At 63.7% G+C, this 57080-nt stretch carries 50 protein-coding genes and 1 pseudogene (1 of these 51 running past the window's edge); 13 read left to right on the forward strand and 38 right to left on the reverse strand.

Annotated elements, in window-relative coordinates; translation table 11 throughout:
- Positions 1–361 precede the first annotated feature (361 nt).
- Positions 362–799, forward strand: a complete 438-nt coding sequence (locus tag IVB13_RS02365) for a nuclear transport factor 2 family protein (RefSeq protein WP_247487540.1) — start codon at positions 362–364, stop codon at positions 797–799.
- Between the two features lie 329 nt (positions 800–1128).
- Positions 1129–1533 (forward strand): hypothetical protein, encoded by a 405-nt coding sequence (locus tag IVB13_RS02370; RefSeq protein ID WP_247487542.1) that lies wholly within the window; start codon positions 1129–1131, stop codon positions 1531–1533.
- Between the two features lie 202 nt (positions 1534–1735).
- On the opposite strand, the gene IVB13_RS02375 is transcribed toward IVB13_RS02370, so the two are convergent.
- From IVB13_RS02375 to lpxA, 5 genes are all read right to left on the reverse strand, one after another.
- Positions 1736–1909, reverse strand: coding sequence for a hypothetical protein (locus IVB13_RS02375; protein ID WP_164988493.1), 174 nt, complete (start codon positions 1907–1909; stop codon positions 1736–1738).
- Positions 1910–3019: 1110 nt separating this feature from the next.
- Positions 3020–3385: a GNAT family N-acetyltransferase gene (locus tag IVB13_RS02380; RefSeq protein ID WP_247487544.1), complete on the reverse strand. Its 366-nt coding sequence runs from the start codon at positions 3383–3385 to the stop codon at positions 3020–3022.
- 219 nt (positions 3386–3604) lie between these two features.
- Positions 3605–4804 (reverse strand): lipid-A-disaccharide synthase, encoded by a 1200-nt coding sequence (gene lpxB / locus IVB13_RS02385; RefSeq protein WP_247487546.1) that lies wholly within the window; start codon positions 4802–4804, stop codon positions 3605–3607.
- Positions 4801–5658: a UDP-2,3-diacylglucosamine diphosphatase LpxI gene (lpxI, locus tag IVB13_RS02390; RefSeq protein WP_247487682.1), complete on the reverse strand. Its 858-nt coding sequence runs from the start codon at positions 5656–5658 to the stop codon at positions 4801–4803. The genes lpxB and lpxI overlap by 4 nt, the downstream gene beginning before the upstream one ends.
- 19 nt (positions 5659–5677) lie before the next feature.
- Positions 5678–6469: an acyl-ACP--UDP-N-acetylglucosamine O-acyltransferase gene (gene lpxA / locus IVB13_RS02395; protein ID WP_247298534.1), complete on the reverse strand. Its 792-nt coding sequence runs from the start codon at positions 6467–6469 to the stop codon at positions 5678–5680.
- A gap of 175 nt (positions 6470–6644) precedes the next feature.
- On the opposite strand from lpxA, the gene IVB13_RS02400 reads away from it, so the two are divergent.
- Positions 6645–6989: a KTSC domain-containing protein gene (locus IVB13_RS02400; protein ID WP_247394987.1), complete on the forward strand. Its 345-nt coding sequence runs from the start codon at positions 6645–6647 to the stop codon at positions 6987–6989.
- A gap of 5 nt (positions 6990–6994) precedes the next feature.
- On the opposite strand, the gene fabZ is transcribed toward IVB13_RS02400, so the two are convergent.
- The 16 genes and pseudogenes from fabZ to IVB13_RS02480 form a co-directional block, all read right to left on the reverse strand.
- A complete protein-coding gene (gene fabZ, locus IVB13_RS02405; protein ID WP_007610868.1) occupies positions 6995–7456 on the reverse strand; it encodes a 3-hydroxyacyl-ACP dehydratase FabZ in 462 nt (153 codons plus the stop codon).
- Complete coding sequence (gene lpxD, locus IVB13_RS02410; protein ID WP_085353279.1) at positions 7453–8520, reverse strand: UDP-3-O-(3-hydroxymyristoyl)glucosamine N-acyltransferase; 1068 nt, start codon at positions 8518–8520, stop codon at positions 7453–7455. Before lpxD ends, fabZ begins: the two co-directional genes overlap by 4 nt.
- 125 nt (positions 8521–8645) lie before the next feature.
- Positions 8646–11201 (reverse strand): outer membrane protein assembly factor BamA, encoded by a 2556-nt coding sequence (gene bamA / locus IVB13_RS02415; RefSeq protein ID WP_247487549.1) that lies wholly within the window; start codon positions 11199–11201, stop codon positions 8646–8648.
- A 187-nt stretch (positions 11202–11388) separates the two neighbouring features.
- Complete coding sequence (gene rseP / locus IVB13_RS02420) at positions 11389–12540, reverse strand: RIP metalloprotease RseP (RefSeq protein WP_085353280.1); 1152 nt, start codon at positions 12538–12540, stop codon at positions 11389–11391.
- A 44-nt stretch (positions 12541–12584) separates the two neighbouring features.
- On the reverse strand, positions 12585–13808 hold the full coding sequence (gene dxr, locus IVB13_RS02425) for a 1-deoxy-D-xylulose-5-phosphate reductoisomerase (protein ID WP_247487551.1): 1224 nt from the start codon (positions 13806–13808) through the stop codon (positions 12585–12587).
- 4 nt (positions 13809–13812) lie between these two features.
- Positions 13813–14655 carry a phosphatidate cytidylyltransferase gene (locus tag IVB13_RS02430; protein ID WP_026232863.1) on the reverse strand — a complete coding sequence of 281 codons (843 nt, stop codon included), beginning with the start codon at positions 14653–14655 and terminating at the stop codon, positions 13813–13815.
- A complete protein-coding gene (locus IVB13_RS02435; protein WP_007610887.1) occupies positions 14652–15410 on the reverse strand; it encodes an isoprenyl transferase in 759 nt (252 codons plus the stop codon). Before IVB13_RS02435 ends, IVB13_RS02430 begins: the two co-directional genes overlap by 4 nt.
- Before the next feature lie 112 nt (positions 15411–15522).
- On the reverse strand, positions 15523–16086 hold the full coding sequence (gene frr / locus IVB13_RS02440; protein ID WP_007603628.1) for a ribosome recycling factor: 564 nt from the start codon (positions 16084–16086) through the stop codon (positions 15523–15525).
- Positions 16087–16151: 65 nt separating this feature from the next.
- Positions 16152–16868, reverse strand: a complete 717-nt coding sequence (pyrH, locus tag IVB13_RS02445) for a UMP kinase (protein WP_018455040.1) — start codon at positions 16866–16868, stop codon at positions 16152–16154.
- Between the two features lie 60 nt (positions 16869–16928).
- On the reverse strand, positions 16929–17852 hold the full coding sequence (gene tsf, locus IVB13_RS02450) for a translation elongation factor Ts (protein ID WP_018455041.1): 924 nt from the start codon (positions 17850–17852) through the stop codon (positions 16929–16931).
- Between the two features lie 131 nt (positions 17853–17983).
- Complete coding sequence (locus IVB13_RS02455) at positions 17984–18973, reverse strand: 30S ribosomal protein S2 (protein WP_007603625.1); 990 nt, start codon at positions 18971–18973, stop codon at positions 17984–17986.
- A gap of 219 nt (positions 18974–19192) precedes the next feature.
- A pseudogene (locus IVB13_RS02460) lies at positions 19193–21688 on the reverse strand (caspase family protein).
- Positions 21689–21879: 191 nt separating this feature from the next.
- Positions 21880–22560 carry a carbonic anhydrase gene (locus IVB13_RS02465; protein WP_247487553.1) on the reverse strand — a complete coding sequence of 227 codons (681 nt, stop codon included), beginning with the start codon at positions 22558–22560 and terminating at the stop codon, positions 21880–21882.
- Positions 22561–22732: 172 nt separating this feature from the next.
- Complete coding sequence (locus tag IVB13_RS02470; RefSeq protein WP_247487684.1) at positions 22733–23245, reverse strand: DUF2846 domain-containing protein; 513 nt, start codon at positions 23243–23245, stop codon at positions 22733–22735.
- Positions 23246–23359: 114 nt separating this feature from the next.
- Entirely contained in the window at positions 23360–26857 is a 3498-nt protein-coding gene (dnaE, locus tag IVB13_RS02475; RefSeq protein ID WP_247487555.1) for a DNA polymerase III subunit alpha, read from the reverse strand.
- A 455-nt stretch (positions 26858–27312) separates the two neighbouring features.
- Positions 27313–28032 carry an outer membrane beta-barrel protein gene (locus IVB13_RS02480; protein ID WP_085394829.1) on the reverse strand — a complete coding sequence of 240 codons (720 nt, stop codon included), beginning with the start codon at positions 28030–28032 and terminating at the stop codon, positions 27313–27315.
- A 252-nt stretch (positions 28033–28284) separates the two neighbouring features.
- Here IVB13_RS02480 and IVB13_RS02485 point away from each other — a divergent pair, with 252 nt between their 5' ends.
- Both IVB13_RS02485 and IVB13_RS02490 read left to right on the forward strand, forming a co-directional pair.
- Entirely contained in the window at positions 28285–28605 is a 321-nt protein-coding gene (locus IVB13_RS02485; RefSeq protein WP_018455047.1) for a DUF3551 domain-containing protein, read from the forward strand.
- A 1-nt stretch (position 28606) separates the two neighbouring features.
- A complete protein-coding gene (locus IVB13_RS02490) occupies positions 28607–28855 on the forward strand; it encodes a DUF3551 domain-containing protein (protein WP_247487557.1) in 249 nt (82 codons plus the stop codon).
- 148 nt (positions 28856–29003) lie between these two features.
- Here IVB13_RS02490 and map read toward each other — a convergent pair whose 3' ends face one another.
- Positions 29004–29753 (reverse strand): type I methionyl aminopeptidase, encoded by a 750-nt coding sequence (map, locus tag IVB13_RS02495; RefSeq protein WP_247487559.1) that lies wholly within the window; start codon positions 29751–29753, stop codon positions 29004–29006.
- Positions 29754–29831: 78 nt separating this feature from the next.
- On the reverse strand, positions 29832–32981 hold the full coding sequence (locus IVB13_RS02500) for a GAF domain-containing protein (protein WP_247487561.1): 3150 nt from the start codon (positions 32979–32981) through the stop codon (positions 29832–29834).
- Between the two features lie 328 nt (positions 32982–33309).
- On the opposite strand from IVB13_RS02500, the gene IVB13_RS02505 reads away from it, so the two are divergent.
- On the forward strand, positions 33310–34566 hold the full coding sequence (locus tag IVB13_RS02505) for a hypothetical protein (RefSeq protein ID WP_247487563.1): 1257 nt from the start codon (positions 33310–33312) through the stop codon (positions 34564–34566).
- A gap of 35 nt (positions 34567–34601) precedes the next feature.
- Here IVB13_RS02505 and IVB13_RS02510 read toward each other — a convergent pair whose 3' ends face one another.
- Entirely contained in the window at positions 34602–35240 is a 639-nt protein-coding gene (locus tag IVB13_RS02510; RefSeq protein WP_085353295.1) for an HD domain-containing protein, read from the reverse strand.
- Positions 35241–35330: 90 nt separating this feature from the next.
- Complete coding sequence (locus IVB13_RS02515; RefSeq protein ID WP_247487686.1) at positions 35331–35792, reverse strand: carboxymuconolactone decarboxylase family protein; 462 nt, start codon at positions 35790–35792, stop codon at positions 35331–35333.
- Positions 35793–35929: 137 nt separating this feature from the next.
- On the opposite strand from IVB13_RS02515, the gene IVB13_RS02520 reads away from it, so the two are divergent.
- Positions 35930–37348 carry a PLP-dependent aminotransferase family protein gene (locus tag IVB13_RS02520; RefSeq protein WP_247487565.1) on the forward strand — a complete coding sequence of 473 codons (1419 nt, stop codon included), beginning with the start codon at positions 35930–35932 and terminating at the stop codon, positions 37346–37348.
- A 27-nt stretch (positions 37349–37375) separates the two neighbouring features.
- Here IVB13_RS02520 and IVB13_RS02525 read toward each other — a convergent pair whose 3' ends face one another.
- Positions 37376–38149: a helix-turn-helix transcriptional regulator gene (locus IVB13_RS02525; RefSeq protein ID WP_247487568.1), complete on the reverse strand. Its 774-nt coding sequence runs from the start codon at positions 38147–38149 to the stop codon at positions 37376–37378.
- A 107-nt stretch (positions 38150–38256) separates the two neighbouring features.
- Between IVB13_RS02525 and IVB13_RS02530 the strand changes: the two genes are divergently transcribed.
- Positions 38257–39336, forward strand: coding sequence for a zinc-binding alcohol dehydrogenase family protein (locus IVB13_RS02530; protein WP_247487570.1), 1080 nt, complete (start codon positions 38257–38259; stop codon positions 39334–39336).
- Positions 39337–39414: 78 nt separating this feature from the next.
- Here IVB13_RS02530 and IVB13_RS02535 read toward each other — a convergent pair whose 3' ends face one another.
- The 8 genes from IVB13_RS02535 to IVB13_RS02570 all read right to left on the reverse strand — a co-directional run bounded on the left by IVB13_RS02535 (position 39415) and on the right by IVB13_RS02570 (position 48400).
- Positions 39415–40116, reverse strand: coding sequence for an ABC transporter ATP-binding protein (locus tag IVB13_RS02535; RefSeq protein WP_247487571.1), 702 nt, complete (start codon positions 40114–40116; stop codon positions 39415–39417).
- A 7-nt stretch (positions 40117–40123) separates the two neighbouring features.
- The gene (locus IVB13_RS02540; RefSeq protein ID WP_018455057.1) at positions 40124–41404 is read right to left on the reverse strand and encodes a lipoprotein-releasing ABC transporter permease subunit; all 1281 of its coding nucleotides are present in this window, start codon (positions 41402–41404) and stop codon (positions 40124–40126) included.
- Positions 41405–41494: 90 nt separating this feature from the next.
- Positions 41495–42814 (reverse strand): proline--tRNA ligase, encoded by a 1320-nt coding sequence (proS, locus tag IVB13_RS02545; protein WP_247487572.1) that lies wholly within the window; start codon positions 42812–42814, stop codon positions 41495–41497.
- 153 nt (positions 42815–42967) lie between these two features.
- The gene (locus tag IVB13_RS02550) at positions 42968–44530 is read right to left on the reverse strand and encodes a CopD family protein (RefSeq protein WP_247487574.1); all 1563 of its coding nucleotides are present in this window, start codon (positions 44528–44530) and stop codon (positions 42968–42970) included.
- Positions 44530–45048: a YcnI family protein gene (locus tag IVB13_RS02555; protein WP_162496494.1), complete on the reverse strand. Its 519-nt coding sequence runs from the start codon at positions 45046–45048 to the stop codon at positions 44530–44532. Before IVB13_RS02555 ends, IVB13_RS02550 begins: the two co-directional genes overlap by 1 nt.
- Positions 45049–45080: 32 nt before the next feature.
- Positions 45081–45599 carry a copper chaperone PCu(A)C gene (locus IVB13_RS02560; RefSeq protein ID WP_247487577.1) on the reverse strand — a complete coding sequence of 173 codons (519 nt, stop codon included), beginning with the start codon at positions 45597–45599 and terminating at the stop codon, positions 45081–45083.
- Positions 45600–45733: 134 nt separating this feature from the next.
- Positions 45734–47941 (reverse strand): TonB-dependent receptor, encoded by a 2208-nt coding sequence (locus IVB13_RS02565; protein WP_247487579.1) that lies wholly within the window; start codon positions 47939–47941, stop codon positions 45734–45736.
- 84 nt (positions 47942–48025) lie between these two features.
- Positions 48026–48400, reverse strand: a complete 375-nt coding sequence (locus tag IVB13_RS02570) for a DUF2946 family protein (RefSeq protein ID WP_247370267.1) — start codon at positions 48398–48400, stop codon at positions 48026–48028.
- Positions 48401–48876: 476 nt separating this feature from the next.
- Between IVB13_RS02570 and IVB13_RS02575 the strand changes: the two genes are divergently transcribed.
- From IVB13_RS02575 to IVB13_RS02590, 4 genes are all read left to right on the forward strand, one after another.
- Entirely contained in the window at positions 48877–49281 is a 405-nt protein-coding gene (locus tag IVB13_RS02575) for a globin (protein WP_085353314.1), read from the forward strand.
- Positions 49282–49422: 141 nt separating this feature from the next.
- On the forward strand, positions 49423–50445 hold the full coding sequence (locus IVB13_RS02580) for a sugar ABC transporter substrate-binding protein (RefSeq protein ID WP_007610940.1): 1023 nt from the start codon (positions 49423–49425) through the stop codon (positions 50443–50445).
- A gap of 6 nt (positions 50446–50451) precedes the next feature.
- Entirely contained in the window at positions 50452–51954 is a 1503-nt protein-coding gene (locus tag IVB13_RS02585; RefSeq protein ID WP_018455067.1) for a sugar ABC transporter ATP-binding protein, read from the forward strand.
- A gap of 12 nt (positions 51955–51966) precedes the next feature.
- Entirely contained in the window at positions 51967–52995 is a 1029-nt protein-coding gene (locus tag IVB13_RS02590) for an ABC transporter permease (RefSeq protein ID WP_085353317.1), read from the forward strand.
- 326 nt (positions 52996–53321) lie between these two features.
- Here IVB13_RS02590 and IVB13_RS02595 read toward each other — a convergent pair whose 3' ends face one another.
- Positions 53322–54026, reverse strand: coding sequence for an L-2-amino-thiazoline-4-carboxylic acid hydrolase (locus tag IVB13_RS02595; RefSeq protein ID WP_247487581.1), 705 nt, complete (start codon positions 54024–54026; stop codon positions 53322–53324).
- Between the two features lie 41 nt (positions 54027–54067).
- Positions 54068–54460: a RidA family protein gene (locus tag IVB13_RS02600; RefSeq protein ID WP_026232871.1), complete on the reverse strand. Its 393-nt coding sequence runs from the start codon at positions 54458–54460 to the stop codon at positions 54068–54070.
- A gap of 129 nt (positions 54461–54589) precedes the next feature.
- Here IVB13_RS02600 and IVB13_RS02605 point away from each other — a divergent pair, with 129 nt between their 5' ends.
- Positions 54590–55213, forward strand: a complete 624-nt coding sequence (locus IVB13_RS02605; protein WP_247487583.1) for a LysR family transcriptional regulator — start codon at positions 54590–54592, stop codon at positions 55211–55213.
- Here the strand turns inward: IVB13_RS02605 and IVB13_RS02610 are convergent.
- Together IVB13_RS02610 and IVB13_RS02615 are read right to left on the reverse strand one after the other, a co-directional pair.
- On the reverse strand, positions 55128–56270 hold the full coding sequence (locus IVB13_RS02610; RefSeq protein WP_247298478.1) for an oligopeptide/dipeptide ABC transporter ATP-binding protein: 1143 nt from the start codon (positions 56268–56270) through the stop codon (positions 55128–55130). The genes IVB13_RS02605 and IVB13_RS02610 overlap by 86 nt on opposite strands.
- A protein-coding gene (locus IVB13_RS02615; protein WP_018455073.1) for an ABC transporter ATP-binding protein crosses the window boundary here: on the reverse strand, positions 56263–57080 show its 3' portion. The gene runs 163 nt beyond the window's last position; 818 of the gene's 981 nt are visible here — the last part of the coding sequence; the start codon falls outside the window, past its right edge; the stop codon is at positions 56263–56265. The genes IVB13_RS02610 and IVB13_RS02615 overlap by 8 nt, the downstream gene beginning before the upstream one ends.

Raw genomic sequence — 57080 nt, forward strand, 5'->3', positions numbered from 1 at the left:
GTCTGCCATATCACCGAAGGAGAGCTTCGGCTTGAGCAGGACGAAAAGACCTTTACCGGCAAGAAGAATTTTGTCTGGACCTGCAACAAGGACACAAAGGAGCAGGCGTTCAATGATGGGAACGTGGTCGCGATTATGCGGATCACCGACCTGAAGGCTTAAGGCTCGTTCTTCGTAAGTAATCGATTGTGGGAGCGAATGACGCACGCGACGGTGCCGATCGCGTCGGTTTCCGCAATGAACCAATGGCCGCCACGCGACCGGCGACGGTGTCGTCATACTGGCGGACCGCAGCTGCGGCAGACGACCGGAGTGATGATCTAATCAATCGGGAAGGCGTTATCCTACAGAGGAGTATCCTATGAAGTTGGCTCTAACATCAGCACTAGTCATTTGTCTGCTCGGTGCGCCGGGAATTTCGTTGGCCGCGGACGCCAAGGGCGACGTGGAGAAGGCTTACGCCGCTTGGGATGCCGCATTCAATAAGCACGACGAGAAAGCCATCGGCGCCTCCTATGTTGCGACGGCAAAATTGATGCCACCCACACATCAGGTCGCGTCGGGTCCGGCTGAGATCGAGAAATTCTTTGCCGGACTCTTCGCGAGCGGTGTGACGGATCACAAGTTGGAGATGATCGACGCCGGCGGAGACGATAAGGTTGTCTTCGGCACAGCCAAGTGGAGCGCCACGGGTAAGGACAAGGAGGGCAAGCCGTCTCCCTTCAGTGGTTTAGCGACGCATGTCTTCGAACGCCAAGCCGACGGATCGCTCAAATTGAGACTACAAACATTCAACTAAAGCGGTCGAAGCTTAATCGGTCCGGCGAGGCGGCGGCCTTACCGGACACCCAAAACGGCTACTTGTCTCCGGTGCAAGCTATGTCCGGGTTGGGTCCAAAAGCAGCGGTGGACGTCAAGTTGGATCGAGGTCCGGTTTGCCCCTGACAGCCGGCATGACACGCGCTCAATTGACCTTCGGCTAAGGGCCAAGAGGCGAAATTGACTCGGTCGCCAAAGGTAAAGCCGTGCCGAGGTAGTGATCGGCATCTCTAACGGCATGCACTTTCCGATTGAACCTTGGCGCAATTCCGATGACCCACGCAAATGGGCAGGGAAACGGAGGTTTCCATGACCAGTTCCAGTGGACGCCCGGTGCATTTTTATCGGTTGATCGTAGCCCTGTATGCGGTCAATTTTTTCGGCATCAGCACAGCCTATTCACATGATCCGATCGGGCCAGAACTGAACGCTTGGTTCAAAAGTCTCAAGAATAAGGCAGGTGAGCCGTGCTGTGATGGAGGGGACGGCCAACACGCGGAAGTCGAGTGGGATGTGGCAAAAAACGGCTATAGAGTCCTTCTGAAAAATCCGCAGCGCCCAAGCGAACCCGGGCAATGGTTTAACGTGCCAAACTCTGTCGTGCTCAACCGGCAGAACCTCAGCGGCAGGGCGCTGGTTTGGTGGTGGCCGTCCTACGCCGAAGGAAGAATGATTCCTTTGTGGCGCTGCTTCATTCCCGGACCGGAAGGATGATCCGTCGTTGGGCAATCAATAGCACCCGTAGTCCGCCATGGGTGAAGGTGCGAAGAACCCGGCCTGAGCAAAACCAGTCCGCTTCCACCCACGAAGCTGACCTCAATGAGACGGTTCGCCACTTCGCTGATGGGCCACAAGCGGGAATGCCAAATGAGCAGCTCAAGCCTCGCCGCACGAGGACGGGTGCAGTCCAATCCCCTCAGGAGATCGAGCGCCAACGCTCTTGGCTCATCCGCAGTTCAAACTCGAGCTGGTACTTTTGGGCTTTTCGGATCGCATCGCGGCGTTCTTGGCGAAGCCGGATCGAGGTATCGATCGCTCGTTGCGCTCGATCGAAGAGTTCTAGCGTTTCACTGCTGAAGGGCTGGGCCATGATGATCGCTCCCGTCTAGGCGGGAGCGCAAATCATCTCTCAGGCACCGACGCCCTACGGACAAGCCTTTGGCCGGCGATAATCGGTAGTGCGCCACATCTGGAGGAACTGCAACCGAATACGCACTCCTCTGGAGCGAGCATCGATGCATCAGGTCCGTTTGGCCAGCGACAGATTGCGAGACTACTCGTGTGCTGAGAGCGGCGGGCGGAGCTTCTTCCGGCTGAGGGCTAATCTTAGTCTTTCCCTCAGTTGACGGATTTCGTCATATTGCTTTTCGATCTCTGGATCGATGCGCAGCCGTTCTAATTGCTGCTCGTGCAGTTTCGACAATGCTGCAATATACGAACTTTGGATGGGCGGGACACGCATGATGACCCTTAATAGAATGCGAGAAAAGCCTCTCAAAACACTTGGCCGAAGCACAACTTAGAAAGAGATTTTGGGGTGGAGCCTTTCTGACAATGCGGGCTCGCTGGCGAAGTTCGGTCGTTGCGGCTTTATGACGCCTGCAGGCTGTTCCCCGACCTTCAGGAGTCCAGCTTCTGGCGGAGCTTCCTGATCAATTCGCTGAGGCCGGCGGCATACTTTTCGATGATGCGCCGTCGGGCTCTCGGGGGCTTCACTTCTGGCTTGGGCGCAGGCTTATCGTTCATGGACATCACATCATGCGCACGGTGGCAGGCGGTTTTGATCCAGATCGATCGTTCTCTTCAGGGGAGCTGGTCTGCTCGCTTCGCGATCAACTCAGCCCGGGCCATTGCCGCTTCGGCGCGTGCAAGGCGGAGAAGTTCACGTTGTTTTCTCAAGGCGGCGCGAAGCGTGCGGGCCTCGTCGCGCAACCTGCGACTGTCCTCCCGCGTAGTCTGAAACTGGGCAAATGTCGAATCGTCCATAGCGGAATTGGGAGCAAGCCGGCCGGTTCCTGCATTTGGCTAGGTTAAAGAACACGGTGCCCACTCCCTCAGAGGGAGCTCGATGCGCTGGAGTCCGCTTTGGGTCAAAATGCGAAGAACTCAACGTGAGAAAATGTGGTCCGCCATGCCTCACTGATCGGACCTCACCCGGTGCGCTGCTACTTCGCCGATGGGCCAGGAGCCGACATGCACCTCAGATTGATCCCAGCTCCGTAACCAGCTTGGGAAGCATCCTGCCGCGTAATGAGCCGGAGGGAGCGAAGCCGCAGTCTTTCGCGCCCATTCGTCGATAGAAAGGTGCAGCATCTGGGTCCGCTTCGATCACCATACGATGAGCGCCCATGGCTGTTGCTTCGCTGGTGGCCCAATGAAACAGCTTCATTCCTACACCATTACGAAGCATCGTCGGGTCAACGAACAACTTCAACAAATCAGCCTCGCTTCCAGTGACCTGGACTTGGGCGACGCCGACAATCTTGCCGTGCTCTTCCGCCACCGCAATCGAACTAGATTGCAGTTCGTATGGTTCGATAGTGAGTTCACCCCGACACGCGTCCATGAAGTCGTTGCCGTAACCCCATACAGCTTTGGACCTAAGACACAAAGCCGAGAGCGTTGGTAGTTCTTCAAGTCTCGGCGGTCTGAGAACACAAGTCACGAAGCTTGGCTCCTGCATCGGCTTTCGGATACCACATCGTGAGGCCGATGTCTCAGGCCACCAGCCGCCCGATCGCGCTCAACGTGAGAGGCTTCCGCTTTGCTCTCGTAAGCCAAGAGTTTAGGAGTAAGCGTCCGGGCTCGCCCGCCTACCCTTGCGTATCGTCGCCAGCACGATGTCGGCTGCGAGCACGCTCGGCGATCTGTTGCCGGTCGACATGATCGCATCGAGCTGGGCGAATGCTTCCACCTGCTGCCGGCGCAGCGATGAATCGGTCAGAAGCTCCGAGAGCGCGGGTGCCAGCTTCTCCGGCGTGCAGTCTTCCTGCAGGAACTCCGGGATGAAATCCTTGCCGATCACGAGATTGGCGAGGATCACCGAGGAGACGCGGATCGCGCGGCGCAGGATGAAGGCTTCGATCGCGCCGACGCGATAGGCTGTCACCATCGGAATGCCCGATAGCGCGAGCTCCAGCGTCACCGTGCCGGATTTTGCCAGTGCCGCGCGCGCGATGCGGAAGGCAGCGCGCTTCTCGTTCTCGCCGACCACGATTTGAGGCTTGACCGGCCAGTTCGCGATGCCTTCGCGGATGGTGGTTTCGAGATGCGGCATGGTCGGCAGCATCAGCTCGAACGCGCGGCCTTCGGTCTGCAATCGGCCGAGCGTCGCGCCGAACACGTCGAGATGGTGCCTGATCTCGCTGCGGCGGCTGCCGGGCAACACCAGCAAGACCGGCGGCTCGCCGTCGCGGCGCGCCTGCTCCTCCGCGTTCGGCCGTAGCGAGGGCAATTGCTCGATCAGGGGATGGCCGACATAGCTGCATGGCGGCCCGCCGAGCTTGCGGTATTCCTCCGGCTCGAATGGCAACAGGCCGAGCACATGGTCGACATAGCCGAGCATGGTCCGCGCCCGTCCCGGCCGCCAGGCCCAGAGCTGTGGCGAGACGTAGTCGACGATCGGGATCGCCGGATTGCGCGTCCGCACGCGGCGGGCGACACGGTGGGTGAAATCGGGGCTGTCGATGATGACGAGCGCGTCCGGCGCGGCTTCGGTCACGGCCTCCGCGGTCTCGCGGATCAGCCGCAGGATCTTCGGCAATTGCTGCACGACCGCGGCGAAGCCGACGATCGAGAGCTGCTCGATCGGAAACAGCGTCTCGAGCCCCTGGCGCGCCATGGTGTGGCCGCCGACGCCCACGAACTGCACGCCGTCGCCGAGGCGCTGGCGCAGCACCTTCATCAGGGCGCTGCCGAGCCGATCGCCGGATTCCTCCGTGGCGATCAGGAAGATCTTGCGCTTGGGATCGCGACCCTGCATCACGCCGGCAGGCCGATGACGAAGAGATATTTTGCGTCGGCGAGTGCGATCATTGCCTGCGGCTCGGCGGCGATGGTGTTGCCGGCAACGACGGCGATCCCGGCCAGCCCTGCGGCGGCGACGCCCTCGAGGGTGCGCGGGCCGATCGTCGGCAGGTCGAAGCGCAGATCCTGCCCGCTCTTTGGGACCTTCACCAGCACGCCCCGCCCGGTGGCGGCGCGGATGCGGCCCTCTTCGCGCAGCCGTGCCACGCGCGCGAGCAGTGCATCGGTGCCCTCGATATCCTCGACCGCCACCACATGGCCGTCGATCACGACCGCGGCCTGGCCCATGTCGAACGGACCGAGGGCGGTCAGCACCGCGCGTCCGCGCTCGATGTCGGTCTTGCCGGTGTCGCTCGGCCAGGCGCGGCTGATGCAGCCCTCGGGCATCAGCAGATCGGGCGCGACATCCTTGATGCCGACCATGCGAAAGCCGCCCTGCTCGAGAATGCGCCCGACGCCGGACAACAAATGATCGTCGCCGCCGCGGAAGGCGCGGATGACATTGCCGAGCAGCCGAAGCGTCGTGAAGTCGACCCGGACCTCCGAGAGCGAAGGTCGCACCAGCGTGCCGATGAAAATCAGGTCGCGGCAGCCCTCCTCGCGAAACAGCCGCATGGCGCGGCCGAGCTGGCCGACCGAGATCCAGCGATGACGGAATTTCTCTACCCGCGCGGGATCGCAGGCTCCCCGAAGCGGAAACAACACCGGCGTGATGCCGCGGGCGGCGAGCGAGTCGGCAACCGCGAACGGCATCGCGCCGCCGCCAGCGACGACGCCGACCGGCGATGAAATTTCCGAAGCCGCCGATGTCATGCCCGGGGCCATTCCATCATCACTTCGCGATGGCGGGAAGACAGAGCGGGCGCTTGCCCTTGCCGATGAAGTCGAGGATTTCGCCGATCGCCGGATCTCCACCGGCGAGCGGCCGCGCCGCCTCCAGGCGTTCGGCAAAGGTAGCGGGGCCACGGAAGAGTTTCTGGTAGAACGCGCGCACGGTCACAAGCCGCTGCTTGGTGAACTTGCGCCGCTTCATGCCGATCAGGTTGAGGCCTTCGAGCACCGCATATTGGCCGTTGACCAGCCCATACGGGATGACGTCGTCGCGCACGCCGCAGACACCGCCAACCATCACATAGGGGCCGATGCGGGTGAACTGATGCACTGCGGACAGGCCGCCGATATAGACGGCGTCACCGATCTCGCAATGGCCGCCGAGCGTCGCCGAGGTTGCGAAGATCACGTTGTTGCCGACCATGCAGTCATGCCCGACATGACTGTTGTTCATGAAATAGCCGTCGTTGCCGACGCGCGTCAGGCCACCGCCCTTGATGGTGCCGACATTCATGGTCGCACCTTCGCGGATGGTGCAGCCCGAGCCGATCTCAAGCTTCGTGGGCTCGCCCTTGTAGCTGAGATCCTGGGGCGCCCCGCCCAGCACCGCGAACGGCGAGATCACGCAGCCATCTCCGATCGAGGTGTGGCCGATGACGGTGACCTGTCCGATCAGCTTGCAGTTATTGCCGATCGCGACATGCGGGCCGATGATGCAGAAGGGGCCGATCTCGGTGCCCTCGCCGATCACGGCGCCGTCCGCGATCCGTGCGGTGGGGTCAATCTTACTCATCAAGCAATCTGACTCATCAAGAAGGTCTGATTAGGTGTTGAAGTCGCTCGGTTTTCCGCTGGTTAGCGCGACTGTGCCCGATCTGTCCAGTGACGTATGATCTCTCCGTGTTTCAAGTGCCGGATGAGGCAGCCTTCCCGGGTCATCAACAAGTTCACGCGGAGCTTCAGGTATCGTGGTCAGGGCCCTGGCACTTCTCCTCGCACAGCTCGCCGCCGCGCCGATCGTCTCCGAGACGATCGAGACCGCCGAACACCGCCCCATCGACCTCGCGACGTTCGAGTGCCGCGACATCAGCCGCAGCACGGTGCTTCAGCGGGTCTGTTACGACCGTGCGCAGCAGGCCCTCGTCGTGGCCGTTGAAGGCGTTTATGACCGCTATTGCGGCGTACCGGTCGACACGGTCGAGCGCCTGCTGGGCGCACCGTCCATGGGACAGTTCTTCAACCAGAACATCAAGCGCGAGGTCAGCGGCGGCCGGTACGCGTGTCCTGCGCGCGAGCGCATCCAGAGAAGTTGATCGGCTCAGTCGGTCAGCATGGCGCCGACGTCGGCCTCCGCAACCACCTGGCCGTTGACCTTGGCGTCGCCGTGAAACCACCACATGGCCTTGCGGCGGCCGATCGAGCGCATGTGGTATTCGATGGTATCGCCGGGCAGCACAGGCTTGCGGAACTTGCACTTGTCGATGGTGAGGAAATAGACCGCGCGCGGCTTCTCGGTGCCTTCGACCGACTTGATGCCGATCACACCCGCGGTCTGCGCCATCGCTTCGATCATCATGACGCCGGGATAGACCGGGCGATCGGGAAAGTGGCCCTGGAACGGCGGTTCGTTGAAGGTGACATTCTTGATGCCGATGCCGCTGTAGTCGGTGCGGATGTTGATCACGCGATCGATCAGCAGCATCGGAAAACGGTGCGGGAGCGTTTGCAGGATCATGTTGATGTCCACAAGCTCGAACCTGACCGGTGCTTCGTCCGTCACTCCCGTTCCTCCTGCTTCGGATCGGCCTTGCTGTCGCGCGCCAAGCGCTCGACAGCCAAAATTTCCTTGAACCACTGCCTGGTCGGCTTGGCGAAAAAACCACCCCAACGTCCGTTGGGAGGAACGTCGTCCTTGACGCCGCTCATGGCAGTCACCTGAGCTCCATCCCCGATCTTGACGTGATTGTTGATGCCCACCTTCGCTCCCAGCGCCACGTTGTCGCCGAGGGTGAGGCTGCCGGCAAGACCGATCTGGGCTGCCAGCAGGCAGTGCCGGCCAATGGTCACATTGTGGCCGATCTGGACCTGATTGTCGATTTTGGTCCCCTCCCCAATTACCGTGTCGCGCAAGGACCCGCGATCAATCGTGGTGCCGGCGCCGACTTCCACATTGTTTTGGATCAGCACGCGCCCGGTCTGGGGCACCTTCAGATGGCCCTCGGGGCCGAAGAAGATGAATCCGTAGCCGTCCTGGCCGATCGAGCAGCCGGGGTGGATCAGCACGTCGTTGCCGATCAGCGCGCACTGGATGGCGGTGCGTGCGCCGACATTGCAGTCCCGGCCGATCTTGACGCCGGGGCCGATCACGGCCCCCACACCGATCACCGTGCCGCTGCCGATCTCCACGTCAGGGCCGATCACGGCCAAGGGATCGACGATCACACCATCCTCGAGCCTGGCGGTGGGATCGATGATGGCCGACGGCGCGATACCGTCGTTGCCGGTCCAGGATTGCGGCCGGAGCGCGTCGCCATGCCACTCCCGCGCGATCCTGACGAAGGCGCGGAACGGCTGTGGCGCCCGCAGCACGGCGACGTGCGCGGGCACCCGGGCCTCGAAGCGTGGGCTCACCAGGCAAGCACCGGCCTTGGTCGCCTTGAGCTCATCGGCATATTTGAGATTGTCGAAGAACGTCAGGTGCATCGGGCCGGCTTCGTCGAGCGAAGCAAGACCCCTGATGATTTGGCCGCCCCTGGCGGGATCGACCAACTCCGCCTTGGTCAGCGTGGCGATGTCAGCCAGCGCTGAGGCGGGCGGCTGTGTGAAGAAGGTCGGCTGCGCCATTCCACCCCGTCGCGGTCCGGCTTCGGCATGAAGCGGCCAAGCCGCATCATGCCTCATCTCCTGGATTGGCACGATCCCTTTCGGAAACCGGCTCCGGTGGTCCGGATCGTGCCGTGCTGTTCGAATTAGAACGAGGTGCCGCCGCCGAACCGGAACTCCTGCGTACGGTCGTTCTTGCCCTTGGTCAGCGGCACCGCGTAGTCGAAGCGCAGCGGACCGAACGGCGAGGCCCAGATCAAGCCGACGCCGACCGACGACCGGACCGCATTGCCATTGTCATACACCAGGCCGGTGCAGGTTCCAGCCGAAGCGGGATTGACGGTCGACGGCGTGCAGCTCGAATTCTTGGTCGTGGTCAGCTCGTTGGTCACCGACCACGTCGTCGGTCCCTGATAGTCGAACAGTCCGCCGGCGTCGGCGTAGACGGCGCCCTTCAGACCCACTTCCTTCGGCAGGAACCAGAACGGCATCTGCAATTCGAGCGAAGCACCCCAATACTTGGTGCCGCCAAGCGCGTCCTGCGTACCGAAGGGGTTCAAATCGCGCGGTCCGATGCCGTTCGGGGCAAAGCCGCGGACGAGGTTCGGGCCCATCTGGAAATGATCGAGCATGCGCAGATCGCTGCCCATCTTGTTCAGCATGCCGCCCTGGAGGCGAACGAGACCGACGATATCGGAGACCAGCGGAGTGTAGTACTTCGCGTCAACCACAGTCTTCAGATAGGAGACGTCGCCGCCGACGCCGGCGAAGTCCTGCCGGAAATCGACCAGCAGACCGTCGGTGGGGTTCTTGTTGTTGTCGAGCGTGTTGTAGGTCAGCGTGTAGCCGAGCGCCGAGGTCAGGGTCTTGCCGTTGGCAAGCTCCTTGCGGACCGGCAGCGAGGCCTCGCCGTCGCTGTAGCAGCCGAGGCCGTTGGTCGAGGGAGCCAGAGGAATACCACTCGACGCGGAGAAAGCCGGGCTTGGATTGAATGCCGGATTCGGAGTGACACCGTCGGCAAGGAACTGGTTGTTGTTACAGTTCGCGAGGTACGACGGCAGCGTGATTTCCTGCCGGTAGATCGAGTAGCGCACCTGCAGCGACAGATCTTCACGCAGGGAGAAACCGAGGCGCGGCGAGAAGCCGAGCGTCTTGGTGCCGTAGGAGATGTAGCTGTTGGACCTCTGCTCACGCTGATAGAGGTCGAGACCCAGCGCGACCCGGTAGTCGAGCAGATAGGGTTCGACGAACGACAGCGAGTAGCCGCGGGCATACTGGCCGTAGGTCACCGCCGCCTTGGCGAACAGGCCGCGGCCGAGCAAATTGCGTTCGGAAACCGAGACTTCGGCCAGCGCGCCGTCGGTGGTGGAATAACCACCCGAGACCGAGAAGTCGCCGGTCGATTTCTCTTCCATGTCCACGAGCAGGATCACGCGGTCGCTCGACGAGCCGGGCTCCGTCGTGATCTTCACGCTCTTGAAATAGTCGAGGTTCTTCAAGCGGCGCTCGGCACGGTCGACCAGCGCGCGGTTGTAGGCATCGCCCTCGGAGACGTCGAACTCGCGACGAATCACGTAGTCGCGCGTGCGGGTGTTGCCGCGAAGGTTGATGCGCTCGATATAGGTGCGCGGACCCTCGTCGATGTTGAACACGACCGAAACGGTGTGCGCCTCGAAATTGCGGTCGCCGCCGGGACGGACCACGGCGAAGGCGTAACCGCGACGCGAGGCCTCGATCTGCATCTCCTCGACCGACTTCTCGACCGATTCGACGTTGTAGAGCGAGCCGACATTGACGCGCGAATAGTTGCGCATCGAGGTGGGATCGAAGTTCGGAATGCTGGAGCGGAAGTCGATCGAGCCGACCCGGTATTGCGAGCCCTCCTCGATCTTGAAGGTAACGTTGAAACCCTTCTTCTCCGGATCGTATTCGGTGAGCGCGGCGACGACCTGGACGTCGGCGAAACCGTTCTTGAGATAGAAGCGGCGGATCAGGTCGCGGTCGGCCTCGACCCGATCGGGATCGTAGATGTCGCTGCTGGCGAGGAAGCTCAGCAGGTTGGATTCGTGCGTCTTGATGACGTCGCGCAGGCGGTAGGACGAGTACGCGTTGTTGCCGACGAACTCGATCGACTTGACGCCGGTCTTGGCGCCCTCCTCGACCGTGAAGACGAGATCGACGCGGTTGTTCGGCTGCTCGATGATTTCAGGCGTGACGCGAACGTCGTAACGGCCGGAGCGGCGATAGATTTCTGCGATTCGCAGGGTGTCGGACTGCACCATGGCGCGGGAGAAGGTGCCGCGCGCCTTGGACTGGACTTCACCGGTGAGCTGCTCGTCCTTGATCTTCTTGTTGCCCTCGAAGGCAATGCGGCCGATCACCGGGTTTTCCACCACGGAGACGACGATCTGGCCACCGGCCCCGCGGTTGATCCTGACGTCCTGGAACAGGCCGGTCTCGATCAACGCCTTGAGGCCGTCGTCGATGGCACCCTGATCCAGGCGACCGCCGGGACCCGGCTTGAAGTAGGAGCGGATCGTCTCCACCTCGACCCGGCGATTTCCTTCGACGGAAATCGACTGCACGGTCTGAGCAAGCGCAGACGAAGACACAAAGGCAGCCCCAACCGGGGCAAGCACCGGCGCGCCGAACATGATCAGGGTTGCGAGCAAGCCCCCCCGGAGTCGCAGTCCAAACTTCATTGCGCAACGCGCCCTTATCATTCCGTACCAGACCCAACCCCAACGCCGGTCTGGAGATTCCCCAAGTTCAAGCCGCTTGTAGACAATTTCACCGACGCCGCAAACGGTCGAGCGCGCCGTAATTTCATTTTCATTCCAAGACGTTGCCCAAGAGCAACGCCCGGGCAACGCCACAAAAAAGCCCCTATCAGGATGCGGCCATTCGCAGGATGTCGTTATAGGTCGCAAACACCATCAACATCAGCACCAAGCCAAGCCCGATTCGGAACCCCATCTCCTGGGTGCGCTCGGACAGGGGCCGACCACGGGCGACCTCCGCCGCATAGAACATAAGGTGACCGCCATCGAGCAGTGGGATCGGGAACAGATTCAGCAGGCCGATCGACACCGACAGCACCGCGCAGAGGTTGATCACGAACTGGAACCCGGCGCTGGCCGCCTGCCCTGACATCTTGGCAATGCCGAGCACGCCGCTGACCTCGTTCGGATTGCCGTTCCCGACGAACAACGAGCCCAGGAACTTGAAGGTGCTGGTGATGATGAACCAGACCTGCTCCACCCCGATCTTGAGCGCTTCGCCGACGCCGACCGGCGACGTCGAGGCCTCCCCGGCCTGAGACTTGTGTTCGACGCCGAGCACGCCGAGACGGTGGCTGTTGCCGAAGGGATCCTTGCGCTCGAGCAGCGCCGGCGTCGCGGTCAGCGACACGATGGAACCGTCGCGCTTGACCTGGAAGGCAAGCGGCGAACCAGCATTCATCGCAACCATGCGCTGCATGTCGGCAAAGCTTTCGATCGGCTTGCCGTCGATCTGGACGACGACGTCGCCGATCTTGAAGCCGGCTGCCGCCGCAGCGCCATCGGCGACGACACCGTCGACGCGCGCAATCGTGCTCGGCTTGCCGTAATACAGCGCCATGCCAGCGAAGATCAGCGCGCCCAGGATGAAATTGGCGATCGGTCCGGCGGCAACGATGGCGGCGCGCGGGCCGACCTTCTTGTGATGGAAGCTGCCGGCGCGCTCCTCGGCCGTCATGGCCGCAAGCTTCTCGGACGACGGCGTCGAAGCCTCGCTCTCGTCGCCGAAGAACTTGACGTAGCCGCCGAGCGGGATCGCCGAGATCTTCCACCGGGTGCCATGGCGGTCGTTGAAACCGACCAGCTCAGGTCCGAAACCGAGCGAAAAAGTTAACACGCGAACGCCTGCCCAGCGCGCGACCAGGAAATGGCCGAGCTCATGGAAGAACACGACGATGGTCAGGACGAACAGGAAGGGAACCGCGTAGCCAAGGAGCCCATGGCTCAACGTATTGAAACTATGGACGAAAAAGTCGATCATCGAATTCCCTCATCCAGTGCCGCAAGGCCCTGGCCCCGAACCATCTAGGATGCCTTTAAGGCAATTTGAGGCAATAGGGCGGCAGCCCTATTTCGCGCAACATGGTCAACAGCGATTGCATCGTCCGCTGACGTCAGCGGCGCCTGGTTCCCGCTGCGGACCCAGTCATCCAGCGTCTCCTCCACCAGCCTGGCAATCGCCCCGAACCGGATCTTGCCGGCGATGAAGGCGGCGACCGCGACCTCGTTGGCGGCGTTGTAGACCGTGGTCGCCCCCTTCCCGGTCCGGAGAGAATCGAAGGCCAGGCGCAGCCCGGGGAAGCGCTCGAAATCTGGCGCCTCGAAGGTCAACTGGCCGATCTTGGCCAGATCGAGCTTGGCGGCCGGACCCTTGATACGGTCGGGCCAGCCGAGGCAATGCGCGATCGGCGTGCGCATGTCGGGTGAGCCGAGCTGGGCCACGACCGAGCGATCGGAGAACTCAACCATGCCGTGGATGATCGACTGCGGATGAACGAGGACGTCGATCTCGTCGGGCGAGAGCGCGAACAGATAGGAGGCCTCGATCACCTCGAGCCCCTTGTTCATCATCGAGGCGGAATCGATCGTGATCTTCTGGCCCATGCTCCAGTTCGGATGCTTCAGGGCTTGCGCGAGTGTCGCCTGCTCGATGTCGGCAGGCTTCCAGGTGCGGAAGGGGCCGCCGGAGGCCGTGATGATGACACGGACGAGCTCGTCGCGATTGCCCGAGGCGAGCGCCTGGAACAGCGCATTGTGCTCGGAATCCGCAGGCAGGATGCAGGCGCCCGCTTTCGCCGCGCGCTGCATGAAGAAATCACCAGCGCAGACGAGACATTCCTTGTTGGCGAGCGCGACATGCGCGCCGCGATCGACCGCCGCCAGTGCCGGCTTCAGTCCGGCGGCGCCACTCACGGCGGCCATCACCCAATCGGCCGGACGCGCGCCGGCCTCGATCACCGCGCTTTCGCCGGCGCCGCATTCGGTGCCGGTGCCCGCGAGCGCAGCCTTGAGTTCGGCAAACTTGGAGGTGTCGGCGATCGCGACGCAGCGCGCGGAGAACTCCTTCGCGAGCTTTGCCAGCGCCTCGACATTGCTGTTTGCCGTCAGCGCCTCGACACGGTAGCGCTCGGGAGAGGCGCGCAGCAGATCCATCGTGCTGTCGCCGATCGAGCCGGTGGCGCCGAGAACCGTGACGCTGCGGACGCTCGATGCCGCAGCCTTGTTGTTACGCAATGGGACCGCGCTCATATCTTCACCAAACCATAAGACCGCTTCCGGCGCTATGCACACCATGGCGGAGGAAGCCGATAATCCATGCCACCAGGATGGCGGCGACAAAACCGTCCAGACGGTCCAATAGCCCGCCGTGGCCCGGAATTAAGTGACTGGAATCCTTGACGTCGAAGCGCCGCTTGACCGCGGATTCGAACAGATCGCCACAGGCCGACACGATTGAGAGGACCGCGCTGACGAGCAGCAATGGAACTATCTTTCCAACCCCGCAAGCGGCAAAGGCGACCGCGACCAAAAGGCTCGCGGCAAAGCCGCCGAGCGCCCCTGACCAGGTCTTCTTCGGGCTCACGCGCGGCCACAGCTTCGGTCCGCCGATGCCGCGGCCGGCGAAATAGCCGCCGATATCGGTCGCCCACACCACGAGCAGCACGAACATCAGCGCGGCGAAGCCGTTCACGAGATCCTTCCGCAGCAGGATCGAGGCGAGTAGCGCCGCCGACGCATAGGCAAATCCGGAGGCCGCCCAGACGAACTTGCCCCGCGCGATCACCGTCACGACCGCCCCGCCAATCAGGCCGGTGATGATTGCGGTCTTCAGCGCGCCGAAGGCAACGCACAAGCCCATCGCGGCGATGACGATCGTCCCCGCCCCGGTCAGCGCGGTCGAGCCTGCGCCAACCACCATCAGCCATTCCGCGAACAGTCCGATCGACACCAGGGTGACGAGAAGCGCCCACAGCCAGCCGCCGGCATAAGCGAGCGCAATGGCGAGCGGCGCCAGCACCAGCGCCGCGAGGATTCGCATCACGAGATTGCTCGGGGCAGGCTGAGAGCCGGCCGGTGCGGAGTTGGGCTCGCTCACGAGGCGGTTTTCGCGACCAGGCCGCCGAAACGGCGCTCGCGCCTGGCGAATTCGGCGATTGCGCCTTCCAGCGCCGCCTTGTCGAAATCGGGCCAGTGAATCGGCACGAAGACAAGCTCGCTATAGGCGGCCTGCCACATCAGGAAGTTGGACAGGCGCTGCTCGCCACTGGTGCGGATGATGAGATCGGGATCGGGAATGTCGGGCGCGTCGAGATGCGCCCCCAGTGTCTCGGCATCGATCGTGTCGGGACTGCGCCGGCCCTCGGCGACTTCCCGCGCGAGCTTCTGCGCCGCCTTCGCGATCTCCTGCCGGGAGCCGTAATTGAAGGCGACGACGAGCGTGAGGCGCGTGTTATCGCGCGTCAGTTCCTCCGCCTCATTGAGAAGTGCGCAGATGTCGCCCTCCAGCCCGTCCCGCTCGCCGATGATGCGTACCTTGACGCCGTCGCGATGCAGGCTCGCCAGATCGTTGCGGATGAAGCGGCGTAACAGGCCGAACAGATCGCCGATCTCGCTCGCCGGACGCGACCAGTTTTCCGAGCTGAAGGAGAAGATGGTGAGATAGCGGATGCCAAGCTCATGCGACGCCCGAACCACGCGACGCAGGGCCTCCACGCCGCGGCGATGGCCCTCCGCCCGTGGCAAGCCGCGCGCGGCCGCCCAACGTCCGTTGCCATCCATGATGATGGCGACATGCGCAGGCGCATCGGACCGATCTGGTCCTTCCGTTGCGGGCGCGGCGGCGTTGGACATGAGGCTGCCTTAAAGCATGATCCGGACCCGAAGGGCCGCGTTAGCGCAAAGTGCGAAGCGGTTTTCCGTAAAGATCATGCGCGAACATAACCTAGAGCGCGATCCATCCTGCTTAGACGGTGAGGATTTCTTTTTCCTTGGCGGCCAGCAACTGGTCGATCTCGGAGATCGTGCCGTCGGTCGCCTTCTGCACCTCGTCGGCGTGGCGCTTCTGATCGTCCTCGGACATCTCGTGATTCTTCTCGAGCTTCTTGAGAACGTCGAGACCGTCGCGGCGGACGTGGCGCGCGGCGACCTTGGCGGCTTCCGCGTATTTGTGCGCGACCTTGACGAGCTCCTTGCGACGCTCCTCATTGAGTTCGGGGATGCGCAGGCGCAGAACCTGGCCTTCAGTCGCCGGCGACAGGCCGAGATTGGAATCGACGATCGCCTTCTCCACCGCCTTGACCATCGACTTGTCCCAGACCTGCACCGAAATCAGGCGCGGCTCCGGCACGCTGACGGTGGCGAGCTGGTTCAGCGGCATGTGGCTGCCATAGGCGTCGACCTGCACCGGATCGAGCATCGAGGCGGAGGCGCGACCGGTGCGCAGGCCGCCAAGCTCGTGCTTGAGCGACTGGATCGCGCCCTGCATGCGGCGCTTGACTTCGTTGAGATCGAAATTGTCCGTGGCCATCCCGTTTCTCCTTCAAAATCCCGGCGACCTCTCCGCACCTTCTCTCAGGGTGCAACGACAAGCCGTCAGCCGGCGACAATGGTTCCGTGGCCGCCGCCACGCAGTACAGCGCCGATCGAGCCCGGCTCCGCGATCGAGAACACGATGATAGGCAGCGACGTCTCGCGGGCAAGCGCGAAGGCGGTCGCATCCATCACCTTGTAGCCGCCCTCGATCGCCTGCGAATGCGTCAGACGGTCGAATCGCGTCGCCGTCGGGTCTTTCTTCGGGTCGGCCGAGTAGACACCGTCGACATTGGTCGCCTTCAGAACCGCCTGGGCGCCGATCTCGGCTGCGCGCAGCACCGCGGTCGTGTCCGTGGTGAAGAACGGATTACCGGTTCCGCCGCCGAGCAGCACGATCCGGCCCTCGGCGAGGTATTTATGTGCCGCGGTGCGGGTGAACAGCTCGGAAATCTCGGGCATGACGAAGGCCGACAGCGTGCGCGCAGGCGTGCCCTTGCGCTCGATCGTGGCCTCGAGCGCGAGGCAGTTCATCATCGTCGCGAGCATGCCCATGGTGTCACCGGTCGGGCGCGACACGCCGCGCGAGGAGACCTCGACGCCGCGAAAGAGATTGCCCCCGCCGATGACGACGGCGACTTCGGTGCCGAGGTGGCGAGCGGCGATCAGATCGTCGGCGACCCGGTCGATGGTCGGTTGATCGATGCCAAAACCCTGCGGTCCCGCGAGATATTCGCCGGACAGCTTGATCACGACGCGACGATAGACCGGATCAGTCATGAGCACTTTCCTTGTCCGGGCGCCGCTTCCGGCGGCACGCCGGAAGGAACGTTCCGGCGCTTACTTCTTGCCGCTGGCCGCCGCGACCTCGGCCGCGAAGTCGCTTTCCTGCTTCTCGATTCCCTCACCGAGAGCATAGCGCACAAAGCCCGCGATTTTCACCGCGCCGCCGACCTTGCCTTCGGCTTCCTTCACCGCCTGCGCCACCGACTTCCCGGTGTCGTGGATGAAGGCCTGCTCGAGCAGGCAAACTTCCTTGTAATAGGTCTTCAGGCCGGACTCGACGATCTTCTCGATCACGTTCTCGGGCTTGCCCTGCTGGCGATATTTGTCGGCGAGCACGTCCTTCTCGCGCTTGACGACCGCCGGATCGAGACCGGACGGATCCAGCGCCAGGGGGTTGGCGGCCGCGACATGCATCGCGATCTGGCGGCCAAGCGTTGCGAGCTCGTCGGCCTTGCCGGGGGATTCCAGTGCCACGATCACGCCCATCTTGCCGGCGCCCTCGACCACCGCGCCATGGACGTAGCTCGACACCACGCCCTGGCTGACCTCGAGCGAAGCTGCGCGGCGCAGCGTCATGTTCTCGCCGATGGTGGCGATTGCGTCATTGATCGCAGTTTCGATCGTGACGTCGCCGACCTTGGCGGCCTTGATCTTGTCGACATCGGCGCCGGTGTTGAATGCGACCTGGGCGATCATCTTGACGAGGCCCTGGAACTGGCCGTTGCGCGCGACGAAGTCAGTCTCGGAATTGACTTCGACCACGACGCCCTTGTTGCCCTTGGTGAGCGCGCCGATCAGACCCTCGGCGGCGACGCGGCCCGACTTCTTGGCGGCCTTCGACAGGCCCTTCTTGCGCAGCCAATCCTGCGCCGCTTCCATGTTGCCGTCGTTTTCGGTCAGCGCGGCCTTGCAGTCCATCATGCCTGCGCCGGTCGACTCGCGCAGGTCCTTGACCATCGCAGCTGTGATCGTTGCCATCGTTCAAAATCCTTTTTGCCTGCCGGTTTGCCGCGGCGCGGCCAGATCGCCTCGCCGCGGTCCATCTCAGGAATTCGCGTCAACTGAAATGGTGGCCGGAGCTTGTCCGGCCAACCCATCGCTCTTTTTGACTATTCCGCTTCCGCGGTCAGCGCCTTGGCCTTGGCCACCCAGGCGTCCGCGCGGCTCGGCAGGCCGACTTCTTCGCCGATCTTGTGCGCGGTATCGTGATCGAGCTCAGCCAGCTGCCAGAAGTGGAAGATGCCGAGATCGTTGAACTTCTTCTCGATCGCGCCCGACACGCCCGGGAGCTTCTTGAGGTCGTCGGACGTGCCGCGCGGGCCGGCAAGGCCTTGGAAGCCGCTCGTGGCGGGCAGCTCTTCTGCGACCGGCCGAACCGAAGCACCGACGTCGATTCCGGAATCGCCTTGGGCGCGTGAAATGCCGTCAATCGCTGCGCGCGCGATCAGATCGCAATAGAGCGCAATCGCGCGGCCGGCGTCGTCATTTCCTGGCACCACATAAGTGATGCCCTTCGGATCCGAATTGGTGTCGACGATCGCCGCGACCGGAATGTTGAGCCGCTGGGCTTCCTGGATCGCGATGTCTTCCTTGTTGGTGTCGATCACGAAGATCAGGTCGGGCAGACCGCCCATGTCCTTGATGCCGCCGAGCGAGCGGTCGAGCTTGTCGCGCTCGCGCTGAAGGGTCAGGCGCTCCTTCTTGGTGTAGGAGGAGGCATCGCCGCCGGCGAGCACGTCGTCGAGATGACGCAGGCGCTTGATCGAGCCCGAGATCGTCTTCCAGTTGGTCAGCGTGCCGCCGAGCCAGCGCGAATTGACGAAGTACTGAGCGCAGCGCTTGGCCGCGTCGGCAACGCCGTCCTGCGCCTGGCGCTTGGTGCCGACGAACAGGATGCGGCCGCCCTTGGCGACGGTGTCGCTGACCGCCTGCAAGGCGTTGTGCAGCAACGGCACGGTCTGCGCGAGGTCGACGATGTGGATGTTGTTGCGGGCGCCGAAAATGAACGGCGCCATTTTCGGATTCCAGCGGTGAGACTGGTGACCAAAGTGCACGCCGGCTTCGAGGAGCTGACGCATAGTGAAATCGGGTAGTGCCATCGTTCTAATTCTCCGGTTGGTTCCTCCGGAAGCGTGTGAGCAGGACAGAGCGTTGTCGCCCCGGCTGCCACCGGACGGCCTTGTGAGCCATGCTTCCGTGTGAGATGGCGCGGTGTATAGCGCGATTTCGGCCAGAAGCAAGGAAATAAGGGCCTTTCGGGGCGGCTTTCGCCCGCAAGAGGCCCCCTTCCGTAAAGATCGCTCCGGCCTAGCCCCTGCCTAGCATCTGGGCTGGTTCGGCGGGCACTTCTTTGCCGCCGGCGGCGGAGCCGGAGGACGCGGTGGAGGTGCTGCCGGGCGCGGCGGCGGCGGTGGCGCGACGGCCATCCGGGGCGGCGGAGGTGGCGCCGGCCGGGCGACCGGCGGCGCGGGCCGCGCCATTGGCGGCGGCGCCGGTCGAGCAACCGCCACGGGTGGAGCCGCCCGTGGCGGTGGCGGCGGCGCAACACGCGGCGGAGGCGGAGGCGCCGGCCGCGCCACGGCCTGAGGCCGCGGTGGTGGCGCCGACGGCCGGGCAGCCTGGGCGGGAGCTGCGGTCGGCTGATGCTGCGGCCTGATCGGCTCCCGCGCCGCCGAGGGCGGCGGCGTGACCGGTCGTCCAACTGCGCCAGGAGGCGTGCGGGCAGCAGGCGGCGAACCAGCCGGCTCGCGGGTCGCGGACTTGCCATGGTCCCCAGGCCCGGTCCCGGTCCCGGGCGGGGCCTGGGCCACCGGCGGCTTCGGCGGTTGGCCGGGCACAGCGGCCGGGTTTGTCGCCGTGGGCGCAGTCGCCGGCGCGGCGGCGGTCGGCGCACCGGGATGACCCGGCGGCGTGGTGCCGGGAGCAGCAGTCGTCGGCGCTCCCGCAGGCCCTCCCGGATGGGTCGGCGGCGGTGTGCCGGGAGCAGTGGCCGTGGGCAGCCCGGGTCTGCCGCCCGGCAGTGGCCCGGCTCCCGCTGGCGGTACAGGTGGACCGCCATGGGTGCCGGGAACCGGCAGGGTGTTGGCTTGGGGCAGCTTGGCCGGTGGCGTGGCAAGCGGACTGGCAGGTGGAGTCGTAGGTGGCGTACCGGTCGGTGCGGCATTGGCCGGCCTGGCCGGAGGCATTCCTGGCCTCGCCGTCCGCTGCATCGTCGCGCTCGGCGGCATCGGCGCCTTGCCCTGCTGAATCAGGGCGGCGCGCTGCACGACCGCCTGCGGCATGGCGGGACCAGCCGGATTGGTGCGCCCGGCAATGGCTGGCGCGAGATTGCCCGCTCCGGCACCCGCACCCGCCGGCGGTGCCGGCGGCTGGTTGATCACCGTGTTGATGACCGTCCTGTTATGGATGTTCTGATAGATGATGTTGTTCGGGGGCGGTGCGACATAGACCGGCGGCCTGACGAACACAGGAATTGGCACGAACATCGGCTGCGGCAGCACGAACAGGCCGACCACCGGCATCGGCGGCGACAGCACGACGAAATCCGGCGGCGGCGGTGGCAGATAATAGACCGGCGGCGGCGGTGGCGGCGCAAAGCCAAAATCCGGATCGCTGAAATACAGCACGGGACGCTCGACATAGACCACCTCCTCCGGCGGCGGTGGCGGCACGTCGTAGTCGATCATCGCGAAGCTCGGCGGCGGCTCGGCCGGCGCGGTGAGAATCGCCAAGCGCCGGCGCGCATCCGCCGCATGCGGACCGCGCGGATAGCGACGCAGATACGACCAATAGGCCTCCGGCGTGTCGGTCCGATAGGTCCGCCGCCAGGTGATGGCCTCGCGGCGCGCCGCGACGATCACCATCACGCGCTTCGACAGCGGGTCGCCGGGATAGGCGGAGAGAAACTCTTCGTAGGCCGGCAGCGTGTCGCGCGTGAGCGCGGCGGCATAGGCATCCTACACGCCGAGATCGCGGATCGGCTTGTTGCGCATCGCGGCGACTTGGTCGGGTGCGGCCTCAGGCGGCGGCGCGTCAGGTCCGCGCTCGAAGAACGAGAATTGCGCCGATATCTTCTGCTCGTTCCAGGGCACTTGCGCGCCCTTGCTGGCCTCGTTGACGCGCAGGCGAACGCGGTCGAACACCTCAGGCAGCGGTAGGCCGCCGGTGCGGATCATCTCCGCCAGCGACTGCGCATAGATGCCGTAAGGTCCAGGCTCCTCGGGCGCCACCGTGCCGGGCGCGGCGTTGAACGCAATCAGCATGTTGGCGTCGGGCTCGACCAGCGCAAGTCCGCTCGCGATCTGCTGGCCGCCCTCCACGAAGGGCTGCGCCCGCGCAGCGTCGAGCACGACGATGTTGGCCTTGAGCGGAACGGAGGCGAGCTGGCGGAGATAGTCGCCGATGCGCAGGCCTTCGGTCGGAATGTCGGTGTCGCGGGTGATGTTGGAATCGACCGGGATGAAGTAGTTCTCACCGGCAAGTTGCACGCCATAGCCGGCGAGGTAGACCATCGCGACGGTGCCCGGTCCGGAGGCCTGCGCCTTCTGGATGAAATCGCGAAAGCTCTTGCGCAGCGTGTCGCCGTCGAGATCGCGGGCGCCGACGACGTCGAAGCCCGCCGCCTGCAGCGTCTGCGCGATCAGGCCGGCATCGTTTGCCGTCGTCGCCAGCGGCGACTTGGCATAGGCGCCGTTGCCGACCACGAGCGCCATACGCTTTTCCTGCTGCTGTGCACGCGCCGGATCCGGCGCGCCCGCGGCAAGGACCGCGATTGGCAGGAGAAGGCAAATGAAGGCTCGGAGCGTCCCACGCATGACTTGCTTGCCCGTTTTTGTTGTTGAGATGCCGCCACGCATCAGACGCGTGGCGAGCTGAATGACACTTGAACGAAAGGCTTCCAAATAACGAAGGCTTGGATTGAGGCGGCGGCATGGCGCCCGGCACCAACGCCAGGGCGCCTGCGTCAGCCTCGCGACAACGAACCGGCGCGAGCCGGTTCGTCTCGTCAGACCTGCGCGATCAGGTCGACCGTTCCCGTCGTGAGCCGATAGATGCCGCCGACGACCTTCAGCTTGCCCTGCTCCACGGCCGCATTGAGGATCGGCGCTGCCGACTTCAGCTTCGCGACGTTGTCGATGACGTTCTGCCGGATCGCCTTGTCGAGGACGTCCCCACCCTGCTGCATCGCAGCCTTCGCTGCAGGCGTGATCGCATCGACCAGCGATGGAATATGGCCCGGCGGCGGCTTGTTGTCCTTGATCGCCTTCAGCGTCGCATCGACCGCGCCGCAAGCGTCATGGCCGAGCACGAGGATCAGCGGCGCATTCAGCACGGCCACCGCGTATTCCATGCTGGCGATGGTTTCGGTGCCGGCAAAATTTCCGGCGACGCGGCAAACGAACAGATCGCCGCGGCCAGTGTCGAAGGCATATTCCGGCGCGATGCGCGAATCGGCACAGCTCAGTACGGCCGCGAACGGATTCTGTCCGCCGACCAACGCCTCGCGCTCGTGCTTGAAATCGTGCCGCCGCGACACGCCGTCGACATAGCGGGCATTGCCTTCCGTCAGGCGCTTCAATGATGCGTCGGGCGACAGCACGTTCTGCGGCTTGGGCGGCGCCTTGGTCTCTTTGGCGAAGGCTCTGCCGGTCAGGGCGAGGCCGAGCGCCGAGGCACCCAACAACATCGCGGATCGTCGCGACGGCGCGATCCTCTCATGTGGGGATTCATAGCACTTGTCGCACATGTCACGTTCCCTCCCGGCGCGATGGACGAACGGCCTCACGGCGATCATAGCCGCAACGCTGTGACGACACCACAAATGACGGTGCGGGCGGAGCTCGAATTTCGCGCGGAGGCTATTCTGCCAACCGAAGCTCTGCGATCGTCGTCCTGGCGGCCGATTCATCCAAGGGCAGGAAATCCAGCGGCCCCTGATTTTTATAGCCGGACGTCATCGCAAGGGTGAGACCCCAGCCCAGCACCCCCGTGCTCGCATTCGCGATCATGGCGCTCTTGCTGAAGCGCGCTACGAAGAACACGGTCTGGCCGGACTGAGCCGAAAAGTCCACGCGCGTGACGCCGAGCGCCGCCTCCTCTGCTACGAACTGGTGCTGGCCTGCCGGGCGATCGACATAGACATATGTCCCGGTCTTCAGGCCCTTGATCGGCGTACCGTCGAGGGAAAATTCCCAGTCCGGATCGCCGATGCCGCCGAAGCCCTTCTCGCGAAACACGACGACACGGGCCTGCCCGGCTTTCGGCGGACCCAGCTTTCGTACCGTCTCCGAATATCCAAGCCCGCTCCTCGCCGTCTCACAGCCGCACAGCAGTGCCGCAGCCACGAGCAATACCAGCCCACGCAATAGCATCACGCCCCCAAATTTTCCCCGAGTGCATGCTAACCGAAAACAGCGAAAGGTTGCAACAGGGCCGCCGCATGTCCCGCGCAAGACATACAGCCGCCTGCAACACCGTGCGCGTTGCTAGAGCTGCTGCACGTCCACCACACCGGCGACCGCCTTGATGGCGCCGGCGATCTGCGGCGAGACCTTGAAGCGGCCGGGCAGCTTCATCTCGACCTCGGTTTCGAGGTCGAGCATCATGACCAGCGAGACCTCGCCGTCGCCGTTGGAGCGGGGCGCGATGCCCGGACTGCCGACCTTCGGCGCGGCGCCGTTCGCCATGTCGGGGCCGGCGAGACGCTTGGCGATCGATTCCAGCGGCTTGGTGTCGCGCACGAAGATGCGCAGGCCCTTCTGCGTCTTGGCCGCGGCCTCGTCCAGCGGCTCGGCGTGCAGCACGCGCGCGCGGACGTCCTCGCCCTGGAGCTCGGCGCCGAGCTGGAGCAGCACCGCGGCGCCCGGTTCCAGGACGTCGCGATATTGCGCGAGGCCTTCGGAGAACAGCACCGCCTCAAAGTGACCCGTGGGATCAGAGAGCCCCATGATGCCCATCTTGTTGCCGGTCTTGGTCCGCCGCTCCATGCGCGACACCACGGTGGCCGCGACCTTGCCGGCGGTGGCGCCGGTCTTCACCGCGCGGGAGAACTCGGCCCAGGACTGCACGCGCAGCCGCTTCAGCACGGTGGCGTAATCGTCGAGCGGATGTCCCGACAGGAAGAAGCCGATCGCGTCATATTCGCGGCGCAGCCGCTCGGCCGGCAGCCAGGGCTCGATCTGCGGCAGCATGATGGTCGGCGCGTCGGCCGAGCTGCCGAACATGTCGTTCTGGCCAATGGTTGCAGCTTCGTTCGCCCGCTGGCACGCGGCGAGAATCGAGTCGGCGCCGGCGAAGACCCGCGCCCTGTTCGGCTCCAGCGTGTCGAAGGCGCCCGCGGCGGCGAGGCTTTCGATGATGCGCTTGTTGATCGCGCGCGGCGACACCCGCGCGGCAAAGTCGGCGAGCGAGGTGAACAAGCCGTTTTTGGTCCGCTCCGCGATGATCTGCTCGACGGCCGCAATACCGACGCCCTTCAGCGCCGCGAGCGCGTAGTAGATGGTCTTGTCGCCGACCTCGAAAGTCGCGCCGGAACGGTTGACATTGGGCGGCTCGACCTTGATGCCGAGGCGCTGCGCCTCGGCGCGGAATTCGGACAGCTTGTCGGTATTGTTGAGATCAAGCGTCATCGACGCGGCGATGAACTCCACCGGGTAATGCGCCTTCATGTAGGCGGTGTGGTAGGACACCAGCGCATAGGCCGCCGCGTGGCTCTTGTTGAAGCCGTAGTCGGCGAATTTCGCCAGCAGCTCGAAGATGGTATCGGCCTGCCCCTTCGGCACGCCGTTCTTCACTGCGCCTGCGACGAAGATCTCGCGCTGCTTCTCCATCTCGGCGCGGATCTTCTTGCCCATGGCGCGGCGCAGCAGGTCGGCGTCGCCAAGCGAATAGCCCGACATCACCTGCGCGATCTGCATCACCTGTTCCTGGTAGATGATGACGCCGAAGGTCTCCTTGAGAATCGGCTCCAGCACGGGGTGGAGATATTCCGGCTCCTCGTCGCCGTGCTTGCGCGCGCAATAGGTCGGGATGTTCGCCATCGGACCCGGTCGATAGAGCGCGACCAGCGCGATGATGTCCTCGAAACGGTCGGGGCGCATGTCGACCAGCGCGCGCCGCATGCCCTGGCTTTCAACCTGGAACACGCCGACCACCTCGCCGCGCGCCAGCATCTGGTAGCTTTCGGCATCGTCGATCGGCAGCGTCGCGAGATCGACGTGGATGTTGCGCGGCTTGAGCAGTTTGCACGCGACGTCGAGTACGGTCAGCGTTTTCAGGCCGAGGAAGTCGAACTTCACGAGGCCCGCGGGCTCGACCCATTTCATGTTGAACTGGGTCACCGGCATGTCGGATTTGGGATCGCGATACATCGGCACGAGTTCGCTCAGCGGCCGATCGCCGATCACGATGCCGGCCGCATGCGTCGAGGCGTGACGGGTCAGGCCTTCGAGGCGCTGCGCGATGTCGAAGGCGCGCGCCACCACCGGATCCTCGTCGCGGAACGCCTGGAGTTTTGGCTCGCTCTCGATCGCGGCGGCCAGCGTCACCGGCGCGGCCGGATTCTGCGGCACGAGTTTTGTGAGCTTGTCGACCTGGCCATAGGGCATCTGCAGCACGCGGCCGACGTCGCGCAGCACGCCGCGCGCCTGCAGCGTCCCGAAGGTGATGATCTGCGCGACCTGGTCGCGACCGTAGCGCTCCTGGACGTACCTGATCACCTCGCCGCGGCGATCCTGGCAGAAGTCGATGTCGAAGTCCGGCATCGAGACGCGTTCCGGATTGAGGAAGCGCTCGAACAGCAGGCCGAACTTGATCGGGTCGAGGTCGGTGATGGTCAGCGCCCACGCCACCAGCGAGCCCGCGCCGGAGCCGCGGCCCGGCCCGACCGGGATGCCCTGGCCCTTCGCCCATTTGATGAAGTCGGAGACGATCAGGAAGTAGCCCGCGTATTTCATGCGCATGATGACGTCGAGCTCGAACGCAAGCCGCGCGTTGTAATCTTCTTCCGTCGTGCCTTGCGACAGCCCGTGTACGCGCAGGCGGTTGGCGAGCCCCTCCTCCGCCTGCCGCTTCAATTCGGCCGCCTCGACGGAAGCGGCATCGGAGCTTGCGGCAGCGCCGACCGTGAAGAACGGCAGGATCGGCTTGCGCGTCATCGGCCGGAACGAGCAGCGCTCGGCGATCTCGACCGTCGAGGCCAGCGCCTCCGGAATGTCGGCGAACAGCACCGCCATCTCGGCGCGGGTCTTGAAGCGGTGATCGGGCGTGAGCTGCTCGCGCTCGGTCTCCGCGATCAGCCGCCCGCCGGCGATGCAGAGCAGCGCGTCATGGGCTTCATAATCGTCGGTCGTGGCGAAATACGGCTCGTTGGTCGCAACCAGCGGCAGGCCCTTGGTGTAGGCGATGTCAATCAGGCTGCTTTCGACCCGCCGCTCCTTCTCGATGTTGTGGCGCTGCAATTCGATGTAGAGACGGTCTCCGAACAGGCTGGCCAGACGCTCGCAGCGCGCCGCCGCGAGCTCGGTATAACCGCCGGCAAGCGCCAGCGAGATCGGTCCGTCCGGACCGCCCGTCAGCGCGATCAGGCCTTCGGTCTCGCCTTCGAGCCAGTCGAACTTGATGTGGGGAGCATGAGTGTCGGGCGTCTCCAGGAACGCGCGCGAGTTCAGCCGCATCAGGCTGCGATAGCCGCGCTCCTGCGCGGCCAGCAGCACCACGCGCGAGGGCAGCAGCACGTTGCGCGCATTGGGATCCTGGTCGCCGAACTCGATCGCGATCTCGCAGCCCACGATCGGCTGGATACCGGAGCCCGCCATCTTGTCGGAGAACTCCAGCGCACCGAACATGTTGTCGGTGTCGGTCAACGCCAGCGCCGGCTGATGGTCTTTCTTCGCTAGCTCGGCGAGCTTGGCGATCTTGATCGAGCCCTTGAGCAGCGAATAGGCCGAGTGAACGTGAAGGTGGACAAATCCGGCGCTCGGCATGGTCGCGTGACGGCCTCTTGCAGATGAGATGGAGCGGTCACCGGCACCGGAGGCATCCTGCACTCGCCCGGCCGACTCGCCTCATAATGGTGGGGCGTCATGGTGCCAGAGTCCACGCCGGAGCGGCCGATCGGCCGCGTCGTCCTGCTTTTCCCCAACCTAGGCCCGCGCCTAGAGCTGCGGGAGCACCTGGGCCCAGATCGCAATCATCCCGACAAACAGCGCGATCGACGCCAACGCGGCGGCCTCTTCAACGAAAATCCTGAACATGGCTTACTCCATGGTGAGAACGTATGAAGAACATTGTTCTCATTTCGTTCTCAGGAGTCAAGCCATCTCGACCATCTCCAAACAGAATGGTTAACCCGCTGAATTTAAGCAACAAAAAAGCCCCGGCCGATGGCCGGGGCTTTCGCCAACCGCTCGAAGTCGAGCGATCGATAGCAGTCTTTTACTCAGTAACGGCCGAGGCTCGGGCCGCCGAACTTGTAGTTCAAGCGAACGAGGCCCATGTCGACGTCCTGGCGGATGCGATCGGTGCCAACCAGGCCTGCGAACGTGACGTTCTTGTCCTGCAGGAAGATGTGGTTGTACTCGACGCCAACCGACCAGTTCGGGGCGAAACCGTACTCGAGGCCGGCACCGATCGTGCCACCCCAACGGGTCTGATCGTTCGAGGACAGCAGCGCGCCGCCAAGGGTCGAGACTTCATACTTGCTGCCGGCGACAGCCGCACCGCCCTTGGCGTAAAGGAGGACGTTGTTCCAGGCGTAGCCGATCTGACCGGTGATCAGACCGAACGAGTCGATCTTGGAGCGGTTGCGCGTCGCGAACAGCGCGCTGACGTTGTCGCCCGAGAAGTCAGCCCAGTTGCCCTGACCTTCGATACCGAACACCCACTGGCCCGACTGCATGCGGTAGCCGATCTGGCCGCCGACCGTGCCGCCGGTCGCATCGTGCGAACCCTCGCGGCCACCGCCGACGAGATCCCAAGTCGAATGGGCGGAACCGCCGCCGCCGTTGACGCCGATGTAGAAGCCGCTCCAGTCGTAGATCGCGGCGACCATCGCCGGCGCCTTGGTGTAAGGCCGCGCAGCGAGGTCAGCAGCCACCGCCGGTGCGGTCGCGCCGAGCGCGACAAGGCTCACAGCAGCAAGCAACAGATTCTTGTTCATTTGATTCCCGTTCCAGTTTCGTCGTTAGGCCCCCGGGCCGTAGCGTCGTCATAGCAGCGCTCGACAGAATTGCTGTAACCTCGACGCCACAGTTCGCGCCAAAGGATCGCGCTTCATTAATGAAGATTTACCAGCGCGCGCGGGAAACCCTTTGAAACAAGAGTTTTCATGAGTTCCATTGTCCACTACACGACATACGCAGCATGCGCGCGTAACAACGTCGCGCGCACGTTCGCGTGATTGGAGAATCGAATGCGCAGACGAATTGCTCTCCCCATTGTCGCCACATTTTCGCTCGCCCTCGCCACATTTGGTTTCACGCTTAGCGCAAGCGTGCCTGCGCGCGCGTTCGGGACCCACCATGCCTTCTGCCTCACCGGCGATGAATGGCCGGGGCTGAGCAATTGCACGTTCGACACTTACGCGCAGTGCCAGGCGAGTTCGTCGGGCCGCGCCCTCACCTGCATCGCGAACCCGTATTTCGCAGGCCAGAGCGACGATCCCTACGCGTATCAGAACAGGCCGCGCGCGCAGGTGCCGGGTTATTCGCCCGGTTACTATTTGCCGCGCTGAGATGCGTCGCGCTCGCTTCGCGCTCCTCGCGATCGGCCTGCTGCTCGCCGGCGCGCCTGCGCACGCGCAGACCTACGATCCGAGCTATCCGGTCTGCATGCAGATCTACGGTCCCGTCGGCTATTTCGATTGCCGCTACACCTCTCTCAAGCAGTGCAGATTTTTAGCCCTCGGTCGGTCAGCGACGTGCGTGGCGAACCCGTATTTTGCGCAGAAGAAGCCCCCTCGCCACTCGCGGCGCGTCAATTAAATCGGGACTTTGATATGCGGCCCGCCTTGCGTTGAGCTTCCGACGCCACGCTCGGCAATCTGGTCGGCGAGACCGGCGCCGCCGCTGGCTCTGGATGATCGAACCCGTTCGGATGCTGCCCGAGATCCGGTGGCTTGAGGACGCCTCCTTAACCAGCCATGGTAACGATCAACGGTCCGCTTCGCGTGGCGATCACGGTGTGCTCGTATTGAACGGTCGGCGCCTCGGGGCTGCTGTAGAGCGTCCATGGATCATCGCCATCCTCTGCCCATTCCGCGCCAAGGGACAGGAACGGCTCGACGGTGAACACGAGGCCTTCGCTCATGATGCGGCGTTCGGAGCGGTCGGGCCACGTTGCGATCTCCGTCGGCTCCTCGTGGAGCGACAGGCCGACGCCGTGACTGGCAAGGTTCCTGACCAGGCTGTAACCGTTCTTCCGCGCAAAGGTCCCGATGGCCTGACCGATACCGGCAATCGGTTTGCCGGCTCCGACCTGCTGCAGGCCCGCCCACATCGCCCGCCGGCCGTCCCTGCAAAGACGTTCGACCGCGCGGGTTGCGGGTGGAACGGCGAATGAGGCTCCCGTATCCGCAAAGAAGCCGTTCTTCTCAGCTGACACGTCGATGTTCACGAGGTCCCCGCGCGCGATCCGCCGATCGCCGGGGATGCCATGAGCGATCTCCTCGTTCACGCTGATGCAGGTTGCGCCCGGAAAGTCGTAGGCCAGCTCCGGAGCCGAACGTGCACCGGCGGCCTCCAGCAGCGTTCGCCCGATCTGGTCGAGCTCGGAGGTGGACATGCCCGGCTCGAGCGCCTTTCCCATTGCCTCCAGGGTATTGGCGACAATGCGCCCGATCTCCTTCAGGCGCGCGAGGTCGTTGTCATCCGAGATTGTCATGTCATGCTCTTCCGAAAGCCGGGACATAGCCCTTGTGAAGGCAGCTTGCAAACGGAAGAGATCGTTTCCAAAACGCGTTCAGATCTCGTCGAGCAAGGTGCGGACTTTGGCAGCCAGGTCTTCGACAGCGAAGGGCTTGGGAAGCAGATGCTTGCCGGCATCGAGCACGCCATTGTGAACGATTGCATTGCGCGTGTAGCCGGTGGTGAACAGCACTTTCAGCGCCGGGTATCGTTTCGACAGCTCGGCCGCCAGCTCGGCGCCGGTCATGTCGGGCATGACGACATCCGTGAACAGCAGATCTGGAACGAAACCATTTTCGATCGTCCTGATCGCCTCTTTGGCGCTGGCTGCCTCGATGACGTTGTAGCCAAGTTCGCGCAGGCTTTCGGACGAAATGTTGCGGACGCGCTCGTCGTCTTCCACGACGAGAATGGTTTCGTTCTGATGGCTTGCACCGGGGGGTATTTCTTCCTGTGACAGAGCTGAGCCCGCCTCCTCGCCGGCGAAGCGTGGAAGGTAGATCTTCACGGTCGTGCCAACATCGACTTCCGAGTAAATTTTGACATGGCCGCCCGACTGCCGCACGAAACCGTAGACCTGACTGAGGCCGAGACCGGTGCCCCTGCCCACGACCTTGGTCGTGAAAAACGGATCGAACACCTTGCCCAGCACGTCGGCCGGAATTCCCGTGCCGTTGTCCGTCACGGCCACGAGAACGTACTGCCCGGGTGCGAGTGCATACTCGCGAGCATATTTTCGGTCTATCGAGACGTTGCTGGTTTCTACTGTCAGCCTGCCGCCCTTCGGCATGGCATCGCGCGCATTGACCGCGAGGTTGATCATCGCGCTTTCCAGCTGGGCCGGGTCTGCCTTGACCCGCCAGAGGCCAGCCGCCAGCACCGTCTCGAGGCGGATCAGCTCGCCCAGCGAGCGCTCGAGCAACTCGCTCATCCCGCCGACCATCTTGTTGATGTCCACGACCTCAGGCGCGAGCGGCTGTTGGCGCGAGAACGCGAGCAGCCTCTGCGTCAACGTGGCTGCGCGATTTGCACCGTCGATGGCGCCCTCGATGAAGCGGTCTATGCTGACCTCTCCCCTGCCGAGCCGCCGCTTGGCAAGATTCAGGCTGCCGAGAATCACGGCCAGCATATTGTTGAAGTCGTGGGCAATGCCGCCGGTCAACTGCCCGACGGCTTCCATCTTCTGGGATTGCCGCAATTGCTCTTCGGCCTTCATGCGCTCGGCAATTTCGTCGGCAACACGTTGCTCCAATCCGGCATTGAGCGCCTCGAGCCGGGTCAAGAGCTGGGCGTTGTCGATAGCGGTGGCGGCATGGCCCGCAATACCAAGCAACGCGGACTCATGCTCGGCTTGGAATTTACCCGTCTCGGCGTGACCGAAGAAAAGTCCGCCGAAAACTTCGCCGGTGCGCGAGATCACAGGGACCGCCAGGTAGGATCGGACCGGAAGATGGCCCTCGGGCATGCCTTTCCGCGGCGCGTTCTTGCCATAGCGGGGGTCGCGCAGGATATCGTCGGACCTCACCACGCCGGAGCCCTCGAAGGTCGGGCCAAAGACGGCTGTGTTACGCGGCATCGGAAAGTTTTCAAACGCGGATCGCGGCGCACCAGACAGCGAATACAGCATGTAGCTGCCGCCATCCGGCGCCAGAACGTTGTAGAAAAAGGCGCCGAATTGAGCACCGGTGAGTCCGACGCCGGCATCCGTCACGATCTGGACGATCTTGTCGAGGTCGCGTTCGCGAGAGACCGAGGCCCCGGTATCATTGAGTATTCTGAGATGACGCTCGGTTTTCTTTTGCGCGGTGATATCCAGAACCGTTCCGATGAACCGAACAGCTTGGCCGTTGGCAAAGATGGCTTGACCGGTCGCGGCGATCCAGCGTTCGACCCCATCCTCGATGCCAATGGTCCGGTATTCCATGTTGTAGTTTGCCGGCGCGTGCGGCGTCAGCGCCGCGGAGACGGCCTCGTGGGCGCGCTGCCTGTCCTCGGGATGAAGGCCCTTCAGGAACGCCCCTTCATAGCTGACTTCGGCGTCGGGCGATAAACCGAACACCTCCTTGCAGCGGCTATCCCATCGAAGGACGTTGTTGACCGGGTCGTAGTCCCAGGTGCCGATACCAGCCGCCTTGTTTGCAAGCGTCAGTCGTTCGGCGGCCTCCCGCGCCGCCTGTTCCGATCGGACGCGCTCGATGTGGGCCCACGATCGCTCGGTCACTTCGGTGAGCAAGGCGAGTTCGCGCGGCGTCCACTGGTGCGGGCCCCGGTGATGGATCGCCATCAAGGCGGTGAGTTGCCCTTCTTTGACCAAGGGCATGCAAATCGTCGAACCGATCCCGATGTTCTGGAAAGTGGCGGCTTCCTCAGGCGCAAGCTCCTTCAAATTGTCATTGATGATCAGGGGCCTGCCGGCGCCGAGCTCTCGCACCGCCTTCTTCCCGAAGTCAGCTAGGCTGTAGTGACCAAGGATATGCACCGCGCCCGGCGCCGCCCAATCCCCGCGTATGGTGAAGCCGTCCTGGTCGGGATCCATATCGGCATAGGCACAGCTCGATACCTCGAGATGCTCGCCAAGCATCCTGGTCGTCACCGCCATCACGCCGTCGGCATCGCGGGTCCTGGCCGTCTCCTTGTTGAGTGCGTCCAGGAAAAGCAGCCGGGCTTCGTTCTCCCGCACAGCCGTCTCCGCACGCCGGCGCTCGACGGCCGTGCGCGTACGCTCGGCAACATCGCGAATGAGCTCCAGCTCTTCGGGGCTCCATTCGCGCGGCCCGGCATTATTCAAATACAGCAGCGCCACGACCCCATCGGGCTCCGAGATCGGCATGTTGACGAGCGCGCGCGCAGAGATCGCCTCGAGAGCCTCGGCACGATCGCCGACGCGAGGGTCTTTTTCCGCATCGGCACAGATGACGGTCTCGCCCCGCTTGAGATCTTCGATGTAGCTGCCATAGTCGCGGAAGCGCAGCACGCCTGCGAGGCTCAGGATGCCCGGTGCGTTCCAGTCGCGGACAATGGTGATGGTCTCGGCTGAGGTGTCGACCGTGCCATAGCCCGCCCGGCTGACGTTGAGGCTGCGGCCGAGCAGCTCCGCCGCGGCATAGGCGAGATCGTCGGGATTGCTGATCTCTCGGATGTAGTCGCCGAGTGTGGCTAAGACGGAATTGCGATCGGCCGAGCGGATCCCGGTCGCTGTCGTCATTGGTCTTCCCCTGCCACTTCCTAGCTCCACGAGGAGCTACTGCTTGATCGTCCCACTGCTGTTCGCTTCGACCGGTGAGCCCGCCTGACCCTTTGAGTGATGCAGCCGGGTCGCGCAAATTGTCTGCGCGATAACCGCATGATGGCGTTTAGGTTCCCGTCGTCACCGTCCCCTGGGAGACGCCGTTCTACCTGCGCCATTTGGCCTCCGAATGCCAATCCAGACGTCGGGGACAGACCCGCGCGAGCGCGCCACCGCAAGTTGTGGCAGCGCGGATCGTCGCGTAGCATCGGCGTCTGCTTTTCACCGCGCGTGGCCCCATCGTTTCATGCTCGCCCGTCGTCTGCTTGTCCTGGCCTTGCTATTGCTTCCCGGCGCATTGCATGCCGAAGGGACGCCGGCCGAGAAGGCTGGATTTGCGTCCAGGCTGACGATCTATCTTGCCAAGGGGCCACCCGACGCGTGCGGACCGGGCTGCGACCGGTGGATCGCCATCGAGGGCGATATCGACCAGGACGCCGCGCCGCGCATTCGCCGCTTCCTCGCCGGCGTCAAGGACACGCAGCGTCCGATCTACCTGTATTCACCGGGTGGAAACGTGGAGCAGTCCTATGTCATCGGGCGGTTGTTGCGCACCCGCGAGGCGGTCGCTCGGGTTGGCCGGACCATCGCGACGGCGTGCGCCGCGGGCACGCAGGTGGACGCCGCGTGCCTGAAAATCAAAAATACCGGCGGCGAGGTGGAAGCCGAACTCACCACTTACCATGCGATGTGCAACTCGGCCTGCGGCTACCTGTTTCTCGGAGCGACATCGCGCGAGGTCGCCCCCGACGCCGCGCTGGCGGTTCATAATTCCAGGCTGGTCCTTGCCTTTCACGGGCATCCGCCTCCGGCGGCGGTCGCGGAATACAGGCAGCGCCGGATGGCCAGGGCCGATCGCGATCGCGCTGCGTTCATCGCGGCGATGGGGATCAGCCGCGAGCTAGACGATCTGATCCGGACGGTGACGTTCGAAAACCTGCACCTGCTGACGCGCGCCGAGCTCTATCGTTTCGGCATCGACACGCGTTCGCTTGCCGAAACGGCGTGGAAACTGGAAAAGGAAGCGCGCCCCTTCGTCCGCAAGATCGCGATGCTGAAGGAGAACGGCGCTTCGTTCCGGCCTATGGAATGGCGTCTGTCTTGCGAAAGCGGAAAGCGCGTGCCGTTGACATTCGCGCGCGAGATCGACGAGACGGCCGTCGGCAAGACCACCATCCGGGTGACGGCGGACGCCGCTCCGGACAACGCGGCCGGAGGGTCTGCGTTGCGGACTGGAAAATACGAAGTCTGGCGCGGCAGCATCGATCCGGACATGCTCAAGGCGATACTGGCGTCCCGCTCCCTCCATGTCCGCGAAACCACGCTGTTACCCGACGACAAGGCGGACATCACGAAATTCGACATCGACTTGACGGGCCTGACGTCCGTGTGGCCGCAGCTTGCGGCGTCATGCGCGGCGGCGACGCCGGCTCCGAAGAGCCCGTGGCCGGCCACTCAGCAGCCGAACGCCAGCGTAACGCCCCCGGCCGCACCGTCGCCATGAGTCAACGTGGCGAAACTCGAACATCGCGCCGAAGGTCAGCTCCGCCAGGGAGTGTTGCGGATGCGCGTGCATGCGTTCGGCTTGTGAAATGTGGGGTCGTGATCTTCGATGTAATCGAAATTGACAGTCCCGAACGTGGTCTGCGGCTTCTTCAAGGCCGAGCAGGTTTGTACCTGAAGGAATTCGTTCTTGAAATCACCGCGCGGAAATGCGGTGGTCACCTGGTCGCGCTGCTCTGGCGAGTACTCGTCATAGCCAATCCCCACGACGTCGACCAACACACCCGCATTCGTGAGAGCGATTTCCGGCCGCATGTATTGTGGAATTCCGGGCGTCGTATGTAACGCGATCGCCTCCCAAACCAGATCGGCTTTTGGCTCGTCGATGCCGTGCCCCCTCAGAAATTCGCGGGCGGCATCGGCGCCATCAACTTCAAATCGCTTGGTCTGTGTATGGTAATGGTCGACAAGCCCGAGATCGTGGAACAGCGCCGCGATGTAGAGCAGCTCGGAATCGAATTTCAGATTTTGCCGATGTCCCTTGATCGCGCCGAACACAAAGACGCGGACCGAGTGGTTGAACAACATGTCGTTTTCGTACTGGCGCACCAGCTCGGCGGCCTCCCGTGCGATCTTGCTGTCGGGAATCTTCACGCCGGAAATTGCGATGGTCATTTCAAGCTCCTGCCTTGAATCGCCGATATCTCAGGACATGCCGTCGCAGTCGATGGCATGTGTTTACCCTCTTGCCGTCTGGCACCGGGGTCAGGCTGCCATCTCTTTCGCGGCCTGTGGCGTATTTCGGAAGCTGATTGCCATGCGATTGTACGCATTCATCAGGCCGATCGCGATGGTGAGATCGACGAGCTCGCGCTCCTCGAAGACGGCGCGGGCAGCCTCGTAAGCTTGATCCGGGATGCCGGTTTCGGCCACACGGGTCACCGTTTCAGCCCATGCGAGGGCGGCACGCTCCCGCTCGTCGAAGAGATGACCGCCTTCCGCCCAGGCCTGCACCAGCGCGATCTTTTCGATCTTCTGTCCGCTCTTCAGCAGATCGCGCGTGTGCATGTCGAGGCAGTAGGCGCAATTGTTGATCTGCGAAATGCGCAGATAAACCAGAGTGACGAGCGTTGCAGGAAGATTGCTCTGCATGACATAGCCGTAAACGCCGCCGAGGGCTTTCATGCCTGCGGGTGCAATGCGGTCGTGGTCGAGACGCTTAGCCATTTTCATACTCCATGATCGGTTCTGTTCGGCGGCTGTCGCCATGCACTTCCGCCATGTACTTCCCTGCCCGATAAATGGCCCCGCCCTGGTCTACAAAAAAGCACCAAGAATGGACGAAAATCGTGTACCACGGGGGCATGGTCAAACCGCTGCAGCTGGAGCTCGATCGATCTGCGAAGACGCCATTGGCGGAACAAATCCGCAGAGGTATCGGAGCTGCCATCGAGAGCGGCGTGCTGGCTCCGGGAGCTCGTCTGCCCTCATGGCAGGATTTGGCGGCTCAGCTGGGCGTGGCGCGCGGCACCGTGCGATCGGCCTACGAAAAACTTTCCTCTGCGCAACTGATCGTCGCGTCGCGCGCGACCGGAACGCGTGTTGCGGATCGACCCACCTTTACCCCTCGGCAGGAAGCAGCTCCCCACCCCGGCTCGTTCATGGAGATGTACCAGGAGCTCACTGCGGGACCGGCCGTTTTCCAAATGGGTGTGCCCGCTCACGAGACCTTTCCCGCCAAGCTCTTCTCGAGGATGCGCACGCGGGCGGTGCGCGCGGAAACCAGCGCACCGGCCATTTATCGGGATCCCCGCGGCGAGCTGGAATTGAGGCGCGACATTGCGGCATATCTCGCGCTGGCGCGGGGGATCGAATGTGCACCGTCGCAGATCATCATCACCGGCGGCTTCAGCAGCGGCCTCGGACTGGCACTCCGGGTTCTCGGCCTCGAGCAGAAGAAGGTCTGGATGGAGGACCCGGGCTTCCCCTTCACAAGGCACGGCCTTGAGCTTGCAAGGTTGTCGATCAGGCCGATCCCAGTTGATGCAGACGGCATTGACGTCGGTTACGGCCTGAAACACGCTCCTGATGCTGCATTGGTGGTCGTGACGCCGGGACAGCAGGCACCGCTTGGCTCCACCTTGTCGCTGGCAAGACGTTCATGTCTTCTCGACTGGGCAGCCCAGGAAGGGGTGTGGGTGATCGAGGACGACTATCTGAGCGAGCTTCAGCTGAGAGGGCGCGCCACACCGGCGCTCGCCTCTCTCGATCGTTTCGGGCGCGTCATTCATATCGGGTCCTTCAGCAAGACTCTGACTCCTGCCTTGCGGCTGGGCTTCGTCGTTGCACCCGCCTCTCTGGCATCCCGTTTTGCCGAGGTGGCGGCGTGCCTCGCTCCGGCGCCCGGGCCCTCCGTACAGCTCGCAACCGCCGAATTCATCCGCGACGGCCACTATCTGCGGCATCTTCGACGCACGAAGCGGGCCTATGCCGCGCAAGGCGATGCGCTGCTGAAATATTTGAAGGCACGCGCCAAGGACGTTGCGAAGGACGTTGCGATCGCCGGATTGGCCGCGGTCTTGAGACTGCCGGACGGAACCTCCGACGTCGCGATCGCGAGGGAAGCAGCATCGTTTGGGTTGGCGCCCACGCCCCTGTCGCTATGGCATGCGTCCGCGGCCTCGGCGCGATCCGGCCTGTTGCTGGGCGTCGCCACATCTCCCCACAAGAGGATCGAGGCGTCCTGCGATCGGCTGCTTCAGATCATCGACCGTCATACGTGACGAGCTTCGACCCCATGTTTCCGCAATCTACACCGGCGTGTAGATCACGAGCTTCAGCGCCGGATCGTCATTGGCCTGAAAGCTCGTGTGCTCGAACCGGAGCACGCCCTTGGTCGGATGGTTCATGATCTTGAGGCCTGCGGCGGTGCTGCGGATCTCGTGTGCTTCCCACCATTTGACGAATTCCGGACTGCCCTGGCGCAGCCGCGTCAGCAATTCCGTAAAGGCGGGATCGCCGGCCCAGACGTCGTGAGTGGCGCGAAACATCGCGACCATGCTCTTGGCGATGTCAGCCCAGCCGGCACCGTAGAATTTTCGCGTCTGCTTGTTCGTCATCACCAGCAGCAGCGTGTTGCGGTCCTGCTCGGGCAATTGTCCGAACCCGAAGATTTCCTCGGCCGCCGCGTTCCAGGCCAGCACGTCCCAGCGCCGCCCCGTGACATAGGCCGGCTGCGCCAGGCTTTCGATCATCCGCCGAATTGGCGGCGGCACGGTCTCGCGCGCGAACGCGCGCCTGTCGCCGTCGCGCGCAAGTGCCTTGAGATGGGCGTGCTCGGTCTTGCTGAGGCGCAACGCTCGCGCCAGCGCATCCACGGTAGTGACCGAGGGGCTGACGGTGCGGCCCTGCTCGAGGCGGATGTACCAGTCGACGCCGATGCCGGCGAGCTGCGCCACCTCTTCGCGGCGCAGGCCCGCCGTGCGACGCCGCCGGCCCGCGGGAAGCCCGACCGTCTTCGGCGACAGCTTTTCGCGGCGGGACCTGAGAAAGTCGCCGAATTCGACGCGGCGTGGGTCGGCCATGGTGACGTGCCTCGATGGAGGGCCTGGGGAATACTAGGATAATACCAGGCCTTCCCGGGTCTGGAAAGCCGGCGCATATGGCCTTCACCCCACTATGAGGTGAGATCATGAAAGCTGCCGTATTGAAATCATTTGGATCGCCGCTTGCGATTGAGGAAGCCGCGGACCCTGTGCTCGGCACGGGCGAGGTCATCGTGGACGTCATCGCAACGCGGGTGCTGTCCTACATGAACGAGGTCTTCAGCGGGGTGCGCAACTATGCGCTCGACCTGCCGATCATCCCGGGGCCAGGCGGCATCGGCCGGGTGCGCGCCATTGGCCCGGACGCGACCAAGCTCAGCGTTGGCGACTGGGTGTTCTGCGACCCGACGGTGCGCTCGCGCGACGACGCCGCAGCGCCCGACATTGCCCTGCAAGGACTCACTGCCCCCGGTGCCGGCGCCACGCGCCTGCAACAGCATTTTCGCCATGGCTCGTTCGCCGAGCAGATGCGGGTGCCGACGGAGAACGTCAAACGGCTTGGCACGATCGCGTCGGAGGACGCCACGCGATGGTGCGCGCTGGGGACGCTGCTGGTGCCCTATGGCGGCTTTCTCGCCGCCAGCCTTCAGCCCGGCGAGACCGTGCTGGTGAGCGGGGCCACCGGCAATTTCGGCAGCGCAGCCGTCTCGGTCGCGCTCGCGATGGGCGCGGCCTGCGTGGTCGCGCCCGGCCGCAACGACAAGATCTTGGCCGACCTCGTCCGCCGTTTCGGCGATCGCGTGAAGCCGGTCAAACTCTCCGGCAACGAGGATGACGACCGCGAGAGCATGAAGCGTGCGGCGCCCGGGCCGATCGACTGCGTGCTCGACATCATGCCGCCCTCGGTGAGCACGAATGTGGTGCGCGCGGCGATCATGACGGTGCGCCCCAATGGCCGCGTCGTGCTGATGGGTGGCGTCGGCATGGCCGGCGGCGCCGGCCTCGAGCTGCCCTACCCCTGGATCATGCGCAACTGCATCAGCATCCATGGCGTCTGGATGTATCCGCCGGATGCGGCAAGCCGCCTGATCGCGCTGGTGCGCGCGGGACTGCTGAGGCTGGAGGAGTACGAGGCCACGGCCTTCGACCTCGACCACGCCAATGAAGCGGTAGCCCATGCCGCAGCCAATGGCGGGCCGTTCAAATTGACGGTGATCCGGCCTTGAACGTCCGGGGGAGCACCATTTTTTTCGTCAGTGCGCCCAAGCACTTGGCTACTGTGCATGGGGTTGTTTTCGCGGTTTTTACTCGAGCTCGACCACCTGGCCGTTCGACAGCGACACGCGGCGGTCCATCCGGCCGGCGAGCTCCATGTTGTGGGTCGCGATCAGCATCGAGACCCTGGTCGCCTTGACGAGCTGCATCAGGGCCTGGAAGACGTGGTCCGCGGTGTGCGGATCGAGATTGCCGGTCGGCTCGTCCGCGAACAGCACCCGCGGAGCATTGGCCACCGCGCGCGCGATTGCAACGCGCTGCTGCTCGCCGCCCGACAGCTCGGACGGACGGTGCGTGATGCGCTCGCCGAGGCCGAGATAGCCAAGGATCTCCTTGGCGCGCTTGACGCTCTCGGATTTCTTGAGGCCGCGGATCATCTGCGGCAGCATGACGTTCTCCAGCGCCGAGAACTCCGGCAACAGCCGGTGGGACTGGTAGACGAAGCCGATATCGGTGCGGCGAAGCTGGGTGCGCTCGATGTCGGGCAGTTGCGAGGTCGGCGCGCCATTGACGTAGACCTCGCCGGAATCGGGCGCTTCCAACAGACCCGCAATGTGCAGCAGCGTCGACTTGCCCGAGCCTGACGGCGCCACCAGCGCGACGGACTGGCCCGCCCACAGCGCGAGCTTGGCGCCGTCGAGGATCGTCAGCGGCACCTCGCCCTGCAAGTACTGTCGCTTTATCTCGTGGAGATAAATGACCGGTACATCTTCCGCCCCCTGCTGCTCCATCAGCCCCTCACTCGTACCGCAGCGCTTCGACGGGATCGAGGCGCGCGGCGCGCCAGGACGGATACAGCGTCGCCAGGAACGACAGCGTCAACGCCATGATCACGACGGCCGAGGTCTCGCCGATGTCGATCTCGGCGGGCAGCTTCGACAGGAAATATAGCTCTGGCGAAAACAGTTCGGTGCTGGTCAGCCAGGACAGGAATTGCCTGATCGATTCGATGTTCAGGCAGATCACCAGCCCGACGATGAAGCCGACCATCGTACCGACCACGCCGATCGAGGCGCCCGTGATCAGGAAGATGCGCATGATCGAGCCTTGCGAGGCCCCCATGGTCCGCAGGATCGCGATGTCGCTGCCCTTGTCCTTCACCAGCATGATCAGGCCGGAAACGATGTTGAGCGCGGCGACCAGCACGATCATGGTGAGGATCAGGAACATCACGTTGCGTTCGACCTGGAGCGCGTTGAAGAAGGTCGAGTTGCGCTGCCGCCAGTCCACCAGAAACACCGGCCGGCCCGCCGCCTCCGTCACGGCCTGGCGGAACGCGACGATCTGATCCGGATTGGTGGTGAAGACCTCGATCGAGGTGACGTCGTTGCTGCGGTTGAAATAGGCCTGCGCCTCCGCGAGCGGCATGAACACGAAGCCGAGATCATACTCGGACATGCCGATCTCGAACACCGCGGCGATCTTGTACGGCTTGATGCGCGGTGTCGTGCCCATCGGCGTGACCGCGCCCTTAGGCGCCACCAGCGTGATGCTGTCGCCGGCGTGCAGCGACAGCTGGTCAGCGAGGCGCCGGCCGATCGCGACCCCCTGCCCGTCATCGAAGCCCTCGAGCGAGCCCTGCTTGATGTTCTTGGCGATCGAGGTGAGGTTGTTGAGGTCGTCGGAGCGGATGCCGCGCACCAGGACGCCGGAGGCGTTCCACGGCGATGACGCCAGCGCCTGGCCGTCCACCACGGGCGCGGCGAGCCGAATGCCCTGGACCTGACTGAGGCGGTCGGCGACGTCCTTCCAGTCGGTCAGCGGCGATTCCAGCGGCTGGACCAGGATGTGGCCGTTGAGCCCGAGTATCTTGTCGAGCAGCTCCTTGCGGAAGCCGTTCATGACGGCCATGACGATAATCAGTGTCGCCACGCCCAGCATGATGCCGAGGAAGGAGAACCCGGCGATGACCGAGATGAATCCCTCCTTGCGGCGCGCCCGTAGGTAACGCCCCGACAGCATCCACTCGAATGGCGCAAAAGGCGCGGTTTGAACAGTTTCGGTCATGGTCTCATCCATCGCTCGATAGTCCCATGATTCGGGGTCAAATGTGGCCGGATTGGCGGCCGCGATCTCGGGCGATGAACAATATTCAGCCGACCAGCCTTATCAGCCCACAAGTCTTGCGACCGCGTCCGCAGGCGACATGGTCTCGCGGGCGCCGTCACTTCGCCGCTTGAGCTCGACTTTGCCGTCGGCGAGCCCTTTCGGCCCGATCATGATCTGCCAGGGGATGCCGATCAGATCGGCGGCCGCGAATTTGGCTCCCGCGCGCTGGTCGGTGTCGTCGTAGAGCACGTCCACGCCCTTGGCGGACAGCTCCGCATAGTGCTTCTCGCAGGCCGCATCGACCGCAGCATCGCCCTGCTTGAGGTTGAGAATCGACACGCGGAACGGAGCAACGGCCTCCGGCCATTTGATGCCGGCGTCGTCATGGCAGGCCTCGATGATGGCACCGAGCAGGCGCGAGACGCCGACGCCGTAGGAGCCGCCGTGGATCGGCACGTCGACACCATCGGGGCCCGCCACCAGCGCCTTCATCGCCTCGGAATACTTCGTGCCGAAATAGAATATCTGTCCGACCTCGATACCGCGGGTGTTCACCCGCTTGTCCGCGGGCACTTCCTGCTCGAAGCGTGCGGCGTCGTGAACGTCTTCCGTCGCCGCATAGACCGAGGTCCATTGCTTGATGATCGGCGTCAAATCGCTCTCATAATCGACGTCCTCGCTCGGCACCGGCAGGTCCAGCACGTCGCGATCGATGAACACGCCGGATTCGCCGGTCTCGGCCAGCACAATGAACTCATGACTGAGATCGCCGCCGATCGGGCCGGTCTCGGCGCGCATCGGGATCGCCTTCAGCCCCATCCGCGCGAAGGTGCGCAAATACGCGACGAACATTTTGTTGTAGGCGACGCGCGCCGCGGCCTCGTTGAGGTCGAATGAATAGGCGTCCTTCATCAGGAACTCGCGGCCGCGCATCACGCCGAAGCGCGGACGCTGCTCGTCGCGGAATTTCCATTGAATATGATAGAGATTCAGCGGCAGGCTCTTGTAGGACTTCACATAGGCGCGGAAGATCTCGGTGATCATTTCCTCGTTGGTCGGGCCATACAGCAGCTCACGCTTGTGCCGGTCGGCGATGCGCAGCATCTCGGGGCCATAGGCATCGTAGCGGCCGCTCTCGCGCCAGAGGTCAGCGAGCTGGAGCGTCGGCATCAACAGTTCCAGCGCGCCGGAGCGGTCCTGCTCCTCGCGCACGATCTGCTCGATCTTCTTCAAGACGCGGAAGCCGAGCGGCAGCCAGGCATAGATGCCGGCGGCCTCCTGCCGGATCATGCCGGCACGCAGCATCAGCCGATGCGAGACGATCTCCGCCTCTTTCGGATTTTCCTTCAGAATGGGCAGAAAGAACCGCGACAACCGCATGGCAATACTCGAGGAATCAGTGATGACTTGCAGTGAAACCGGATTGGGAGCCAAAACACAAGACCGGGAATGAGGAAAACCCGCTAACACAGCGGAATTCCTGTCATTTTTCCGTCGACTTCAGATTCGACGTGATGTGCCGAAGAGCCCGATTCAGGGCGCCGCCACCTCAAGCTCGTCCTCCAGCGTGATCTTCTCGAAATCGCTCACCAGCGCGTCGATCCGCACATGCCAGCGGCCCGCAAAGGGCAGCTCGACCTTGCGCACGTGCCAGTAGCTGTCCGGCCCGAGCGAGGCGTTCCGCTCCATCGGCTCGATGCCGCGTTCGGGCAGGCTCAGCGTCAGCGTCACCTCCTTGGCCTCCAGCACCGCCCCCTCGCCAGTGATGAGCTGCAGCACGAAATCGTCGATACCCGCCTTACCCGGCGAGACCAGGATCTGAAACATCGCCCTGTCGGTGTGGATGTGGATCGCCAGCGGGGTCTCCGGAACGATCGTCCGCGGCGGCGGCGTGAAGCGCCAGCCGGCGACCACGGCGAAGATGCCGAGCGCGATGGCGCATTCGATCACGATCGAGCGCTTCAGGGCCGGCGCAGCCTTGTGATCTCCCGCCAGCGCCGGGGTCAGGCGGAAGCGGTTGAGCGCGGCAAGCGCCAACAGCACGAGGACCAGCGCGAGCTTGATCGAGAGGATGAGCCCGTAGCGGGTCTCGACCGATGCAGACGGATCCTCAAGCTGGACGATGGCGAGCGCGAGGCCGGTCAATGCGAGAACACCAACGACCGGCGCGGCGAGGCGAGAGAAGCGGTTCACGACAAGCAATGCCACGGAGGGCCGCTTCGATAACAGGGCGACCAGCGGTGCGAGGGCTCCAATCCAGAAGGCAACACCAAGACCATGGAGAAAGATTGCCGGCCGGGTCAACAGTTCGGGCGGTGCCGTAGCGGCGTGCCCGGTCATTGCCAGCGACAAGCCGACGCCGACGAAGGCAATAATGGTCAGAGCGCGCGCGCACCACGCGCTGCCTAGCGCCAGCAATGCGAACAGCATTGCAGCGACGGCCACGAGCAAGGCGGGGCCCGCGCTGGTCCCGAATGCCACTTTCCAGGGAGCCATCGTCGCGAGAGCCGACAACGGTAGCCCGAGGAGATCAAGCCCCAACACGCCAAGGGACACCACCGCGCTCGGGAGACCGATGGCGAGCGCCACACGCGGGACGGTTATGCCCGTCATCGACCACGCAACCCAGCGCGCAAAGAACGCGCCGCCGACGCCGACGAAGAGGCCAAGATAGAGACCGACCCGCGCCAGCCAGATCAGCACGTTCAATCCGCGATCGGCGTTTGCGGGAGGTTGCGTCCCCGTCGGCGTGCCTATCGAGAAGATCACCGATCCAACGACGGGATGGCCATCCTGCGAGATCACGCGATAGCTGACGACGGCCGTGCCCTGCGGCAGGTCCGCCGGCATCGCAACCGAGATGGTCTCGCCCGATGCGTTGACGCGCACATCATCCCGCGCCCTGCCCGCGCCGTCGATCAGCCGGATCGCGCCCGGCGTCACTGTCTCGTTGAAACGCAACTCCACCGCCTTCGGCGCGCTCGCGAGCATGCTGCCGCTCGCCGGCTCGACCGCGACCAGCGCCGCGTGCGCCGAAGCGCCGGTCGCGAAACCGACAACGAGGAGCAGCGTCGCGACCGCGGCGAGCAGGCGCATCAGGGTTTTGGCAGGAGTTTTACGCCTGGCGCCGGCGATTTGCTCTCATGCGAATGCCCTGCCCCCTCCGCTGGAATTTCGATCCAGCGACTGAGGCCGGTCTCGCATTCCTGGACGACGGGGAAGTACAGGATCGTGTTCGGCTTGAGCGTGTCGGTCAGGGCCGTGTGCATGACGAACTCGTCATAGTTCTTGTCCGGCAGCTTGCCGCCGGACCAGGTCACCTCCTTGACGCCGGAGGAGAGCTTGTTGCCGTGATAGTCGTATTCGCTGGCGTATTTGCCCTCGACCACGTCAACACTCCAGCCCGCCTTCGGCATCGGTTTCACCGCGATCACGCCTTCCGGGATCTGCACCCGGATTTTCACCGTGGGCGAGCCCGCGCAACCGTGCGGGACGGCGAAGACGGCCTTGTACGATCCCCCCACTGTCGCCTGCTTGCCTTCGAGGAAGACGTGCGCAGTCGCTGGCGTTGCCGCAAATACGCCCAGAAAGATCAGCCAGGTTCGCTTCGACATATTGAGTCTCCCGAAGGTCCAGATCACGCTGGTCACATCTTCATTCCCGAATGATCAGGCATTTTCTTCATCATGTGCCCACTGTCGCCGGGCGCCTGCGCGCCGACGCCTTGGACGTCGAGGGAGACGGCGACCTTGCCGGCCTTCTCGAACTGAAGCGTCACCGGCACCTTGTCGCCCTGCTTGAAGGGACCCTTCAGCTCCTGAAGCATCAGGTGGTAGCCGCCGGGGGCGAACTTCACCGTCTTGCCGGGATCAATCACGAGCCCCTTGTCGAGCAGGCGCATCTTCATCACGCCATTGTCCATCGCCATCTCGTGGACCTCAGCCTTCCCCGCGATATCGGCGGAAACGCTGACCAGCTTGTCTGCCACGGTGCCCTTGTTCTCGATGGTCAGATAGCCGCCGGCCACCTTGGCGCCGCCCGGCGTCGCCCGGCTCCACGGTTGCGAGATGACGAGATCGCCGGCCTTGATGTCCTCGGCCTGCGCGACGGCACAGGCGGTCAGCAACAGTGAAATTGCAAGGAGAGTTCGTCCGATAGTCTTCATGTTGATTGCCTTTTTCGCGATTGATCGGGCCGAGAATGGCCCTGCATTCTTCCACAACGACCTTCCGTCAGCATCGGCATTCGGAATGCCGGCCTGCCGCGGGCCGAATGTAGGCCCAAGCGCCCATTTGCACGTCACCATCGATACCTCATTCCAGCGTATACTGCTCTTCCAGTACCCGGCTCAAACAATGCTGACGTCGCCGTCGCTCGATCGATGATGCTGGCGCTGGCTATGTAGGTCTTGTTGGTGAGATTGCGCCCCTCGATGTAGGCAGACATCGGGCCGCCATTGTCGAATCCGGCTTTCAATCCCAACAGGGCGTAAGGCTCTGTCGTCAGCGTGTTCATGCTGTCGACGAAGTAGGCCTGTGGCACCCATTCGACGTTGGGTCCAACATAGAACCCGGAAGGGTGCTTGTAGAGAAGCTCCGCCCGCAGGTAGTGAGTTGGAGCTCCCGGCAATCGATTGTTTCCGAAGGTCGGATCTTTGTCGAAGCGGAAGTCGTTGAAGGAATAGGCGACATTCAGCCAGACCTTGTCCGGCGCAGGGCCATTGACGAAGATGTCACGAAGGATTGCTGCGCTCGCGCCGGCCTCGATGCCTTGATGAAAGGTGCGGTCGGCATTGGTCACATTGCAATTGCCGAAAGTACTATAGAGGCATTGCAATTCGTCGCGAATGTTGGCCCGGTAGGCCGTCAGTTCCCAGGCATAATCAGATCGCTTCATGCGAGTCCCGATTTCGTACGTGGTCGCAATCTGCGGGCGGATGCTGGTGAACGGGATCGTCGGAATGCCGAGACCAATCGCGCTTTCGCCGAAGCTCGGCACCTCGGCACTCCGCGAGACATTGGCGAAGGCTTGCCAGGCCGGATCAATTTGCCACAACACACCGCCTTTCGGCGACCAGAGATTAAAGCGCGTTGCCCCCGATTGATCCCCGTCGCTGATGAAGCGATCCTGCCGATTGCGGGTCGCGTACAGAAATTGCGTGCCGCCGATCAGCGCAAGATTTGGAAGGACGTAGAAGCTGTCCTCGACATAGGCGGAAATATTCTCCGACCGATCGATCGAGGAAGAAAGCAGTGCGCCCTTCTGCCCGCCAATGTTGGCGAACTGCTGGTTGTCAATGCTGCCGTTCAGCACATTGACGCCTGCGACCAACTTGTTGCGGAAGCCGCCAATGGTGCGGTCATCCGTGATCTTCGCGAATCCGCCGTAGTCCTTGTAACAGTAGTCCAGCCACTGGAAGATCGGATGCATCAAATGGCGATCGACGCCAAAGGCGCCGAATTCGACTTTGGTGTCATCGAAACGAACGGTGGTTTTGTTGGCGAGCCTGACAGTATCGATATTGCGCTGCTGATCCATCGCAACATTCGCGGGTGCAGCAGCTTCCGGATCGGTCAAAGCGGACATCTTGGTCACGGTACCCGGAATTCGCTGCCGCACCTCGTTGGCATTGAGGTAGAACCGTGTCTCGACATCCGCGGAGAACTGATAGCCCACATTACCGCTCAAACGGTTGCTCGAGCCGAAGCTGTGATCGCGAAATCCGTCTGCGGCCTGCGCGGAAGCGGTCACGAAACCATCCCACCGCCCGTTGACGCCTCCCGCGTTCGCCTGAAGTCGTTTGTAGCCGAATCCTCCGACATCGAAGGATACACCGTTCGGAAACGAGTCGCGGCCAGTCGGGGTCACAAAGTTGATCGCGCCCCCCAGCGAATTGGCGCCAAACTGAAGCGCATTGCCGCCCTTGAAGACTTCGACATATTTGTAGGCGCTCGGATCAATCTCCTGGAAATCGCCATAGCCATCCGCGGTGTTGATCGGAATGCCGTCCATATAGAGCTGCACGCCGCGCAGATGAAAATTGCGCGACAGGCCGGATCCGCGAATCGAAAGACGGGTGTCGTCGCCCCATTTGGGCTGGGCGTACACGCCGGGCACGTAATCCAGAACATCCTTGATCGTGTTGGACGGCGTCGAGTTCCTGTAGGCATCGGCCGAGACGAGCGCCACGCCGCCCGGAGTCTGGTCAATTTCCGCCAGCGCTTGTTGAGCAGTCAGAACCGTCAGGGCACCCGGAGCCCCTGCACTCTGGTCGCTCACGGGTTCCTGCGGTGATGGGGTCGTTCGCAGGCTTCGGGTGATGCGGGCCGATCGCGCAGAATTGCGTGGCGGTCGGACCGCCGGCGTACGCTTCTGGTGAGGCGCCTCAACCGTGATCGGCGGCAGCACTGCGCTGCTGTCTTGGGCAAAGGCTCCGCTCGACGACGCAAGCAGCGCGGCCTGAATGGCAACGACGCTCACGCCACGGCGGGCATGACAACGTAACATGGGGCATTCCTGACGCCGGGCTTTCTCTCCGGCCATTCGACAGCATCAATCGCCTGCGGCGGACCGCGGCGATCACGAGAGTCGTCAGGAAAATTGAGGCGGGGCGCGCGCCTGGGCGTTTGTGCCCTTATGGGCCGCGCCGGCGAATGCCTCCGCCGCGCGCCACACCACGCGCTGGGCGTGGCGCAAGGGAACGGAGAGTGCGGCGTGCGGCGGCGAATCGAGCGACGCGCCCACCTGCGCCAGGCAACAGAGGGCACACGCACCGGCATGTGCGACCGGCGTACCCGCCGGATCGTTCAGCCCGCCTTGCTCGCCTGCGCTGTGGCAGATGACGGCGGCGGACAGCGGATCGGCCACGGCCTGGCCGGCCGCCAGACAGGCGGCAATCGGCGCCAGCACCTGCATCACTAGGGCAAGCAGGACCAGAGGTAGGAATTTTTGCAGCCGTGCGCGCATCCGCCGAACCGTTTGTTCGTCTACTAACTAAACACCGGCGGATGGCCAAGTCGAGCCCGGTTCCGCCGCCTTCTTGGTCCCGCGCAAATTCCCCGGAAACTGTGGTCCGGCCGGCCCAAGGGAGGGGACCTCCGGGATTTGAGGCAGTCGAGACCTGGCCCATCCACAGATTTCTTATATTTGTCACACACTTATGCGGCCGGCCGCCCGATCATTTCGTCAATTGCTCGAATTTTGAACATTCGTTGCCGAAAATGATGACAAGTGAGAAAAGTTGATCTAGCATCCTTTTGCTCAGGCTGGCCGCGAGGTCGAAGTCTGGTGGTCCAAGTCTCGGGAGGAGCCCCTGACGCGCAAAATGCAGCGTCGCCCCGCCAATCAAGATCAAATCTTAGAATCGGGGATAATAGGGTCGACACAATTTTCGAGCGGGGCTAGGGCCCCGCTCTTTTTTTGTCTGCGGGGCTAAAGCACCGATGAATCCTTCTCCCAATCCGATCGAACAGAGCTTTGAACTTGCAGCCTCGCGCTGCATCGATCTCACGCCACTCGTCTATCAGCGGCTGTTCGAGCAGCATCCCGAAACCCGGGCGATGTTCCGCACGCTAGGCAGCGAGATCGTGATGGGATCGATGCTCGCACTCACGATCGAGGCGATTCTCGACTTCGCCGGTGATCGCCGCGGGCAATTCCGGCTGATCACATGCGAGGTCGTATCGCACGATGGCTACGGCACGCCGCGCGAGCTGTTCATCGCCTTCTTCGCCGTCATCAGGGATACGCTGCGCGATCTTCTCCGCGATGAATGGTCGCCGGGCATGGCGCAGGCATGGGACCGATTGCTCATCGAGATCGACGCGTTCGCCGCCGTACAGGCCTGACGCTTTGCGCTGCACCAACACGAGCTCGCGGCGACCCCGCCGTTGATTGCGGATTGAGTGGCACCAACTCTTGTGAGACACTTTCGAACATCGGTCGCGCAATCAATGACGCGCCGAGATAGAATTGTATGGGAGCGAGCGATGTCCGGGACGAAAGATTTCTCGACGACGAGGCGCGATCTTCTTCAGGCGGCAGCAACCGCCGGCGCCGCGACTGCCATCCTCGGCAGCATGGGCATAAACCCCGCCCTTGCAGCCGAAGTCGGACGAAGCGAGAAGCCGCTGAAGGCGGCGTTCTCCAACGCGGGCCTCCAGGCGACCTGGTGCGCGCAGGGCAAGCAGGCCGCGGAATTCTGGGGCAAGCTGTTCAATGTCGAGGTCACCTGGTTCGACGGCCAGCTCGATGCCGTGAAGCAACGCGCGGCGATCGACAACATGGCCTCGCAGAAATGGGACTTCGTCGCGATCCAGGCTTTTGGCATCGGCACGCTCACCCAGCCGGTGCAGAAGATGATCGACGCCGGCACGCCCGTGATCGACATGGACACGCTGATTGCGCCGCTCGACCAGATCAACGTCCACTCCTTCCTCGCCCCCGATAACGAGTTCATGGGCGCCTCCGTGACGCAGGCGCTGTGCAACGCCATGGGCGGCAAGGGCAAGATCATCATGACGCAAGGAGCCCTCGGCCACACCGGCGCGCAGGGCCGCGCCAAGGGCTTCAACAATGTCGTGAAGCAATTCCCTGGGATCGAGGTGCTCGACACCCAGCCGGCCGACTGGGATGTGTCGAAGACCGCGCGTCTCTGGGAAACCTACCTGACGAAGTATCCGCAGATCGACGCGGCGTTCTTCCACAATGACGACATGGCGCTCGCCGCCGCCAACATCATGAAGGCGCGGGGCCGCACCAACATCCTGATCGGCGGCGTGGATGCGATGCCGCCGGCGATCCAGGCGGTCAGCGAAGGCCGCATGTTCGCCACCGTGCGCAATCCGTCCTGCCGCATTCATGGCGGCGCCATCATCGCGGGCGTTTCCGCCGTGGTCGGCGGCGAAAAGAGCGGACAGGGCATTCCCAAGAACGTCGTCACCGACGGTCCGGTCGTCACCAAGGCCAACGCCGCCGGCATGCAATGGATGCAGGATCACTTCCTGATCTGAGCCTCCATGCGAGAGGATCGTTCGCCCATCCTGGAACTGCAGGGCATCACGAAGAGCTTCGGCGGCGTCGAGGCGCTTCGTGGTGTCGACTTCGCGCTTTCACCCGGCGAGATCCATGGTCTCGTCGGCGAGAACGGCGCGGGAAAAAGCACGCTGATGAAGATCATCGCCGGCGTGCACACCGAATTCTCCGGCCGCTTCCTGATCGACGGACAGGAGATGCATTTCCGGTCGGCCCGCGATGCCCACAGCGCCGGCATCGCCATGGTGCACCAGGAGCTCTCCGTCGCGCCCGACCTCACGGTTGCGGAGAACGTGTTTCTGGGCAACCAGCCGACCAACGCCCTCGGCCTCGTGCAATGGCGGCGGATGGCGCGGGAGGCCGGCGAGCAGCTCGCCCGCTTCGGCATCGACGTCGATCCGATGAGCAGGCTCGGCGATCTCCCGATCGGGCTGCAGCAGCTGATCGAGATCGCGCGCGTGCTGTTCTCCGGCGCCCGCATCGTCATCCTGGACGAGCCGACGTCCGCCCTCTCTCCGCCCGAGGTCGAGCGATTGTTCGCGACGCTGCGGCGCCTGCGCGAGGAAGGCACGGCGATCGTCTTCATCTCGCATTTCATCGAGGACATCTTGCGCGTGTCCGACACGGTCACCGTGTTCCGCAACGGGCGGAAGGTCGCGGAGACGGCAAGTGCCGCGACCAACAAGGGCGCGCTGATCGAGGCCATGATCGGCCGCGGCGGCGAAGCGCTCGAGCACAGCTACAGCGACGATTTGATGCTGCCCCAACCGAGCGACAGCTCGGTTGTCCTAAGGGTCGACCAGCTGTCGCTGGCCCGCAGCCTGAAGGACATCTCCTTCGAGGCGCGCGCCGGCGAAGTGCTCGGCATCTACGGCTTCATGGGCTGCGGCCAGCAGGAGCTGTCGCGCATCTTGTTCGGCAAGCTGAAGCCGGACGGCGGCACGCTCGCTGTCGAGGGCAAGCCCAAGACCTTCGCGAGCACGGCGGCGGCACGGCGCGCCGGGGTGGCGCTGGTGCCGGAGAGCCGGCGCGCGATGCTGTTTCACCAGGAGCCGGTTTACAAGAACATCTCGATCAGCATCCTCGATCGCATCTCGGCGTTGCTGCTCAAGCCGGCGCAGGAGCGCGACATCGCAAAGCGCCAGGTCGAGCAGCTCCAGATCAGGCCACCCGTGGTCGGCCTCGATCTCGGCATGCTCTCCGGCGGCAACCAACAGAAAGTCGCGCTGGCGAAATGGCTGACCTATCCGCCAAAACTGCTGGTGCTCTGCGAGCCCACTCGCGGCATGGATGTCGGCGCCAAGAACGACGTCATCAACATCGTCCGTGATCTCCGCGCCAGGGGGCTCGCGATCATCGTGCTGTCGACCGAGCCGGAAACGGTGCTGTCGCTGGCCGACCGCATCCTGGTGCTCAAGCGCGGCGCATTGGTGCGCGAATTCAAGAACGAGCCGGTCAGCAAGGACCGCCTGCTGGAAGCGGCGTGACGGAGAAGCACCATGGCAAGCAGTGACACGGCTTTGGCGGCGGGGCAGCGGACGCGAGGGCTTGCGCCCTTCCTGCGCTCGCAGATGCGCAACATCGCCCCGTTCCTGACGCTGATCTTCCTGTCCGGCTTCTTCGCGCTGGCCAGTCCGTCGTTCGCGACGCTGGACAATCTCGGCAACATCCTGACGCAGGTCTCCGTCACAGGCATCATCGCCGTCGGCCTCACCTTCGTGATCCTCTGCGCGGAGATCGACCTCTCGATCGCCAGCATCGCCAACGTCACCGGAATCGCGGTCGCCTACTTCACGCTCCAGGAATCCTACGTCAACATTCCCAACATTCCCCTGCCCGGGGCCGCAGCGATCCTGCTGGCCATTTTGCTGTGCGCGTTTCTCGGCCTCGTCAATGCGCTGGGACTGACCGTGATCGGCATCCCCTCCTTCATCATGACCTTGGCGATGATGCAGATCGCGGCCGGCATCTCGGCGCTGCTGGTGCGGGGCCAGATCGCCTACAAGGTGCCCGGCGTGATCACCACGCTCGGCTCCGGATCGATCGGCGGCATCCCATGGATCGTCATCGTCGCCGCGATCATGCTCCTCTTGGGACATCTGGTGCTGACCTACACGCGCTTCGGCCGCTACGTCTACATGGTCGGCGGCAACCGCGAGGCGGCCGAATATTCCGGCCTTAACGTCAAGCTCATCCTCGGCGCGGTGATGGTCATTTCGGCGGTGTGCTCCGGTATCGGCGGCATGCTCGGTGTCGCTCATTTCGGCAGCGCGCAGCAGAACGAGTTCGACACCTATCTGCTCGACTCCATCGCTGCCGTCGTCGTCGGCGGCACCAGCCTGTTCGGCGGCCGCGGCGGCATCGGCAACACCATCGTCGGTCTCTTCGTTCTCGGTGTTCTCAACAACGGCCTCGACCACGTCAACATCGACAGCTTCCTGAAAATCCTGATCCGCGGCCTGATCCTGCTGGCAGCGCTGGTGATCAATGTTTATGCGCAGCGGCTGAGGGAGAAAGCGGTGGAATAGCCGCCCCTCAAAACAAAAAGCGCGAAAACAACCTCATGCACAGTAGAGACTGTGAGGGAATTCAACGACTTACAAAAATCCGAAATTGTGTAGCTGCGACCGTGGCGGCATTTGACTCGTCGGGCAAAACAGGAGCAGGATGTCATCGTGGCAGCGGGCGCGGATGGGCTCAGGGTCGCTCCCCAAACTCCGTCATTGCGAGCGCAGCGAAGCAATCCAGGCTGCCGCCGCGGAAAGATTCTGGATTGCTTCGCTGCGCTCGCAATGACGACGTGACAGCAGGGGCAATCCAGCCTCACCTCGATCGCGGAGCATGAGAACGCGGCTTAGCTCTCCGCTTTCTCATCCGGCGCAAGCCGCGAGAACCGGAAATTGCAGTGGCTCGCACCGCCCGCTAACGTCTGTGTCCTTTCCAGCCGGATGCCTCGCGCTGCGTAGGCAACGAAATCGAGCCCGCAGATGTTCGGCAAAATGTCCTTGTCGTCATGGCGCGCCGCGAGTTTGCAGAAGCCGCAAGCCTTGTAGTTGATGCCGAACTCAAAACTGTCACCCGTATCAGGCTCGACGAAATCGTAGACGAAATCTTCCGGAAATTCGGTCTGATGGCTTTCAGTCGCGATTCTTGCCGCCTGCTCGCGCAGCAAGGCCTGGTTCTCCGGCGACATGAATTGACGCCCTGAGTCGAGACGCTCCGCTTCAGGCGCGGTGAGCAATTGCGCCTTGTAGGTTTCCCGCTCGATCTCGCCGATCACAGGCACCGGCACGCCGTGGCGCCGCAGCACCCGGCTGATGGCCATAAAACCCATCAGACGCATGAAGAAATCGCTCATGCGGCTTGCCGCGCCGCCGACATAGGGCATTTGGGTGAGCACGATTTCGAACTCGTCCATCACCTCGCGCCTGATCTCGTCGATCTCGGAAAGTTGCGCGCACTCACCCAACATCGCTTCGGCCAAATCGAGCCGATCGCGCATGGCGGCCTCCATTGCACCGCGATGCGCTTCGTAAAACGGATGGATGATCTCAGCCATGGGACACCCGATATGATTGGCTCATTGCAAAGTCGGCTGGTTCACTCCGCGGCGATCGCCTCGATCTCCAGCAGCCATTTGCTGTCGACGGTCTCGACGATCACGACCGTCAGCGCAGGCTGGTGTTCGCCCAGCATCGCGCGACGAATGGAGCGGTTGGTCACGAGTTGATTGCGGTCAGTCAGGAACGTGGTGACCTTGACCAGATGCGCGATGCCAAGGCCGGCGGCAGCAAGCACCTCGATCAAATTGCGCCAGGCCTGCTCGCACTGCGCCTCGAAACCTTCGGGCACGGTGCCGTCGAGTCTCTCCGGCACCTGGCCGCTGATGAACAACAGGCGGCGATACTGCGTCAATTCAAGTCCCATGCAGTAGCCGCCGGCAGGCGCATGGACTGTTGCGGGATTGTGGCTGACGAGGTGAGCTGGGGGCACGAGGTTTCTCCGGATTGCGGGTCGGACCGTATCCGGCGCCATCACCGCTCCGCAAAGCATCATTGCTGCGGTTCAGCGCAAGAAAATCTATTGCAAGGCCACAGCCCATCAGTGTCAAAATGGAGCCCGATGACCTACGCCCTTCCCCCACTCAACGCGCTGCGCGCCTTCGAGGCCGCCGCGCGGCATCTCAGCTTCAAACTGGCCGCACACGAGCTGCACGTGACGCCCGCCGCCGTGGGGCAGCAGGTGAAGGCGCTGGAGGCGCGCCTCGGCGTGCAGCTCTTCGAGCGGCTGCATAAGCAGCTCGTCCTCACCGTCGCCGGTCAGGCCTATCTGCCCGGCGTCTCCGAAGGCTTTCGCCACATTGCGGAGGCGACCTCGCAATTGAAACCGGCAGGTGCGGTGCTGCTGCAATTGGGCATCCATGGCGGCTTCGACCTCCGCCGCCTCGACCTTGCGGCGTTTCGCAGCACGCATGCGGAGATCGGCTTGCGGGTGCTGCATCCGGCCGGCCTGCACGAATTGATCGAGGGCAAGGTCGACCTGCTGCTCGCCCGCGGCCTCGGCCACCATCCCGGCTATCGCTGCGACCGGATCGATCAGGGATCGGGTTTGGGCGATTGGCTGGTTGCGCCTGAAGGCACCGCGGATTGCCCGGAGATCGTCAGTTTTCGCGCGTGGCTGCGTGGCCTGTCGGCGGAGAACTCGATAGCGAATCGCCGCCCTCGTCTGGTTGGTGGCAGACGATAGGCTCGACCGGCACGGAGGGTAACGGAGATAGAGCGACGCTCGCTGCACCAATTTCGTCACTTCGCCAACACCTCACCGCGTGCCCGTCCGCCCGCGTTTCAAGCACAGGCCCCGGCTCGCGCCGACACACAGCCTCCGCATACCGGCATCGCGGGCTGAATGCGCATCCGTTCGGCGGATTGAGCGGGTTGGGAAGGTCGCCCCCTGTCGTCGCCAGCGGCGCATGGCGCAAGGGATCGGGGATGGCGGCGATCAGGGCTTGCGTATAGGGGTGCGCGGGCCGTTCGAAGATCTCGCGCCAGTGGCCGTTCTCGACGATGCGGCCGAGATACATCACGGCGACCTTGTCGCTCATGTGTTCGACGACGCCGAGATCGTGGCTGATCATGATGTAGGAGAGGCCGAGCGTTTCCTTCAATTCCAGCAGCAGATTGATGATCTGGGCGCGGATCGAGACGTCGAGCGCCGAGACCGGTTCATCGCAGATGACGATCTTCGGATTGAGGATCAGCGCACGCGCAATGCCGATGCGCTGGCGCTGGCCGCCTGAGAATTCATGCGGGTAGCGGTCGGCCTGCTCCGGCCGCAGGCCCACATGCCGCAGCATCTTCGCGACGCGGTCCTCGATCTCGCTCTTGGCCGTGACGCCATGCACGCGCAGGGGATCTTCCAGCGTGCGGCGAACGGTCTGGCGCGGATTGAGCGAGGCGTAGGGATCCTGAAACACGATCTGCACGATGCGGGCCAGCGCCTTCCGATCGCCGGATGGTCGGTTGGTCACGTCCTGTCCGTCCAGCACGATGCGGCCGCGCGTCGGGGTCACGAGGCCAAGGATCGACAATGCGACCGTCGACTTGCCGGAGCCGGACTCGCCGACGAGGCCGAGGCATTCGCCCCGCTTCAGGGTGAGATCGACGCCGTCAACGGCACGGAGCAGCCGCCGGCCGCGCCCGAGCAGGCCGCCTCCGAGCGGAAAATGGACCGCGAGATCTCTGACGCTGAGAATGACATCGTCGTCCGGCCGTGTTTCAACCAAACTAGCTTGCGGCTCATGCATGGTGGTGACACCTGACCAGGCCGCCGGCGTCCAGCAAATCCGCTTCCGGCGGGGTGGTCCGGCAAATATCGGTCGCCTGGGCGCAACGCGGATTGAACCGGCAGCCGTTGGGGAAATTCGTGATGGCCGGGACCACACCCGCGATCTCCGTCAGGCGGGTGCGGCCAAGCGCTGCGCGACTGCCGAGCCGCGGCAGCGAGGCAACCAGGCCTCGCGTATAGGGGTGCGAGGGTGCCCGGAAAATATCGGCCGAGCCGCGCTCCTCGACGATGCGGCCGGCATACATCACGGCCACGCGGCGGCAGACATTGGCGACCAGCCCCAGATCGTGGCTGATCATCAGGATTGCGGTTCCCCGCTCGGCACACAGATTCCGCATCAGCTCGATGATTTCGGCTTGCACGGTCACGTCGAGCGCCGTGGTCGGCTCGTCGGCGATCAGGAGATCCGGACCGCAAGCGAGCGCGATGGCGATCATCACGCGCTGGCGCATGCCGCCGGACAGCTGGTGCGGGTAATCCTTCACGCGCCGCTCCGGGGCGGGAACGCGCACGCTCGCCAGCGCCTCGACCGCCAGTCTATCGGCTTCCCGCCAGCTCTTGCCCTTGTGCAGCACGAACATCTCGGCGATCTGCCGGCCCACCGGCGAGACCGGGTTGAGCGCCGTCATCGGCTCCTGGAAGATCATGGCGATGCGATTGCCGCGCAGATCCCGTTGCCTGGCGGCTGAAAGGTGCTGGATCTCCCGTCCCTCAAACCGGATGACACCGCCGCCGATCGACAACGGCTGCCGCAACAGGCCGATCAAGG

Origin of the sequence: Bradyrhizobium sp. 17 (assembly GCF_023073515.1) — a bacterium.
GTDB lineage: Bacteria > Pseudomonadota > Alphaproteobacteria > Rhizobiales > Xanthobacteraceae > Bradyrhizobium > Bradyrhizobium canariense_D.

Excerpts from the sequence above, each read along its gene's own strand:
- IVB13_RS02555 (WP_162496494.1), bottom strand. The coding sequence starts at position 45,048 with ATGTCGAAGCGAACCTGGCTGATCTTTCTGGGCGTATTTGCGGCAACG.
- rseP (WP_085353280.1), bottom strand. The coding sequence starts at position 12,540 with ATGATCGACTTTTTCGTCCATAGTTTCAATACGTTGAGCCATGGGCTC.
- dxr (WP_247487551.1), bottom strand. The coding sequence starts at position 13,808 with ATGAGCGCGGTCCCATTGCGTAACAACAAGGCTGCGGCATCGAGCGTC.
- IVB13_RS02590 (WP_085353317.1), top strand. The coding sequence starts at position 51,967 with ATGGCAAGCAGTGACACGGCTTTGGCGGCGGGGCAGCGGACGCGAGGG.
- IVB13_RS02585 (WP_018455067.1), top strand. The coding sequence starts at position 50,452 with ATGCGAGAGGATCGTTCGCCCATCCTGGAACTGCAGGGCATCACGAAG.
- IVB13_RS02470 (WP_247487684.1), bottom strand. The coding sequence starts at position 23,245 with ATGCTATTGCGTGGGCTGGTATTGCTCGTGGCTGCGGCACTGCTGTGC.
- IVB13_RS02605 (WP_247487583.1), top strand. The coding sequence starts at position 54,590 with ATGACCTACGCCCTTCCCCCACTCAACGCGCTGCGCGCCTTCGAGGCC.
- IVB13_RS02370 (WP_247487542.1), top strand. The coding sequence starts at position 1,129 with ATGACCAGTTCCAGTGGACGCCCGGTGCATTTTTATCGGTTGATCGTA.
- IVB13_RS02535 (WP_247487571.1), bottom strand. The coding sequence starts at position 40,116 with ATGGAGCAGCAGGGGGCGGAAGATGTACCGGTCATTTATCTCCACGAG.
- IVB13_RS02485 (WP_018455047.1), top strand. The coding sequence starts at position 28,285 with ATGCGCAGACGAATTGCTCTCCCCATTGTCGCCACATTTTCGCTCGCC.
- IVB13_RS02515 (WP_247487686.1), bottom strand. The coding sequence starts at position 35,792 with ATGGCTAAGCGTCTCGACCACGACCGCATTGCACCCGCAGGCATGAAA.
- IVB13_RS02500 (WP_247487561.1), bottom strand. The coding sequence starts at position 32,981 with ATGACGACAGCGACCGGGATCCGCTCGGCCGATCGCAATTCCGTCTTA.
- dnaE (WP_247487555.1), bottom strand. The coding sequence starts at position 26,857 with ATGCCGAGCGCCGGATTTGTCCACCTTCACGTTCACTCGGCCTATTCG.
- IVB13_RS02465 (WP_247487553.1), bottom strand. The coding sequence starts at position 22,560 with ATGTTGTTGGGTGCCTCGGCGCTCGGCCTCGCCCTGACCGGCAGAGCC.
- IVB13_RS02365 (WP_247487540.1), top strand. The coding sequence starts at position 362 with ATGAAGTTGGCTCTAACATCAGCACTAGTCATTTGTCTGCTCGGTGCG.
- frr (WP_007603628.1), bottom strand. The coding sequence starts at position 16,086 with ATGGCCACGGACAATTTCGATCTCAACGAAGTCAAGCGCCGCATGCAG.
- map (WP_247487559.1), bottom strand. The coding sequence starts at position 29,753 with ATGACAATCTCGGATGACAACGACCTCGCGCGCCTGAAGGAGATCGGG.
- IVB13_RS02505 (WP_247487563.1), top strand. The coding sequence starts at position 33,310 with ATGCTCGCCCGTCGTCTGCTTGTCCTGGCCTTGCTATTGCTTCCCGGC.
- IVB13_RS02375 (WP_164988493.1), bottom strand. The coding sequence starts at position 1,909 with ATGGCCCAGCCCTTCAGCAGTGAAACGCTAGAACTCTTCGATCGAGCG.
- lpxI (WP_247487682.1), bottom strand. The coding sequence starts at position 5,658 with ATGACATCGGCGGCTTCGGAAATTTCATCGCCGGTCGGCGTCGTCGCT.
- IVB13_RS02435 (WP_007610887.1), bottom strand. The coding sequence starts at position 15,410 with ATGTCCAACGCCGCCGCGCCCGCAACGGAAGGACCAGATCGGTCCGAT.
- IVB13_RS02540 (WP_018455057.1), bottom strand. The coding sequence starts at position 41,404 with ATGGATGAGACCATGACCGAAACTGTTCAAACCGCGCCTTTTGCGCCA.
- IVB13_RS02520 (WP_247487565.1), top strand. The coding sequence starts at position 35,930 with ATGGTCAAACCGCTGCAGCTGGAGCTCGATCGATCTGCGAAGACGCCA.
- IVB13_RS02610 (WP_247298478.1), bottom strand. The coding sequence starts at position 56,270 with ATGCATGAGCCGCAAGCTAGTTTGGTTGAAACACGGCCGGACGACGAT.
- IVB13_RS02530 (WP_247487570.1), top strand. The coding sequence starts at position 38,257 with ATGAAAGCTGCCGTATTGAAATCATTTGGATCGCCGCTTGCGATTGAG.
- bamA (WP_247487549.1), bottom strand. The coding sequence starts at position 11,201 with ATGAAGTTTGGACTGCGACTCCGGGGGGGCTTGCTCGCAACCCTGATC.
- IVB13_RS02565 (WP_247487579.1), bottom strand. The coding sequence starts at position 47,941 with ATGTTACGTTGTCATGCCCGCCGTGGCGTGAGCGTCGTTGCCATTCAG.
- pyrH (WP_018455040.1), bottom strand. The coding sequence starts at position 16,868 with ATGACTGATCCGGTCTATCGTCGCGTCGTGATCAAGCTGTCCGGCGAA.
- proS (WP_247487572.1), bottom strand. The coding sequence starts at position 42,814 with ATGCGGTTGTCGCGGTTCTTTCTGCCCATTCTGAAGGAAAATCCGAAA.
- lpxD (WP_085353279.1), bottom strand. The coding sequence starts at position 8,520 with ATGGCGCAGCCGACCTTCTTCACACAGCCGCCCGCCTCAGCGCTGGCT.
- IVB13_RS02480 (WP_085394829.1), bottom strand. The coding sequence starts at position 28,032 with ATGAACAAGAATCTGTTGCTTGCTGCTGTGAGCCTTGTCGCGCTCGGC.
- IVB13_RS02525 (WP_247487568.1), bottom strand. The coding sequence starts at position 38,149 with ATGGCCGACCCACGCCGCGTCGAATTCGGCGACTTTCTCAGGTCCCGC.
- lpxA (WP_247298534.1), bottom strand. The coding sequence starts at position 6,469 with ATGAGTAAGATTGACCCCACCGCACGGATCGCGGACGGCGCCGTGATC.
- IVB13_RS02490 (WP_247487557.1), top strand. The coding sequence starts at position 28,607 with ATGCGTCGCGCTCGCTTCGCGCTCCTCGCGATCGGCCTGCTGCTCGCC.
- tsf (WP_018455041.1), bottom strand. The coding sequence starts at position 17,852 with ATGGCAACGATCACAGCTGCGATGGTCAAGGACCTGCGCGAGTCGACC.
- IVB13_RS02380 (WP_247487544.1), bottom strand. The coding sequence starts at position 3,385 with ATGGACGCGTGTCGGGGTGAACTCACTATCGAACCATACGAACTGCAA.
- IVB13_RS02560 (WP_247487577.1), bottom strand. The coding sequence starts at position 45,599 with ATGAAGACTATCGGACGAACTCTCCTTGCAATTTCACTGTTGCTGACC.
- IVB13_RS02550 (WP_247487574.1), bottom strand. The coding sequence starts at position 44,530 with ATGCGCCTGCTCGCCGCGGTCGCGACGCTGCTCCTCGTTGTCGGTTTC.
- IVB13_RS02510 (WP_085353295.1), bottom strand. The coding sequence starts at position 35,240 with ATGACCATCGCAATTTCCGGCGTGAAGATTCCCGACAGCAAGATCGCA.
- IVB13_RS02575 (WP_085353314.1), top strand. The coding sequence starts at position 48,877 with ATGAATCCTTCTCCCAATCCGATCGAACAGAGCTTTGAACTTGCAGCC.
- IVB13_RS02580 (WP_007610940.1), top strand. The coding sequence starts at position 49,423 with ATGTCCGGGACGAAAGATTTCTCGACGACGAGGCGCGATCTTCTTCAG.
- IVB13_RS02570 (WP_247370267.1), bottom strand. The coding sequence starts at position 48,400 with ATGCGCGCACGGCTGCAAAAATTCCTACCTCTGGTCCTGCTTGCCCTA.
- IVB13_RS02455 (WP_007603625.1), bottom strand. The coding sequence starts at position 18,973 with ATGGCACTACCCGATTTCACTATGCGTCAGCTCCTCGAAGCCGGCGTG.
- IVB13_RS02595 (WP_247487581.1), bottom strand. The coding sequence starts at position 54,026 with ATGGCTGAGATCATCCATCCGTTTTACGAAGCGCATCGCGGTGCAATG.